This window comes from Arthrobacter liuii (assembly GCF_014639275.1).
GTDB lineage: Bacteria > Actinomycetota > Actinomycetes > Actinomycetales > Micrococcaceae > Arthrobacter > Arthrobacter liuii.
In genome coordinates, this window is sequence record NZ_BMFW01000005.1 from 105169 (window position 1) to 162839 (window position 57671).

General features: G+C 65.9%; 53 protein-coding genes and 1 tRNA gene (2 of these 54 only partly in view). 43 read left to right on the plus strand and 11 right to left on the minus strand.

Going from position 1 to position 57671, the window contains the following annotated elements; genetic code table 11:
* Positions 1 to 656, plus strand: the 3' portion of a protein-coding gene (locus IEW19_RS08075) for an NAD(P)-dependent alcohol dehydrogenase (RefSeq protein ID WP_229748382.1). 514 nt of this gene lie to the left of the window's left edge; the window shows 656 of its 1170 coding nt (coding positions 515–1170); its start codon lies beyond the left edge, outside the window; the stop codon is at positions 654 to 656.
* Positions 653 to 1081 (plus strand): HIT family protein, encoded by a 429-nt coding sequence (locus tag IEW19_RS08080; protein WP_188571139.1) that lies wholly within the window; start codon positions 653 to 655, stop codon positions 1079 to 1081. The genes IEW19_RS08075 and IEW19_RS08080 overlap by 4 nt, the downstream gene beginning before the upstream one ends.
* A gap of 67 nt (positions 1082 to 1148) precedes the next feature.
* Here the strand turns inward: IEW19_RS08080 and hrpA are convergent, their stop codons facing one another.
* From hrpA to IEW19_RS08095, 3 genes are all read right to left on the minus strand, one after another.
* Positions 1149 to 5138, minus strand: coding sequence for an ATP-dependent RNA helicase HrpA (hrpA, locus tag IEW19_RS08085; RefSeq protein WP_188571140.1), 3990 nt, complete (start codon positions 5136 to 5138; stop codon positions 1149 to 1151).
* Positions 5139 to 5201: 63 nt separating this feature from the next.
* A complete protein-coding gene (locus IEW19_RS08090) occupies positions 5202 to 5543 on the minus strand; it encodes a protealysin inhibitor emfourin (protein ID WP_188571141.1) in 342 nt (113 codons plus the stop codon).
* Between the two features lie 60 nt (positions 5544 to 5603).
* Positions 5604 to 6656 carry a M4 family metallopeptidase gene (locus IEW19_RS08095; protein WP_188571142.1) on the minus strand — a complete coding sequence of 351 codons (1053 nt, stop codon included), beginning with the start codon at positions 6654 to 6656 and terminating at the stop codon, positions 5604 to 5606.
* A gap of 126 nt (positions 6657 to 6782) precedes the next feature.
* Here IEW19_RS08095 and IEW19_RS08100 point away from each other — a divergent pair, with 126 nt between their 5' ends.
* Positions 6783 to 7733, plus strand: a complete 951-nt coding sequence (locus IEW19_RS08100; RefSeq protein ID WP_188571143.1) for a cation diffusion facilitator family transporter — start codon at positions 6783 to 6785, stop codon at positions 7731 to 7733.
* A gap of 301 nt (positions 7734 to 8034) precedes the next feature.
* Here the strand turns inward: IEW19_RS08100 and IEW19_RS08105 are convergent.
* Positions 8035 to 8107: transfer RNA gene (locus IEW19_RS08105), tRNA-Arg, on the minus strand.
* A 49-nt stretch (positions 8108 to 8156) separates the two neighbouring features.
* The gene (locus IEW19_RS24115) at positions 8157 to 8282 is read right to left on the minus strand and encodes a hypothetical protein (RefSeq protein ID WP_308419989.1); all 126 of its coding nucleotides are present in this window, start codon (positions 8280 to 8282) and stop codon (positions 8157 to 8159) included.
* Positions 8283 to 8700: 418 nt separating this feature from the next.
* Here IEW19_RS24115 and argS point away from each other — a divergent pair, with 418 nt between their 5' ends.
* From argS to IEW19_RS08235, 26 genes are all read left to right on the plus strand, one after another.
* Entirely contained in the window at positions 8701 to 10365 is a 1665-nt protein-coding gene (gene argS, locus IEW19_RS08110; RefSeq protein ID WP_188571144.1) for an arginine--tRNA ligase, read from the plus strand.
* Between the two features lie 4 nt (positions 10366 to 10369).
* Entirely contained in the window at positions 10370 to 11845 is a 1476-nt protein-coding gene (gene lysA / locus IEW19_RS08115; RefSeq protein WP_188571145.1) for a diaminopimelate decarboxylase, read from the plus strand.
* On the plus strand, positions 11846 to 13162 hold the full coding sequence (locus tag IEW19_RS08120) for a homoserine dehydrogenase (protein WP_188571146.1): 1317 nt from the start codon (positions 11846 to 11848) through the stop codon (positions 13160 to 13162). It abuts the gene before it with no gap.
* Positions 13163 to 14269, plus strand: a complete 1107-nt coding sequence (gene thrC / locus IEW19_RS08125; RefSeq protein WP_188571147.1) for a threonine synthase — start codon at positions 13163 to 13165, stop codon at positions 14267 to 14269.
* Positions 14270 to 14271: 2 nt separating this feature from the next.
* Positions 14272 to 15246 carry a homoserine kinase gene (gene thrB, locus IEW19_RS08130; RefSeq protein ID WP_188571148.1) on the plus strand — a complete coding sequence of 325 codons (975 nt, stop codon included), beginning with the start codon at positions 14272 to 14274 and terminating at the stop codon, positions 15244 to 15246.
* A gap of 293 nt (positions 15247 to 15539) precedes the next feature.
* Positions 15540 to 17654, plus strand: a complete 2115-nt coding sequence (rho, locus tag IEW19_RS08135) for a transcription termination factor Rho (RefSeq protein ID WP_188571149.1) — start codon at positions 15540 to 15542, stop codon at positions 17652 to 17654.
* A 254-nt stretch (positions 17655 to 17908) separates the two neighbouring features.
* On the plus strand, positions 17909 to 18982 hold the full coding sequence (gene prfA / locus IEW19_RS08140; protein ID WP_188571150.1) for a peptide chain release factor 1: 1074 nt from the start codon (positions 17909 to 17911) through the stop codon (positions 18980 to 18982).
* Between the two features lie 15 nt (positions 18983 to 18997).
* Positions 18998 to 19897 carry a peptide chain release factor N(5)-glutamine methyltransferase gene (gene prmC / locus IEW19_RS08145; RefSeq protein WP_188571151.1) on the plus strand — a complete coding sequence of 300 codons (900 nt, stop codon included), beginning with the start codon at positions 18998 to 19000 and terminating at the stop codon, positions 19895 to 19897.
* The gene (locus IEW19_RS08150) at positions 19894 to 20691 is read left to right on the plus strand and encodes an L-threonylcarbamoyladenylate synthase (RefSeq protein WP_188571152.1); all 798 of its coding nucleotides are present in this window, start codon (positions 19894 to 19896) and stop codon (positions 20689 to 20691) included. The genes prmC and IEW19_RS08150 overlap by 4 nt, the downstream gene beginning before the upstream one ends.
* A gap of 1 nt (position 20692) precedes the next feature.
* The gene (locus tag IEW19_RS08155) at positions 20693 to 21604 is read left to right on the plus strand and encodes a glycosyltransferase (RefSeq protein WP_188571153.1); all 912 of its coding nucleotides are present in this window, start codon (positions 20693 to 20695) and stop codon (positions 21602 to 21604) included.
* Between the two features lie 5 nt (positions 21605 to 21609).
* On the plus strand, positions 21610 to 22563 hold the full coding sequence (locus IEW19_RS08160; RefSeq protein ID WP_188571154.1) for a glycosyltransferase: 954 nt from the start codon (positions 21610 to 21612) through the stop codon (positions 22561 to 22563).
* A gap of 107 nt (positions 22564 to 22670) precedes the next feature.
* On the plus strand, positions 22671 to 24539 hold the full coding sequence (locus tag IEW19_RS08165; protein ID WP_188571155.1) for a polysaccharide biosynthesis protein: 1869 nt from the start codon (positions 22671 to 22673) through the stop codon (positions 24537 to 24539).
* Positions 24536 to 25561 (plus strand): MraY family glycosyltransferase, encoded by a 1026-nt coding sequence (locus IEW19_RS08170; RefSeq protein ID WP_188571156.1) that lies wholly within the window; start codon positions 24536 to 24538, stop codon positions 25559 to 25561. The genes IEW19_RS08165 and IEW19_RS08170 overlap by 4 nt, the downstream gene beginning before the upstream one ends.
* Before the next feature lie 98 nt (positions 25562 to 25659).
* Positions 25660 to 26142: a Cg1360 family ATP-synthase-associated protein gene (locus IEW19_RS08175; protein ID WP_188571157.1), complete on the plus strand. Its 483-nt coding sequence runs from the start codon at positions 25660 to 25662 to the stop codon at positions 26140 to 26142.
* Positions 26135 to 26473 carry a hypothetical protein gene (locus IEW19_RS08180; protein WP_188571158.1) on the plus strand — a complete coding sequence of 113 codons (339 nt, stop codon included), beginning with the start codon at positions 26135 to 26137 and terminating at the stop codon, positions 26471 to 26473. Before IEW19_RS08175 ends, IEW19_RS08180 begins: the two co-directional genes overlap by 8 nt.
* An 81-nt stretch (positions 26474 to 26554) precedes the next feature.
* Entirely contained in the window at positions 26555 to 27355 is an 801-nt protein-coding gene (gene atpB, locus IEW19_RS08185) for a F0F1 ATP synthase subunit A (RefSeq protein WP_188571159.1), read from the plus strand.
* Between the two features lie 110 nt (positions 27356 to 27465).
* On the plus strand, positions 27466 to 27684 hold the full coding sequence (gene atpE / locus IEW19_RS08190) for an ATP synthase F0 subunit C (protein WP_003804776.1): 219 nt from the start codon (positions 27466 to 27468) through the stop codon (positions 27682 to 27684).
* Between the two features lie 54 nt (positions 27685 to 27738).
* Positions 27739 to 28290: a F0F1 ATP synthase subunit B gene (locus IEW19_RS08195; protein WP_188571160.1), complete on the plus strand. Its 552-nt coding sequence runs from the start codon at positions 27739 to 27741 to the stop codon at positions 28288 to 28290.
* Positions 28290 to 29117 carry a F0F1 ATP synthase subunit delta gene (locus tag IEW19_RS08200; RefSeq protein ID WP_188571161.1) on the plus strand — a complete coding sequence of 276 codons (828 nt, stop codon included), beginning with the start codon at positions 28290 to 28292 and terminating at the stop codon, positions 29115 to 29117. The genes IEW19_RS08195 and IEW19_RS08200 overlap by 1 nt, the downstream gene beginning before the upstream one ends.
* 78 nt (positions 29118 to 29195) lie before the next feature.
* Positions 29196 to 30833, plus strand: a complete 1638-nt coding sequence (gene atpA / locus IEW19_RS08205; RefSeq protein ID WP_188571162.1) for a F0F1 ATP synthase subunit alpha — start codon at positions 29196 to 29198, stop codon at positions 30831 to 30833.
* Between the two features lie 71 nt (positions 30834 to 30904).
* Positions 30905 to 31795 (plus strand): F0F1 ATP synthase subunit gamma, encoded by an 891-nt coding sequence (locus tag IEW19_RS08210; protein ID WP_188571163.1) that lies wholly within the window; start codon positions 30905 to 30907, stop codon positions 31793 to 31795.
* A gap of 82 nt (positions 31796 to 31877) precedes the next feature.
* Positions 31878 to 33332, plus strand: a complete 1455-nt coding sequence (atpD, locus tag IEW19_RS08215; protein ID WP_188571164.1) for a F0F1 ATP synthase subunit beta — start codon at positions 31878 to 31880, stop codon at positions 33330 to 33332.
* Between the two features lies 1 nt (position 33333).
* On the plus strand, positions 33334 to 33618 hold the full coding sequence (locus IEW19_RS08220; RefSeq protein ID WP_018760117.1) for a F0F1 ATP synthase subunit epsilon: 285 nt from the start codon (positions 33334 to 33336) through the stop codon (positions 33616 to 33618).
* Between the two features lie 10 nt (positions 33619 to 33628).
* Positions 33629 to 34060, plus strand: coding sequence for a DUF2550 domain-containing protein (locus IEW19_RS08225; protein WP_188571165.1), 432 nt, complete (start codon positions 33629 to 33631; stop codon positions 34058 to 34060).
* Between the two features lie 5 nt (positions 34061 to 34065).
* On the plus strand, positions 34066 to 35394 hold the full coding sequence (locus tag IEW19_RS08230) for an alpha/beta hydrolase (RefSeq protein ID WP_188571166.1): 1329 nt from the start codon (positions 34066 to 34068) through the stop codon (positions 35392 to 35394).
* Positions 35376 to 38003: a bifunctional lysylphosphatidylglycerol flippase/synthetase MprF gene (locus IEW19_RS08235; RefSeq protein ID WP_188571167.1), complete on the plus strand. Its 2628-nt coding sequence runs from the start codon at positions 35376 to 35378 to the stop codon at positions 38001 to 38003. Before IEW19_RS08230 ends, IEW19_RS08235 begins: the two co-directional genes overlap by 19 nt.
* 324 nt (positions 38004 to 38327) lie before the next feature.
* On the opposite strand, the gene IEW19_RS08240 is transcribed toward IEW19_RS08235, so the two are convergent.
* On the minus strand, positions 38328 to 38531 hold the full coding sequence (locus IEW19_RS08240) for a cold-shock protein (RefSeq protein WP_011692441.1): 204 nt from the start codon (positions 38529 to 38531) through the stop codon (positions 38328 to 38330).
* 306 nt (positions 38532 to 38837) lie between these two features.
* Entirely contained in the window at positions 38838 to 39533 is a 696-nt protein-coding gene (nucS, locus tag IEW19_RS08245) for an endonuclease NucS (RefSeq protein ID WP_188571168.1), read from the minus strand.
* Positions 39534 to 39653: 120 nt separating this feature from the next.
* Between nucS and IEW19_RS08250 the strand changes: the two genes are divergently transcribed.
* The gene (locus tag IEW19_RS08250; RefSeq protein WP_188571169.1) at positions 39654 to 40007 is read left to right on the plus strand and encodes an Rv1322 family protein; all 354 of its coding nucleotides are present in this window, start codon (positions 39654 to 39656) and stop codon (positions 40005 to 40007) included.
* Positions 40008 to 40053: 46 nt separating this feature from the next.
* On the plus strand, positions 40054 to 40851 hold the full coding sequence (locus IEW19_RS08255) for an alpha/beta hydrolase (protein ID WP_188571170.1): 798 nt from the start codon (positions 40054 to 40056) through the stop codon (positions 40849 to 40851).
* Between the two features lie 25 nt (positions 40852 to 40876).
* On the opposite strand, the gene IEW19_RS08260 is transcribed toward IEW19_RS08255, so the two are convergent.
* Entirely contained in the window at positions 40877 to 42190 is a 1314-nt protein-coding gene (locus tag IEW19_RS08260; RefSeq protein WP_188571171.1) for an AI-2E family transporter, read from the minus strand.
* A gap of 233 nt (positions 42191 to 42423) precedes the next feature.
* On the opposite strand from IEW19_RS08260, the gene IEW19_RS08265 reads away from it, so the two are divergent.
* Genes IEW19_RS08265 through IEW19_RS08280 form a run of 4 tightly spaced genes read left to right on the plus strand, consistent with a single transcriptional unit; the run spans position 42424 to position 46537 of the window.
* Complete coding sequence (locus IEW19_RS08265) at positions 42424 to 44103, plus strand: DUF8094 domain-containing protein (RefSeq protein WP_188571283.1); 1680 nt, start codon at positions 42424 to 42426, stop codon at positions 44101 to 44103.
* A 51-nt stretch (positions 44104 to 44154) separates the two neighbouring features.
* Positions 44155 to 45147 carry a tetratricopeptide repeat protein gene (locus IEW19_RS08270; protein WP_188571172.1) on the plus strand — a complete coding sequence of 331 codons (993 nt, stop codon included), beginning with the start codon at positions 44155 to 44157 and terminating at the stop codon, positions 45145 to 45147.
* Complete coding sequence (locus IEW19_RS08275; RefSeq protein ID WP_188571173.1) at positions 45147 to 46244, plus strand: NADH:flavin oxidoreductase/NADH oxidase; 1098 nt, start codon at positions 45147 to 45149, stop codon at positions 46242 to 46244. The genes IEW19_RS08270 and IEW19_RS08275 overlap by 1 nt, the downstream gene beginning before the upstream one ends.
* Positions 46245 to 46258: 14 nt before the next feature.
* Positions 46259 to 46537: a DUF3253 domain-containing protein gene (locus IEW19_RS08280; protein ID WP_188571174.1), complete on the plus strand. Its 279-nt coding sequence runs from the start codon at positions 46259 to 46261 to the stop codon at positions 46535 to 46537.
* A 16-nt stretch (positions 46538 to 46553) separates the two neighbouring features.
* On the opposite strand, the gene IEW19_RS08285 is transcribed toward IEW19_RS08280, so the two are convergent.
* Entirely contained in the window at positions 46554 to 48431 is a 1878-nt protein-coding gene (locus IEW19_RS08285) for a Na+/H+ antiporter (RefSeq protein ID WP_188571175.1), read from the minus strand.
* 51 nt (positions 48432 to 48482) lie between these two features.
* On the opposite strand from IEW19_RS08285, the gene IEW19_RS08290 reads away from it, so the two are divergent.
* The 5 genes from IEW19_RS08290 (at position 48483) to IEW19_RS08310 (ending at position 53867) form a co-directional block, all read left to right on the plus strand.
* Positions 48483 to 49277 carry an ABC transporter ATP-binding protein gene (locus tag IEW19_RS08290; RefSeq protein ID WP_188571176.1) on the plus strand — a complete coding sequence of 265 codons (795 nt, stop codon included), beginning with the start codon at positions 48483 to 48485 and terminating at the stop codon, positions 49275 to 49277.
* The gene (locus tag IEW19_RS08295; RefSeq protein WP_188571177.1) at positions 49259 to 50830 is read left to right on the plus strand and encodes a transporter; all 1572 of its coding nucleotides are present in this window, start codon (positions 49259 to 49261) and stop codon (positions 50828 to 50830) included. The genes IEW19_RS08290 and IEW19_RS08295 overlap by 19 nt, the downstream gene beginning before the upstream one ends.
* Before the next feature lie 22 nt (positions 50831 to 50852).
* Positions 50853 to 51632: a glucosamine-6-phosphate deaminase gene (gene nagB / locus IEW19_RS08300; RefSeq protein WP_188571178.1), complete on the plus strand. Its 780-nt coding sequence runs from the start codon at positions 50853 to 50855 to the stop codon at positions 51630 to 51632.
* 109 nt (positions 51633 to 51741) lie between these two features.
* A complete protein-coding gene (locus IEW19_RS08305; protein ID WP_188571179.1) occupies positions 51742 to 52083 on the plus strand; it encodes a DUF3039 domain-containing protein in 342 nt (113 codons plus the stop codon).
* The gene (locus IEW19_RS08310) at positions 52083 to 53867 is read left to right on the plus strand and encodes a DEAD/DEAH box helicase (protein ID WP_188571180.1); all 1785 of its coding nucleotides are present in this window, start codon (positions 52083 to 52085) and stop codon (positions 53865 to 53867) included. Before IEW19_RS08305 ends, IEW19_RS08310 begins: the two co-directional genes overlap by 1 nt.
* A 4-nt stretch (positions 53868 to 53871) precedes the next feature.
* On the opposite strand, the gene IEW19_RS08315 is transcribed toward IEW19_RS08310, so the two are convergent.
* Together IEW19_RS08315 and IEW19_RS08320 are read right to left on the minus strand one after the other, a co-directional pair.
* Positions 53872 to 54501 (minus strand): isochorismatase family protein, encoded by a 630-nt coding sequence (locus tag IEW19_RS08315; RefSeq protein ID WP_188571181.1) that lies wholly within the window; start codon positions 54499 to 54501, stop codon positions 53872 to 53874.
* A complete protein-coding gene (locus tag IEW19_RS08320; RefSeq protein WP_188571182.1) occupies positions 54501 to 55829 on the minus strand; it encodes a nicotinate phosphoribosyltransferase in 1329 nt (442 codons plus the stop codon). Before IEW19_RS08320 ends, IEW19_RS08315 begins: the two co-directional genes overlap by 1 nt.
* A 38-nt stretch (positions 55830 to 55867) precedes the next feature.
* Here IEW19_RS08320 and clpS point away from each other — a divergent pair, with 38 nt between their 5' ends.
* The 3 genes from clpS to murI form a co-directional block, all read left to right on the plus strand.
* Positions 55868 to 56260 carry an ATP-dependent Clp protease adapter ClpS gene (clpS, locus tag IEW19_RS08325; RefSeq protein WP_188571183.1) on the plus strand — a complete coding sequence of 131 codons (393 nt, stop codon included), beginning with the start codon at positions 55868 to 55870 and terminating at the stop codon, positions 56258 to 56260.
* Positions 56253 to 56819, plus strand: a complete 567-nt coding sequence (locus IEW19_RS08330) for a DUF2017 domain-containing protein (RefSeq protein WP_188571184.1) — start codon at positions 56253 to 56255, stop codon at positions 56817 to 56819. The genes clpS and IEW19_RS08330 overlap by 8 nt, the downstream gene beginning before the upstream one ends.
* 105 nt (positions 56820 to 56924) lie before the next feature.
* Positions 56925 to 57671 carry the 5' portion of a glutamate racemase gene (gene murI / locus IEW19_RS08335; protein WP_373283575.1) on the plus strand. It continues 285 nt past the right edge of the window, so only the first 747 of its 1032 coding nucleotides appear in the window; it begins with the start codon at positions 56925 to 56927; the stop codon falls past the right edge of the window.

Sequence of the window (57671 nt, forward strand, 5' to 3'; positions counted from 1 at the left end):
GCTACGTCCTCCGGGTACCGGAGTCACTGGACCCGGCCGCCGTCGCGCCCCTGCTGTGCGCCGGGGTCACCACTTTCTCTCCGCTGCGGCACTTTGGTGTCGAGGACGGCGACGTTGTAGGCGTGGTGGGACTGGGGGGCCTGGGCCACATGGCCGTCAAGCTGGCCAAGGCCATGGGTGCGGAGGTGGTGGTGTTCACCACGTCGGAGTCGAAGGTCCCGGCCGCGCTGGAGCTGGGTGCCGACCGGGTTGTCCTGTCGCGGGACGCGGCGGCCATGGCCGCCGCAGACCGCACGGTCGACCTCATCATCGATACGGTTGCGGCCCCGCACGACCTGAACCCCTTCTTCCGCACCCTGCGCGTGGACGGGGCACTGTTCCAGCTGGGGCTGCCGGCCGAGGCCATGCCGCCTGTCAGTCCCGGCGCCCTGATCCGGCGCAGGATCGCCTATGCCGGATCGCTGATTGGGGGCATCGGCGAAACCCAGGAAATGCTGGACTTCTGCGCCGAACACGGTGTGGTGGCCGACATCGAGTTGGTGACCGCCGCCCAGCTGAATGAGGCCTACGACCGCATGGTCGCCGGCGACGTAAAATACCGGTTCGTGCTGGACACCAGCACCCTGCAGGCACCCGCCGAGGAGGCAGACGCATGAGCACGCTTTTCACGAAAATCCTGAAGGGTGAGATCCCTGGCCGGTTCGTGTGGCGCGAGGACGACGTTGCGGCGTTCCTCACCACCGGTCCGCTCGCCGACGGCCACACGCTGGTGGTTCCCACCGAAGAGGTGGACCGCTGGACGGATGCCGCGCCGGAGACCCTTGCCAGGGTCATGGAGGTGGCACGGCGCATCGGTGCCGTCCAGGTGGACATTTTCGGGGCCCGGCGCGCAGGCCTGATCGTGGCTGGCTACGAGATCAACCACCTGCACGTCCACGTGTGGCCGTCCCGAAGCATGGCCGACTTCGACTTCGGCTCGGCCGACCAGAACCCGGACCCGAACGTCCTGGACGCCAACGCCGGGAAACTGCGCGAAGGCCTCCGCGCCGCCGGCTACGGGGAGTTCGTCCCCACGGCATAGCAGCTTGGTTCCGCCTGGATGCCCGCCCCGCGCGGCCCGGCATCCAGGCCGGACGTCATGCCGGATTTCAGGCCGGGGCAAGTGCCTTGTTGAGTACGGCCCGGATGCGCTTCTCGGACACCGAGTAGGCGGTACCAAGTTCGACGGCGAACAGGCTCACCCGAAGCTCCTCGAGCATCCAGCGCACCTGGGTTAACTCCCGTCCGGCGCGCCGTCCCGGCAGCAGCGCCGAGACGGCGTCGTCATAGTCGTCCTCCAACCGCTGGACCGCCGCCATGTTCAAGGCATCCCGCTGCACATTTCCGGGCAGGCGTTCCAGCCGCTTTTCGATCGCCGCCAGGTACCGCGGGAGCTGGCTGAGCTGGGCGTAGCCCGTGCGTGCTACGAAACCCGGATACACCAGTTGTTCCAGCTGGCTCTTGATGTCGTTCAGCGCGCTGATCAGGGCCAGGCTGGTGGTGCCCTTGAGCTGCTTCTCGATCCGCCGGGTACTGGCCAGGATGCGCTCCACAACGGCTGTGACCGTGAAGACCGTGTCGATCAGTTCGGCGCGCACCAGCTCGTAAAGCCCGTCAAACCCCTTGCGGTCCCACGGCAGTTCCGGGGGCGTGAGCTTGTCGATGGCAGCCAGCGCGCAGTCGGCGATGAGGGCGGTTACCGAACCGTGCGGGTTCTGGCTGAAGGTGAGCTTTTCGGTGTTGCTCAGGTGCTCCAGGACGTAGCGGTCCGGCGCCGGAACGCGCAGGGCCAGCAGCCGGATCACGCCGCCGCGCATCGCATCGAGCTGTTCGTCGGCCGTCTGGAACACGCGCAGGGACACGGACTTGCCCTGGTCCACCAGCGCCGGATAACCGGTGACCGTGTGGCCCTTGACCATGCTGCTCACCTGGCGCTCGATGGTGCCGAAGGTCCATTCCGTCAGCCCGTCCTGCTCCACGAACCCGGCCGCGGCGGGGGTTCCCGGCACTCCGGCCGCCTGCCCCCGTGCCGGCGACCCGCCGTCGGACACTTTGCCGTTCCCGCGCTGCCCCTTACCGTCCGCTCCGCGGACAGCGGACGCGGGCGTGGCGCCAAGCGATTCGGCAATGGCGCGCCGGGTGGCAGGGGCCAGCTGTTCCTGGAGATCAGCAAGGTCCTTGCCATCGCCCAGGACCTTGCCCTTGCTGTCCACCACCTTGAAACTCACGCGCAGGTGTGGCGGGACGGCGTCCCAGTTCCACGAGCCGGGCGGGATGACCGCACCGCGGATCCGCCGCAGCGCGAGCTCCAGCGAAGGTTCCAGCTCATCGGTCGCAGGATCAAAATCCGACTCGAGGATGGCCACCGCCTGCCGGGCAACGTCGGGCGCGGGGACGAAGTTCTTGCGGACCTGCTTGGGCAGCGACTTGATCAGGGCGGTCACCAGCTCCACACGCTGGCCGGGGATCAGCCACCGGAACGGCCCGTCGTCGAGCTGGTTGAGGAACAGGACCGGAACTTCGGCCGTGACGCCGTCGGACGGGTCTGGCGCAGACCCCGGCGCCACCGGATGGAACTCGTAGGCCAGGGGGAGTTCGAAGCCCTTGTGCAGCCAGGTCTTCGGGTACGCGGATTCGTCCAGGTCATCGGCGTCATCGCTGAGGAGCAGCGACTTGTCGTAGTCCAGGAGGTCCGGGTTCTCCGCCCGGGCTTCCTTCCACCACTTGTCGAAATGCCGCTCGGAGACCACATCGGGTCCGATCCTGGCATCGTAGAACTCGAAGAGCGTCTCATCGTCCACCAGCAGGTCGCGGCGGCGCATACGGGCCTCGAGTTCCTCCACCTCATGCAGGAGCGCCCGGTTACGGTGGAAGAACTTGTGGTGGGTACGCCAGTCGCCTTCCACCAGGGCATGCCTGATGAACAGTTCACGGGCCACCACGGGGTCCACCCGGCCGTAGTTGATCCGCCGCTGCGCGATAATCGGGACGCCGTAAAGGGTCACCTTTTCGTAGGCCATCACGGCGCCTTGCTTGGTGGACCAGTGCGGTTCGCTGTAGCTGCGCTTCACCAAATCCGGCGCCACCTGCTCCGCCCACAGGGGGTCGAAGCGGGCGGCCACCCTGGCCCACAGCCGGCTGGTTTCCACCAACTCCGCTGCCATGACGAACGTGGGGGACTTCTTGAACAGCGCGGACCCGGGGAAAATCGCGAAACGGCTGCCGCGGGCACCGGCGTACTCGCGCTTGCGCTCGTCCAGGATGCCGATGTGGCTCAGGAGCCCGGAGAGCAGGCTGATGTGGATTCCGTCATGGTTGCCCACGGGGTCCGCAAGGCGTTTGTTGTCGAGGGCGATCCCCAGCGGCCGGGCGAGCTGGCGCAGCTGGGCGAAGAGGTCCTGCCATTCCCGCACCCGGAGGTAGTTGATGAATTCGGCGCGGCACAGCCGGCGGAAGGCCGACGAGGACAGCTCCTGCTGCTTCTCCTGCAGGTAGTTCCAGAGGTTGAGGTAGCCGGTGAAGTCCGAGTTCTCGTCCCGGAAGCGGTTGTGCTTTTCCGCGGCCAGCTGCTGCTTGTCGGTGGGCCGTTCGCGCGGATCCTGGATGGTGAGGGCGGCTGCCAGGACCATGACTTCCCGGACGCAGCCGCGCTTTCCCGCTTCCACGATCATCCGGCCCAGGCGGGGATCCACGGGCAGCTGGGCAAGTTGTTGCCCGACGGCGGTGAGGCCGCCGCCCCTCGACTCATCCCGCGCGCCGGCTGCTTCGGGCTTGCCGCCCTTGCCCTGGGGACGTGGAGGGGCCAGGGCGCCAAGCTCGCGAAGGAGGGTGACGCCGTCGTTGATGGCCCGTGTTTCCGGCGGTTCGACGAACGGGAAGTCCTCAACGCCCTTGTGGCCCTTTGCCACGCCCATGGCGGTCATCTGGAGGATGACGGCGGCCAGGTTGGTCCGCAGGATTTCCGGATCGGTGAACCGGGGCCGGGACTCGAAGTCCTCCTCGGAATACAGGCGGATGGCGATGCCGTCGGACACGCGGCCGCAGCGGCCCGACCGCTGGTTGGCTGATGCCTGCGAGACGCGCTCGATGGGCAGCCGTTGGACCTTGGTCCGGTGCGAATACCGGGAAATGCGGGCCGTTCCGGTATCGATGACGTATTTGATGCCCGGAACCGTCAGCGATGTTTCCGCCACGTTGGTGGCCAGCACGATCCGTCGCTTGCTGCCCGGATGGAACACCTTGTGCTGCTCCTGCAGGCTCAGGCGGGCGAACAGGGGCAGTATCTCGGTGTTGGCGAGCCTGCGGCTGGACTGGATGCGGGACTGCAGGGCCTCCGCGGCATCGCGGATCTCGCGCTCGCCGGAGAAGAACACGAGGATGTCACCGGGCGCCTCCGCCGCCAGTTCGTCCACGGCATCGCAGACGGCGTCCAGGGGATCGCGGTCTTCTTCGAGTTCATCGTCCGAGGCGTCCTCCTCATCCTCCTTCGGCTGGGAGAGCGGGCGGTAGCGGATTTCCACGGGGTATGTCCGGCCGGACACCTCAACGATGGGGGCAGGGTCTTCGGGGGTGCCGAAGTGGTTGGCGAACCGTTCCGGATCGATGGTGGCCGAGGTGATGATGACCTTCAGGTCCGGCCGCTGGGGCAGGATGCGTTTGAGGTAGCCCAGGATGAAGTCGATGTTGAGGCTGCGCTCGTGGGCCTCGTCGATGATGATGGTGCTGTATTTGCGCAGCAGCTTGTCGCGCTGGATCTCGGCGAGCAGGATGCCGTCGGTCATCAGCTTGACCTTGGTCGCCTTGCTCACCTCGCCTGTGAAGCGGACCTGGAAGCCCACTTCCTGGCCGATCTCCACGCCCAGTTCCTCCGCAATGCGCTCGGCCACCGTCCGGGCCGCCAGCCGCCGGGGCTGCGTGTGTCCGATCAGGCCCTTCTCGCCCAGGCCCAGTTCCAGGCACATTTTGGGAATCTGGGTTGTCTTTCCGGAGCCGGTCTCGCCGGCGATGATGGTCACCTGGTTGGCGGCGATGGCGGCCATCAGGTCCTCGCGGCGCTCGGAAACCGGCAGCTCGGCGGGATAGGAGATATGAAAAGTCATGGCTGCAGACAGTCTACTGCCGTTGGGAACGGCCCCTCCTGCGCGGCTTGCGGCAGCCCACGCTCAGGCAGGACCGTTAGCATCCGCCCCGGGACTGGCGCCGCCACCGGAAGATTCCTCGGCGGCCGCCCGTGCGGAGTCAACCAGAATGCGCCACGGGCCGGTGAGGGCCTGTTCGGGCAGGGCAGCCCTGCGCTGCCCTGCCGTGATGGAGTAGATGAAACGGTCCGGCTGTGGCGCCTCGAAGGCCACAGCTGCTGCCCGCAGGGTGTTGGGCACCGCATCCCAAGGGCAGGCTTCGACAATGGGCTGCCAATGGCTAAGGTCCCTGTCCGTTTGGGCGTCCACGGTCCACACCCTTGTCATAGCCGCGATTCCGCCGGTGCGCTCCACCTTGATCTTCATCGCCTGGCCCCTGGGCTTCCATATGGCCCCGCACCGGTAAGCGGGCATCCGGGGCAGTGGCTAAACCTTGACCTTTACAGTTTCCCACGCCGCCCGTACAGCGTCATGCTCCCGGGTCTCCGGGCCGAACAGGTCGGCGGCAACACGTATCGTTGCCCGGGCAAAGACGGTGAACGTGGCGGCGGACGGCAACGAACCGTTGGTGAGTGTCTCGTACCAAATCCGGCCGGGCGCTTCCCAGGCGCGGCCGCCCAGGGCTGCCGCCACCAGGTAAAAGGCGCGGTTGGGGATGCCGGAGTTGATGTGGACGCCGCCATTGTCCGTGCTGGTCCGCACATAGGAGTCCATGGAATCCGGCTGCGGGTCCTTGCCCAGCACGTCGTCGTCGTACGCCGTCCCGGGAGCCTTCATTGACCGCAGGGCCAGCCCCTGGACTTTGGGTGTGAAGAGTCCTTCCCCGATCAGCCAGCTTGCTTGGCCTGCGGACTGGTTCTTCACGAACTGCTCAACGAGCGCGCCGAAGACGTCGGACATCGATTCGTTCAGGGCACCGGCCTGGTTCCGGTAGGCAAGCCCGGCGGAGTATTGGGTGACGCCGTGCGCCAGTTCGTGTCCGATGACGCTCACGGACTTCGTGAACCGTTCAAAGACGTCACCGTCGCCATCACCGAAAACCATCTGGGTGCCGTTCCAGAAAGCATTGTCGTAGAGCCTGCCGAAATGCACGGTGGCGTCAAGCTTCAGTCCGCGGCCGTCAACAGAATCCCGTCCGAAGGCGTCGGCGTAAAGCCGGTGCGTGTGTCCCAGGCCGTCGTAGGCTTCATTGGCCGCGGCATCGCCGGTGGCCGGTCCGCCTTCTTCCCGCACCATCCTGCCCGGCAGGGTTTCTTCGTCGCCGGCATCGAAGACGGTTCGGTTGACCGGCCCGGGCTTCACTTGGCGGAGGCCGGGCGGAAGGGCCGGCACAGCCCGCGCACGCGCAGCCTGGAATGATTCGACGTGGCCGAGGGCATTCCTGGCGGCGTTTGCGGCGGAAGAGAATTCCGGCGCATCTTGTAGCGCCAGCCGCCGCAACAAGTACGGCGGAACGATTGAACAGAATGGAACGTGCATGGCGTACCCCCTCAGCTAGGGGTTTTCAGACTACGAGGAGCCACCGACAATCACCGGAATGCCGCCGCGACGAATTCAGTAGCGCTCCCAAGCGCTGTAGCCGGCCCACGTGGGTACGGTAAATGCATGGCCGAAACCGAAAAGCAAACCAAGTCCAGCTCCACCCTGCTGACGGTGATCATCGCCTTCGTGGCCAATGTGCTCGTGGCGGCAGCGAAATCGGTGGCTGCCGTCCTTTCCGGCTCGGCCTCGATGACTGCGGAGGCAGCGCATTCCTGGGCGGATACCGGAAACCAGGTGTTCCTGTTCTTCGCGGAGCGTCGGTCTGCCCGGCCCCGGGACGCGAGCCACCCCATGGGATACGGCCGGGAAGCCTACGTCTGGTCGATGTTTGCCGCTTTCGGCCTCTTTACCGCCGGGGCGGTGGTGTCCATCATGCACGGCGTCCAGCAGATCTTTGCGCCGGAGCCGGCGACCGACTTCGTGGTGGCCTACGTGGTCCTGGCCGTGGCCTTTGCCTTCGAAGGAATCTCGTTCGTCCAGGCGTTCCGGCAAACCCGGAAGGCGGCCCACGAGCTGGACCGGCACACGCTCGAGCAGGTCCTCATCAGCTCCGATCCCAGCCTGCGGGCCGTGTTCGCGGAGGATGCGGCCGCGCTGATCGGCCTGGTGGTGGCGTTCGTGGGTGTGTTCCTGCACCAGGTCACCGGATCGCCGCTGCCCGATGCGACCGGTTCGATAGTGGTCGGCGTGCTGCTCGCCGTCGTCGCCGTTGTCCTGATCGACCGCAACAGGCGCTTCCTGGTTGGCCAGGGCGTAACGCCTGATATCGAACACTCCATGGCGCGGCGGGTCCTGGAGCACCGCGACATCGCCCGGCTGACCTACCTGCACCTGGAATTCGTTGGCCCGCGCAAGCTGTACCTGGTGGCGGCGGTGGATCTGCAGGGGGACCACCCGGAGCACGAGGTGGCGGTGGCTTTGCGCCGGATCGAGCGCGAGTTGGAGGACCACGAAACGGTGGAGGAAGCCGTGCTGACCCTTGCAACCCTGGACGAGGCGGCCCTTCGGTTTTGACGCCTTTGCATGCTTTTGTCTTCTTGCCGGCCCCGCACCGCCAACGCTCTATCAGCTGTTGCGGCTTTTGCGGCATCGCTCCATCACTTCCTGGTGACGTTCGACGGCGGTGCTGCCGCGTGAAACGTGGGGCCCGCTGCGTTCGGAGTAACAACTGATGGAGCGTTCCGGGATTCGGTGCGGGAAGTGATGGAGCGTGCCGGGATTTATTGCGGGTAGTGATGGAGGGCCGGGAACGGTCTGATCCACACGGAAATCCAAAACCCCCGCCGATTCCTTGAAGCGGCGGGGGTTTTTCTTGTGCCCTCGATAGGATTCGAACCTACGACCTTCTGCTCCGGAGGCAGACGCTCTATCCCCTGAGCTACGAGGGCAATCAGGGTATCCGGCCGTTCCCGGCGGGACGTCCTAGAGCTTAGCACCTCAGTAACCAGAGAACGAATCGATGTGGACCCGCCGCGCACCGGCTCTTTTGGCAGCGCGCCGGAGGGTGGCAACGCTGGCCGGGGAGCCGGAGATGTAGGCGTCCCGGCTGGCAATGTCGGGCACGATCCGCGCCAGCGTCGGCCCATCCAGCCGGCGCTCGGCACCGGCGCTACTGGCGGAAGCGGAGCCCAGCCCGGAAGGCGGCTCGGAGCCGTCCGCCAGCCGAACCAGTACACGGATGCCGGAATCCCGGAGCTCTTCGCCGAGGGTGCGCAGCCCGCCACGGTTCCGGCCAGTGATAAGCCGGCGATTCCGGCGTAGAGGGTCCGGCGGAGGGCGCCGCCCGGTGCCGGGGGACCTGCGGGTACGGGCGGGCTTTTGCGGGTGGAGGGTCTCATGAAGGCTCTCGTTTCACTCGGAGATCATGCCGTGCGGCAGTGGCTTCGCCCTGGACAACGCCGGATCTGCCCGAAAGGTTCACCCGGGGGCTCCGGCCGGCCTCAAATTCTTTGCTGTCACTGGCCCCCGGTAGGCTAGAGGGGTGACTCCCGAAGAACTTTCCCTCGCCATATCCGCCTGCCTCAGGGACGCCGTCGCCGCCGGCGATATTGCCCTTGCGGCATCAGCCATTCCGGCTGAGGTGCGCGTGGAGCGACCCAAGAACCGGGACCACGGCGACTGGGCCACCAACATCGCCCTCCAGCTCGCCAAGCAGGCGGGCACCAACCCGCGCGAATTCGCCGCCGTCCTCAGCAGTCGGCTGAAGTCCATAGACGGTGTCTCCGCCGTCGACATCGCCGGCCCGGGATTCCTGAACATCACCGTGGACGCCGCAGCCGCCGGTGCCCTGGCAAAGGCCATCGTCGAGGCCGGCAAGGAATACGGCACCAACACCGCGCTCGCCGGGCACACCGTCAACATGGAGTTCGTGTCCGCGAATCCCACCGGGCCACTGCACATTGGCCACACCCGCTGGGCTGCACTGGGGGACTCCATTGCGCGCGTGCTGCGCGCTTCCGGCGCGGATGTCACGGCCGAGTACTACATCAACGACGCCGGCTCGCAGATGAACACCTTCGCCACCTCCGTGTACTCCCGCCTGCACGGGCTTCCCGTGCCCGACGGCGGGTACCCGGGACAGTACATTTCCGACCTTGGGCATGAGGTCCTTACCGCGCATCCGGACATCCGCGAGCTCACCGAAGTCGCCGCCCTGCCGGTCATCCGTGCCGCCGCCTACGAAGTCCAGATGAAGGACATCCAGGACACCCTGGCGGACTTCGGCGTTGAGTTCGACGTCTTTTTCTCCGAGCAGGAACTGCACGACGCCGGCGCCATCGAAAGTGCCGTTGCGCGCCTTCGCGAACAGGGCCACGTGTTCGACGACGGCGGTGCGGTCTGGCTGCGCACCACGGACTTTGGCGACGACAAGGACCGGGTGATGGTCCGCGCCAATGGCGAGCCCACCTACTTCGCTGCCGATGCTGCCTACTACCTCTCCAAGAAGGATCGCGGCTTCACCGAAAAGATCTACCTCCTGGGCGCCGACCACCACGGCTACATCAACCGGCTCAAGGCCATCGCTGCCGCGGCCGGTGACGATCCCGAAGTGAACATCGAGGTGCTCATCGGCCAGCTGGTGTCCGTCAACGGTGCCAAGCTGTCCAAGCGGGCCGGCAACATCATCGAGCTCAAGGACCTGATCGACTGGCTGGGCAAGGACGCTGTCCGCTACTCGCTGGCCCGGTTCCCCGCCGATTCACCACTGACGCTGGACCCCGAGCTGCTGAAGAAGCACAGCAACGAGAACCCGGTCTTCTACGTGCAGTACGCCCACGCGCGTTCCCGCGGCGCAGCGCGCAATGCGGTTGATGCCGGCGTTGAGCGCCGCGTGGATGGGCAGGACAGCTTCGACGCGTCCCTGCTGGACCACGCCACAGAAAACGAGCTGTTGTCCTACCTGGGCAGCTACCCGTCGATTGTGGCCAAGGCTGCGGAACTGCGCGAACCGCACCGCGTGGCCCGGCACCTTGAGGCCATCGCGGGCGCCTACCACCGCTGGTACGACGCCTGCCGTATTGCCCCCATGGGGGAAGAACCCGTCACCGACCTCAACCGCACCCGGCTCTGGCTCAACGACGCCACGAGCCAGGTGCTGGCCAACGGCCTTGACTTGCTCGGCGTGTCCGCGCCGGAACGGATGTAGCCCCGTGACTGCGCAGGACACCACCAACGCTTCACCGCTGGCCCCGGAATGGCTTTCGGTACCCAAGGACCTGAATGCCCTCCAGGAACCCCTGTGGGCCAAGACGGTTGAGCGGAACGACGACGGCGGGCTGGCCGTCGGGGGAGTTTCCGTTGCCGCCCTGAAGGAACAGTTCGGCACCCCCCTGTTCGTCTTGGACGAGGCGGACTTCCGCGCCAGGGCACGGGCTTTCAAGGACTCCTTCGACGCCGCTTTCGCCGATATCTGCGGCGGCGTGGATGTGTACTACGCCGGGAAGTCGTTCCTCTGCACCGCAGTGGTGAAGTGGGTGGAAGAGGAAGGGCTGCGCCTGGACACTGCCTCCGGCGGCGAACTTGCCGTTGCGGCGCGCGCCGGAATTGCGGGGGAGCGGGTGGCGCTGCACGGCAACAACAAGTCCGACGCCGAAGTCACCCGGGCCCTGGACATGAAACTGGGGCGGATTGTGGTGGACAGCCTCGACGAACTGGTCCGGGTCGGTGCCCTCGCTGAAGCCCGCGGTGAACAGGCCAAGGTCATGCTGCGGCTCACGCCCGGCGTGCACGCCCACACCCATGAGTTCATCGCCACCGCCCACGAAGACCAGAAGTTCGGCCTCTCCATGGCCGGCGACACCACTGGCCAGGCCGGTCTGTCGGCCGCGGAGGAAGCCGTCGCGGCTGCCGCCGCGCACCCCGGCATCGAGTTGCTGGGCCTGCACTGCCACATCGGCTCGCAGATCTTCGAACCGGACGGTTTTGCCCTGGCTGCCGAGAAGCTGCTGCGCTTCCTGGCCGCGATGCAGGAAAAATACTCCATCACCATGCCGGAACTGGACCTCGGCGGCGGGTACGGGATCGCCTACACTCCGGTGGACACCCCCCGCCCCGCAGCGGAGATCGCGGCGGCGATGGCCGACGTCGTGCGTTCCACCTCCGCCGAGCTGGGCATCGACTCGCCGCGCATCTCCATAGAACCGGGCCGCGCCATCGTGGGCAGCACCACCTTCACCCTCTACGAGGTGGGCACGCTCAAAACGGTCCGCGTGGACGCGCCGGCCGTTTCCGGCGGCCGTGACGCGGACAACAACGTTACGTATCCGCGCCGCTATGTTTCGGTGGACGGCGGCATGAGCGACAACGCCCGCCCGGTGCTGTACGACGCGGATTATTCGGCCGTCCTGGCCTCCCGTACATCAAGCGCGGCCGGGCAGCTGTCCCGCGTGGTGGGCAAACATTGCGAGAGCGGCGACATAGTTGTTAGAGATGTATATCTGCCCGGGGACGTGGCAGCCGGTGATCTGCTTGCTGTACCGGGAACCGGCGCCTACTGCTGGGCCCTCTCGAGCAACTACAACTATCTGGCCCGGCCGGGCGTTGTCGCGGTGCGCGACGGATCTGCCCGGCTGATTGTCCGCGGGGAAACCGAAGAAGATCTGCTGAACCGCGACATGGGAGCCTGAATGACGGAAATGCGAACGCTGAAAGTGGCCCTGCTGGGCTGTGGCAACGTTGGGGCCCAGGTTGCGCGGATCCTTATTGAGGACGCCGACGCCCTTGCCGCCCGTACCGGTGCCCGCCTGCAGCTCAGCGGCATCGCCGTGCGCAACGTCAACGCCCCCCGCGACGTGGACCTGCCGCAGGAGCTCTTCACCACCGACGCCGAAACCCTGGTCAAGGACGCAGACCTTGTCATCGAACTGATGGGCGGCATCGAACCCGCCCGCACGCTGATCCTCTCAGCCCTGAGCAACGGCGCGTGCGTGGTCACCGGCAACAAGGCGCTCCTGGCGCAGGACGGGCCCACCCTCTACGAAGAGGCCGACAAAGCAGGCGTCCAGCTCTCCTACGAGGCTGCAGTGGCCGGAGCCATCCCCATCCTGCGCCCCATCCGCGACAGCCTCTCCGGCGACCGGATCACTCGCGTGCTGGGCATCGTCAACGGCACCACCAACTTCATCCTTGACCAGATGGACACCACCGGCGCCCAGTTCGCGGACGCCCTCGCCGAAGCCCAGCGCCTTGGCTACGCCGAAGCGGACCCCACCGCCGACGTCCAAGGCCACGACGCCGCAGCGAAGGCCGCCATCCTTGCCTCGCTGTCCTTCCACACCCGCTTTGCCCTGGACGATGTCCACTGCGAGGGCATCACGTCCGTGAGCGCGTCGGACATCGCCGCCGCCAAGGAGGCCGGCTTCGTCATCAAGCTGCTGGCCATCGCCGAGAAACTGACTGACGCCAACGGCAAGGAAGGCGTGTCAGTCCGCGTACACCCCACCCTCCTTCCGCGCGAACACCCGCTGGCCGCCGTCCGCGGTGCCTTCAACGCCGTCTTCATCGAAGCGGAGAACGCGGGCGAACTGATGTTCTACGGCCAGGGCGCCGGCGGAACCCCCACGGCCTCGGCCGTACTGGGTGACCTCGTCTCGGCAGCGCGCCGCTTGGTCCTGGGCGGTCCCGGACGCACCGAAACCACCACGGGGCACGTTCCAGCGCTGCCCATCGATGCGGCCACCACGAGTTACTACATCGGCCTCGACGTTGCCGACCAGCCCGGTGTTCTGGCCAAGATCGCCCAGCTGTTCGCCGAGCACGGCGTCTCCATTGAAATCATGCGGCAGACCATCCACCGCGACGCGGAGTCCAACGTGGAGTCGGCCGAACTGCGGATTGTCACCCACCGCGCGTCAGAGGCTGCCCTCGCAGCCACCGTCGAGGCCGTCAAGGGCCTGGACGTCATCAATTCAGTTACATCCGTTCTGCGGGTAGAAGGAGTCTAAGTGGCTCACCAATGGCGCGGCGTCATCCGCGAATACGCTGACCGTCTGCCCGTGACGGAGTCCACCAAGGTCATCACCCTCGGTGAGGGCGGCACTCCGCTGGTGCACGCGCAGAAGCTTTCCGAACTCACCGGTTCCGAGGTCTACCTGAAGGTGGAGGGGATGAACCCCACCGGCTCCTTCAAGGACCGTGGCATGACGATGGCCATGACGGCTGCGGTGGCCTCCGGTGCCAAGGCCGTTGTGTGCGCTTCCACCGGCAACACGTCCGCTTCCGCCGCGGCGTATGCAACGGCCGCCGGCCTGCAGTGCGCCGTCCTGGTGCCCGAAGGCAAGATTTCCATGGGCAAGCTCAGCCAGGCCATCGCCCACGGTGCCACCCTGCTCCAGGTGGACGGCAACTTCGACAACTGCCTGGACATCGCCCGCAAGCTGGGGGAGTCCTACCCCGTCTTCCTGGTCAACTCCGTCAACCCCGCACGCATCCAGGGCCAGAAGACCGGCGCCTTCGAAGTGGTCGACGCCCTGGGCGATGCACCGGACATCCACGTCCTGCCCGTGGGCAACGCCGGCAACATCACCGCCTACTGGAAGGGCTACAAGGAATACTCCGCGCCCTTCGAATCCGACACTGCCGGCACCCTGCCCGCGGTGTCCACCAAGACTCCTGCGATGTGGGGCTTCCAGGCTGCCGGGGCCGCACCTTTCGTTGCGGGCCACCCCATCAGCGAGCCTGACACCATCGCCACGGCCATCCGCATTGGCAACCCCGCATCCTGGGACGGCGCTGTGGGCGCACGCGACGAATCCGGCGGCCTCATCGAGGCCGTCACGGATGAGGAAATCCTGAACGCGCACCGCTGGCTCTCATCAAAGGAAGGCGTCTTCGTGGAACCCGGTTCCGCAGCAGGCGTGGCCGGGCTGCTCAAGAAGCACGCCGCCGGCGAGGTCCCCAGCGGGAAGACCATCGTCATCACCGTCACCGGGCACGGACTCAAGGACCCCCAATGGGCCCTGCGTACCGAGGACGGCAGCGATGTCCAGCCGATCAAGGTTCCGAACGACGTGGTCACCGTTGCCGCTGAGCTGGGACTGGAAGAAAAATAGCCTTGGACACCACCTCGCAGGCCGCCGTCGGACTGCACCTGATCGAGCCGGGCCAGCGCGTCACCGTCCGAGTCCCCGCCACCACGGCCAACCTCGGTCCCGGCTACGACAGCCTGGGCCTCGCGCTGGCCCTGCACGACACCCTCACCGTGGAAAGCCTGGACACGGACGAACTCGTGTTCGAGCTCCGCGGCGAGGGATCCGACACCCTGCCGCGGGACGCCAGCCACCTGGTGGTCCGCGCAATGGACCTGGCCTTCGAAAGGCTGGGCTACCGACACGGCGGCCTGAAGGTGGTTGCCGAAAACGTAAACCCGCACGGCCGCGGGCTGGGCTCCTCCGCGTCCGCCGTGGTCGCAGCGGTCTCGGCCGCCAACGCCATGGTGCCCGCTGAAAGCCGGCGTGGAAAGGAATGGATCCTCCAGCTCACCAGCGAACTGGAAGGCCATCCGGACAACGTGGCACCCGCGATTTTCGGCGGACTGGCGCTGTCATGGCAGGACAGTGAGCAGTACAGCAGCACCAGTGCCGCCGTTGCCGCCTCTGTCATCCCCATTGTGGCGGTGCCCGACTTCGAACTGTCCACCGAAGCCGCCCGCGCCCTGCTGCCGGCATCGGTGGGCCACCACGCAGCCGCAATGAACTCCGGCCGTGCGGCACTGCTAATCCACGCGCTGACGCAGAAGCCTGAATTCCTGCTGCCGGGCACCGAGGACTACCTGCACCAGAGCTACCGGGCGGAGGCCATGCGGCCCAGTGCCGCGCTGATCGGCGCACTCCGTAAAGCGGGCTACGCGGCAGTGGTTTCCGGGGCCGGGCCAACCGTCCTGGTGCTGGCAAACGGTGAAGCCCAGGCCAGTAATGCACTGGCCTTCATTGAAGCCTTTACGGCGGAGAACACGCCGGACATCGGCTGGCGCGTCCTGAAGCTCGCAGTGGACGTTGAAGGTGCTAAGGTTGACTTGCACCGGCGGTAATTCCGCTTATCTGATCTGCTCCTGCATTCAGTTGCGATTTGATCTACCACTGTGAATGTATTCCGGTGCCGCCTGCTTGGTCTGTCGCAGGAATCTGCAGCATACAACTGCCCCTGAACCGTCAGTCCGGCGCCGCGCCATGGGCGCAGCGCAAGGTGAATCAGTATCCGGCCCTGCTGGCCGAAATCCAACCGGCAAGGCCGAAATCCCGGCTGCAGATCTGAACTGCAGCCCAGATCAAATCATCGCGTCCAGCTCCCAGTCTGGACGCCGTCGAGGGGGAAGGATCCTTCGTGACCGAAACCACTGAGCTGTCGCCAGCTGTGGAACACACAACTTCTGCTGCCGAATCACCGGCCGCACCCGCCAAGAGCAGCGGCCTCGCCGGCCTGAAGCTCGCCCAGCTGCAGGCCCTCGCCAGCCAGCTCGGCATCTCCGGTGGCTCCCGCATGCGCAAGGGGGACCTGGTCTCGGCCATCTCCGCCCATCGTGCAGGGACCCTCACTGCAAAAGCCCCCGCGAAGGCAACGGAAAGGGCTTCGGAAAACACTGTGGCCCCGGCCGCAGCGGCACCAGCCTCCGTCCCGGAAGCCGCCGCGGAAGGCACCCGTGCCCGCGGACGCGGACGCAGCCGCCGGGCCGTCAGTGACGGCGTCGTTGCGCCGGCAGCCGAAGCTCCCGTTGTGGAAACAGCTGCCGCGCCTGCCGCCGCAACTGTCGAGGCGCCGTCGGCCGCCCCTGCGGAAGCCGCAGAAGCAACGGAAGGCGCCCCCGAGCGCCGCCAGCCCCGCACCCGCGACCGCCGCCGCAGCGAAGCCGCTGCCGCCTCCGTCCAGGAAGCACCGGTGGAAACCCCGGCAGAGCAGCCGGCCGCGGAACAGCGTTCAGGCGAGCAGCGCGCCGAAGCCCCTGCAGCTGAAACGGGCGACGGCGGCCAGCGCACCGAGCGCCGTGAAGGCGGCCGCACGCGTGGCCGCGACTCCCGCGAATCCGATGGCCGCGACAACGCCGGCAGTCGCGAGGCAGGCCAGCGGGAAGGCGGCCGGGACACCCGCGACGGCGAGGACACGGACGGCGGAAGCCGCCGCAACCGCCGGAACCGCCGCGACCGGAATGACCGGAACGACCGTTCCGGCGGCCAGGACCGGGACAACTCCCGCAACGATCGCTTCCGCGACCGCAACGACCGCCGCCGCGGCCGCAACCAGGGCCCGGACGTGGACGACGTCGAGGTCACCGAGGACGACGTGCTGCTGCCGGTCGCCGGCATCCTGGACGTCCTGGAAAACTACGCGTTCATTCGCACCTCCGGCTACCTGCCCGGCCCCAACGACGTCTACGTGTCCCTGGCCCAGGTCAAGAAGTACAACCTGCGCAAGGGTGACGCCGTTGTCGGCGCAATCCGTGCACCCCGCGAGGGCGAGGACCGCAACCAGCAGTCAAACCGCCAGAAGTTCAACGCCCTGGTCCGCGTCACGTCCGTGAACGGCAAGACCGCCGAAGAACTCAAGGACCGCGTCGAGTTCGCCAAGCTGGTTCCGCTGTACCCGTCCGAGCGCCTGCGCCTGGAGACCGACCCCAAGAAGATCGGTCCCCGCGTCATCGACCTCGTGGCTCCGATCGGCAAGGGCCAGCGTGGCCTGATTGTCTCCCCGCCAAAGGCCGGCAAGACGCTCATCCTGCAGTCCATCGCCAACGCGATCACCACCAACAACCCTGAGGTCCACCTCATGATGGTGCTGGTTGACGAACGCCCCGAAGAAGTCACGGACATGCAGCGCACCGTCAAGGGCGAGGTCATTGCCTCCACCTTCGACCGTCCCGCCGACGACCACACCACCGTGGCCGAACTCTCCATCGAACGCGCCAAGCGCCTGGTGGAAATGGGCATGGACGTGGTGGTCCTGCTGGACTCCATGACCCGCCTGGGCCGTGCCTACAACCTGGCAGCACCGGCCTCCGGCCGCATCCTGTCCGGTGGTGTGGACTCCGCAGCCCTCTACCCGCCCAAGCGCTTCTTCGGTGCCGCCCGCAACATCGAAAACGGCGGCTCGCTCACCATTCTGGCCACCGCCCTCGTCGAGACCGGCTCCAAGATGGACGAGGTCATCTTCGAAGAGTTCAAGGGCACCGGAAACATGGAGCTCCGCCTGTCCCGCCAGCTGGCCGACAAGCGCATCTTCCCCGCCGTGGACGTCAACGCCTCCGGCACCCGGCGCGAGGAGAACCTCCTCTCGCCCGAGGAAGTCAAGATCATGTGGAAGCTGCGCCGCGTCCTCTCCGGACTCGAAACCCAGCAGAGCCTTGAACTGCTCACCAACAAGATCCGGGAAACCCAGAGCAACGTCGAGTTCCTCATGCAGGTCCAGAAGACGACGCTTGGTGCGAAGTCGGATAACGACAAGTAGCTGAGTTCGGGGCGGGCGCTGGAGCGTTCGTGCGGTGGGTGCCGCGCGGATGTTCCGCTCCCGCCCCTTTGTCGTTCGGATTTTGCCGCCCCCGCCCCTCCGCTGGGAGGCTTTCGATCTTCGATCGTCAGCCTCCCAGCTCCGGCAGGCCCGATGCCACTCCCGGGGCGGCAAAATCCGAACGCCACGCTGTTGTCTCACCAGTCGCTCGGCGAAACTAGACTGTTTCCCAGCGCGTCGAAAGGTTTTGAAACATGTTTGAGTCCGTACAGGGCCTGCTTGATGAGCATGACTCCATCCAGGCGCAGCTGGGGGATCCTGCTGTCTATGCTGACCAGCGGCTTGCCCGGAAGCTGGGGCGGCGGTCGGCTCAGCTTAATGGCATTGTCGAGGCCTACCACAGGTGGGAAGGCATCCGGGACGATCTGGCCGCCGCCAAGGAAATGGCTGCCGAGGATCCCGAGTTCGCCGCCGAAGTGCCTGAACTGGAGGCTGCGCTGGAAGTAGCCGCGGCCAAGCTCCGGCGCCTGCTTATTCCCCGCGATCCTGACGACGCCCGCAACGTGATCCTCGAAGTCAAGGGCGGTGAAGGCGGCGACGAGGCTGCACTGTTCGCCGGTGACCTGCTGCGCATGTACACCCGGTACGCGGAGTCCCGCGGGTGGAAGACTGAAATCATTTCCGCCACCGAGTCTGACCTCGGCGGCTACAAGGATGTCCAGGTGGCCGTCAAAGGAAACTCGAACGACCCCGCCGAGGGCGTTTATGCCCGGCTCAAGTTCGAAGGCGGCGTGCACCGCGTCCAGCGCGTGCCGGTGACCGAATCCCAGGGCCGCATCCACACCTCCGCCGCCGGCGTGCTGGTCCTCCCCGAGGTTGATGAGCCCGAAGAGCTCGAAATCAACCAGAACGACCTCAAGATCGACGTCTACCGGTCTTCAGGCCCGGGCGGGCAGTCCGTGAACACCACGGACTCCGCCGTCCGCATCACGCACCTTCCCACCGGCATCGTGGTGGCCATGCAGAACGAGAAATCCCAGCTGCAGAACCGCGAAGCCGGCATGCGCGTCCTGCGCGCACGCATCCTGGCGCACCAGCAGGAGCAGATCGACGCCGAGAACTCGGCCCAGCGCAAGTCGCAGATCCGCACCATGGACCGTTCCGAGCGCATCCGCACCTATAACTACCCGGAGAACCGGATCGCTGACCACCGCACCGGGTACAAGGCCTACAACCTGGACCAGGTCATGAACGGGGACCTGGAGCCGGTCATCCAGTCCGCGATCGAGATGGATGAGCAGGCGCGGCTGGACGCCATCGGCGACTGACCGGAAACTGCCACCATGACCGAGCCCACCCACATGGCGCCTGCCCAGTCTTTGGCCGCAGCGGTCCGTGAGGCCGCGGCACTCCTGGCTGAGGCCGGCGTTCCCAGCCCCCGGGCCGATGCCGAGCTCCTGGCGGACCATCTCCTGAACGTCGGGCTGGGGCGCCTCCGCTCCCTGATGCTGGGCGATACTCCCGCGCCCCGTGGGTATGCCGAACTTGTCGCCGAACGCGCACGCCGCATCCCGCTGCAGCACATCACCGGGGTTGCGCATTTCCGCTACCTCGAACTGGCCGTGGGGCCGGGAGTGTTCATTCCGCGTCCGGAAACCGAATCCGTGGTCCAGCTGGCCATCGACCACGTCCGCGGCGTGGCCACCCCCCGGATTGTCGACCTCGGCACGGGATCGGGCGCTATCGCCGGTTCCCTGGCCTCCGAGGTTCCCGGAGCCGAGGTGCACGCCGTCGAGTTCAGCCCGTTCGCGCACGCCTGGGCGGCGAAAAACCTGGCACCCCTGGGGGTCAACCTTGTCCTGGGGGACCTGCGTGACGCCTTTCCGGAACTCAACGGGAGCGTCGACGTCGTGGTTTCAAACCCGCCGTACATCCCGGCCGAAGCCATCCCCAACGAACCCGAAGTAGCCCTGCACGATCCCCCCGAGGCCCTGTACGGTGGGGGAGCGGACGGCATGGAACTTCCGACGGCGGCAGCGGCCTCCGCTGCCCGCCTCCTGCGCTCTGGGGGCTACTTTGTCATGGAACACGCGGAAGTCCAGTCAGGCTGGATCGCCGCCATGCTCGGTCGGACCGGCACATGGACAGGCATCAGGACACACCTGGACCTTAACGGCAAGGAGCGCGCCACCAGCGCCGTGCTCGCAGACCCCACCACACGGAATGAAAGAATGGGCCAGTGACCACAACTTATGACTGCACCATCGATGACGAGCGGGCCAGGGGCCTCGAGGACGCCCAGCGTGCCATCGGGGAGAAGAAATGCGTCGTGCTCCCCACGGATACGGTTTACGGGATCGGCGCGGATGCGTTTTCGCCGCAGGCTGTCACCATGCTGCTGGTATCCAAGGGACGCAGCCGCACCATGCCGCCGCCCGTCCTGATTCCACGCATCAACGCACTGGACGGCCTGGCCACCGAGGTGTCAGCCGACGCCCGCAAGCTCGCGGAAGCCTTCTGGCCCGGCGGACTCACCTTGATCCTGCACGCGCAGCCGTCGCTGGACTGGGACCTCGGCGAAACCAAGGGAACCGTTGCGCTGCGGATGCCTGCAGACGAAGTCGCACTGGAGCTGCTGACCCTGACCGGCCCGCTGGCGGTTTCCTCCGCCAACCGTACCGGCCAGGCTCCGGCCCAAACCGCGGCAGCGGCCCGCGAACAGTTGGCGGATTCCGTCGAGGTGTACCTGGAAGGCGGCCCGCGCCCGCTGGAAGGCGAAGCCGGGGTGCCGTCAACCATCGTGGACGCCACCGGGCCCATCCTGCGCGTGGTCCGTAACGGAGCCGTGAGCCTGGACCGGTTGCGCGAACACGTCCCGGGCGTCCTGGGCCTGGGCGAGATTCCCATGGCAGCCGAAGAACCGGAGCCACTGGCGTCACCGGAAGCACAGGGATCGCCGGAGGCAGCCGGGGTTGAGGCTGCGCCCGGTTCAGGCAGCAGCGCCGTAACCGATGCCGACAACGTTCCGGGGAACTGACGTGCATCCCAAAGTGGCCGTTGCGGCCGTAACATTCGACCGCCACGAGGAACTGGCCCTGCTCCTGAAAGGCCTGGCCGCCCAAACCGCTCCCATCCATTCCATCGCCCTGGTGGACTCCGGTGCCGTCCCCGCCACCGGCGTCGTCAACGCCGTGGGAGCGGACAACATCAACTACTTGCGTTCCGAAGCAAACCTCGGCGGCGCCGGCGGTTTTGCCTACGCGATCCTCGCGGCCATGGCCAGCGGAGCCGAATGGATCTGGATGATGGACGACGACGGCCATCCTGAGGACGCCAGCTGCCTGGCCGAGCTGCTCCGCACCGCAGAGGAGCACCAGCTCGACATCATCAGTCCGCTGGTGGCGGCTACGGCGGACCCCAACCGGCTCTCCTTCAACTTCCGCATCAACGGACTCCTGACCAACGACAGGTCGCGCCTTGCGCCCATGGGCTACCTCCCTGACATGGTCCATTTCTTCAACGGTGCACTGATCCGGACCGAGGTCTTCTACAAAATCGGTATTCCGGACGTGAAGTTCTTTATCCGCGGGGATGAAGTGGACTTCCTATCCCGGGTGAAAAAAGCGGGGCTCAAGTACGGCACGCTCGCCACCGTCGCGGTGCAGCACCCCGCCACGTGGACCGAGATGAAACCGGTGTTCGGCGGGTTCATCACCCCCGTCATCCCAGAAGGCGAGTTCAAGCGCTACTGCTACTTCCGCAACCGCGGTTACCTGACCCGCAAGTACCGGAACCTGCGGTGGTTCAGCGCGGACATCGTTGGTTTCCCCTACTACTTCCTGAAGACCGGCGACTTCAAGGGCCTGGCCCACTGGTTCGGCGCCTATTCCACCGGCTTCCGCGGCAAGGGCTTCGGCTCGCCGGCGGAACTGATGTCCGGCGGGAACTAGCCGGCGTGGAGAACCTTTACGCCGTCGTCGTCACTTACAACCGCGCAGATTTCCTGCGCAACCTGCTGGGTTCCTTCGCCCGGCTGGACACCCCGCCGGCGGGGATCGTCGTGGTGGACAATGCCAGCACGGACCACACCGCCGACGTCGTCGCGGAGGCGATTTCCGGCAACGGGACGCCCGTCCAGTACGAGCGGCTGGACCGGAACGTCGGCGGGGCCGGCGGGTTCTCCCGCGGAGTGGAACTGGCACTGGAGGCCGGCGCCGGGTGGCTGTGGCTGATGGACGACGACGTCGAAGTGCTTCCGAGCGCCGTGGAGGCACTGGACAGGTTCACGACGGACTACTCCTGCATCATCGGCCGACGGTATGACGCCAACGGCAAGCCGTTCTTTTGGCAGCATCACTTCGTGGAGGCCCTGGGCGTCTTCCTGCCGGTCTCGCGGGACGTGTTCAAACATTCAGACGTGTTCCGAACCAATGTGGGGAACTTCGAGGGCATGCTGGTCAAGGCCTCGGTGGTCCGGGACATCGGCCTGCCGGATCCGCGCTTCTTCATCACCTGGGATGACCTGGTCTACGGATGGCTCGCTGCGCAGCGGACCCCTGTGGTCTACGTCAACGCGTTCGTCATCAGGAAGGTCCGCGCGCAGCGGCAAGTGGACTTGGGATTGCGCCACCTCAATGACTCGTCCGACCTCAGCCGCCACTACGTGATGCGCAACCGCGGACACGTCGCGCACTACCTGCAGGCCTACGGCAAATACAACCGTGCCGGTTTTGCAGCCGGGACCGCCTTGACCTTCCTCAAGGAACTTGTCCGGCTGGTCCTGGTCGAGCGGACCCTCAAGGGCTCCGGAGCACTGTGGCACGGATGGCGTGAATCACGCACCATCCTCGCGGACACGGAGTGGAAACCCATGCCCCCGCTGCCCGCGCATCCGGGAAGCGGACGCTGAAGAGATTAGTATCGTTCTAGGCCCCGACGCCGTCCGACGGTTTTTGCGGCGGGGATTTTGAAAAAGGCGCTGGCCGCCGTGGTAGTGGAAGTCGGTTGCATTTTCTGTTGAGTACGAAATCTGAAACGCGCGCACCCGCCGCAGTACGGGACGACAAGCCCGCCCTCTGGATCTGGATCCAGCTCTTCCTGGACTCCATGTCCTGGGTGGTGGCCATCGTCCTGGCGCTGCTGCTGCGCTATGAGATGGGCATCCGGGTCGAACAGTTCGCCGGCGCGTTCGCCATCGCCGCGATAGCCGTCGTCGTGCAAATACTGGCCGGCTACTCCCTGGCCCTGTACCGGGGCCGCTACCCGTTTGGCAGCTTCCAGGAGGCCAGGGCACTCGTCTTTGTCACCGTCATCGTGGCAGCTTCCATAACGGCCAGCCTGCTGGTGCTTTACGAGGCCATCAACATCGGCCGCAGCGTGGGCCTGATCGCCTTCCCGTTTGCCTGCCTTTTCATGGGCGCTGCCCGCTACGCCAAACGCCTATACGCGGAAAGCAGGACCCGGCCCGCGGACGGGGCACAGAACACGCTGGTCTATGGCGCCGGGTTCCTGGGCAACTCGCTGGTCACGCGAATGCTGCAGGACTCCGACTCGCCGTACTACCCGGTCGGGCTGGTCGATGACGACCCCGCCAAGAAGCACCTGCGCCTCTCGGGCGTCCAGGTGCAGGGCCGCGGCGATGACCTACCGGCGATCATCCGCCGCACCCGGGCAAAGGTCCTGGTCCTGGCCTTCGCCAACGTCGAGGCCGGCGTGGTCCGGCGCATCTCCGATGCCGTGGCAGGGCTCAACATCCGCGTCCTGGTGCTGCCGCCCTTGCGGGACATGCTCGGCAGCGGCACTCCCGCAGGCTTCTCCGACTTCCGGGACGTGGCAGTCGAAGACCTGATCGGACGCCGGCCCGTTGATATCAAGGTCGATGAAATTGCCGGTTACATCACCGGTAAGCGGGTGCTGGTCACCGGGGCGGGCGGATCGATCGGTTCCGAGCTTTGCCGCCAGATCGTGCAGTTCAGCCCTGCTGAACTGATAATGCTGGACCACGACGAGACCGGCCTGCAGCAAACCCAGATATCGATCACCGGCCGTGGCCTGTTGGCTGGACGCGACACCGTGCTGGCCAACATCCGCGACGGTGAAGCCCTGCAGGACATCTTTGCCGACCGGCGGCCCGAGGTCGTGTTCCACGCGGCAGCCCTCAAGCATGCGCCATTGCTCCAGCAGTATCCCGTGGAGGCCTGGAAAACCAATGTCTGCGGCACCCTGAACGTGCTGCGCGCCGCACGCCGGGCGGGCGTTTCGCACTTCGTCAACATCTCCACCGACAAGGCTGCCAACCCCACCACCGCCCTTGGCCACTCCAAGCGGGTTGCCGAAAAGCTGACCGCCTGGATGGCCGGCCAAACCCAGCGCACGTTCGTCTCTGTCCGGTTCGGCAATGTCATGGGCAGCCGCGGGTCCATGCTGCCGCTCTTTACCGAACAGATCCGCGTCGGCGGACCCGTTACGGTCACCGACCCCGACGTCACCCGTTTCTTCATGACAATCCCGGAGGCGTGCCAGCTGGTCATCCAGGCCGGCGCGATCGGCGCCGGCGGCGACGTCCTGATCCTGGACATGGGAGAACCTGTCCGGATCCTTGACGTGGCCCAGCGGATGATCGCCATGTCCGGCAAGGACGTGGAAATCATCTACACCGGGCTGCGTCCGGGAGAGAAGCTGCACGAGGAGCTGGTGGGAACCGGGGAACTGGACCAGCGTCCCCTGCATCCGAAAATCTCACACACCAGGGCAGCCGAGCAGGATCCGGACAAGCTCGACCTCAATGTCTGGCTGGCCCGCTGCGAGGCGGAACAGGGCATCAGCATCGGCGACATTCCCGATGACGAGGCCGATGATGTGGGCGAGATCCGGGTAGCGTCATGATGCCGCTGGTCGCGGTAGCCGGGATAACCCTGCTGGCCAGTCTGTTGCTTCCCTTTGCCGTGAAGCCGTGGCTGGTGCGGATGGGCGTCGTGGACGTCCCCTCCGCCCGCTCATCGCACGTCACGGCAACCATCCGCGGCATGGGCGTTGCCGCTGCGCTCGCCACGGTGATCGGCTACGCGGCAGCGGTGCTGCTGGGCGTAGTTACGGTGGACCGCTCGGTGTCAGCGGTGGTGCTCTGCATCATTGCCGCGTGCGCCGCCGTCGGCTGGATTGAAGACCTGCGCGGACTGTCCATCGGCGGACGCGCCGGCGCCCAGCTTGGTATTGGCGCAGCAGGCTCGGCACTGCTGATAGTGCTGACGGGGCAATCATTCTGGTGGCTGCCGCTCGCTGCCGTCGCAATCGCAGCGTACGTCAACATTGCCAACTTCATGGATGGGGTCAATGGCATCTCGGGCCTGCATGGGGTCACAGCCGGCACCGCCTACGCCGTGGCCGGAATGTTGGCGGAGCAGCCGTGGCTGACTGCCGGAGGCGCCGTGCTGGCGATGTCCTTCCTCGGCTTCCTGCCCTGGAACCTCGGCCGGGGCTCGGTCTTCCTGGGCGACGTGGGCAGTTACCTGCTGGGCGCGTCTATCGCCGCCCTGGCGGTTGCCGGCTTCCTCGGCGGGGTCTACGTGGAATACGTCCTTTCGCCGATCCTGGTGTACGCCGCGGACACCGGCTACACGCTGCTGCGCCGGATCAAGGCGGGTGAGCGCTGGTACGCTTCCCACCGCGAACACGTCTACCAGCGGCTTACGGACGTTGGCTTCTCGCACCTCCAGTCGGCCGGTGCCGTAACGCTGTGCACGATTGCCGTGATCATTCTTGGCTTTGTTGCCGCCACCGCTTCCTTGCCGGTGGCGGCCCTCTGCGTTGTGGTTGCCGTGCTGGTACTCGCTTTGTACCTGGCCAGCCCGGACCTGATCCGCAGGCGCCGGCGCAGGTCCAAGGTCACACGCCTGCCGGTGACCTAGCAATGTTCTATCTCGTGTAGAATTTAGGGGCAGCCCAAGCTGCTCCTCCACCCTTACATCCTGGCGATCCGCTATGTGATGCCGACGATTGGGATCGAATGAGCTCCAACGCCGACTCCGGACCCGCGTCCGGCAGTTCACGCGTTGGCACCTCCGGCCCCAGCCGTTCGCTGTGGCTGAACCTGCTCAAGCGCAGCTCGATCGCGGCTGCCGCCGGGCTTGTCCTGTGCGCGGTCCCCGCCGCCCTACTCAACGGAGTAAGCGGGGCGGTATCCAGTTTCCTTGGTGGCCTGCTGGTGATGCTGTTCTTTGGGATCAGCCTGCTGATTGGGCACTTCGTGGGGCGCAACAACCCGTCCGGCGCGATTGGTGTCTTCGTAGCCACCTACTTCATCAAGGTGGTTGGCTTCGCCGTCGTCCTGTTCGTCGTCGGCGCTCCGGCCTGGCTCCACGGCCGCTGGTTCGTCATCGGCGCTGTGGTGGCCGTCGTCCTCTGGCAGGCCGCTGAGATCCATAGCTTCAGCAAAGCCCGCCTCCAGATCTACAACGATCCAGAAGAGAAGGGACCAACCGATGCGTAACCCGAAGAAATCCGACGCTGCCGCAAATGCCAAGCGCCGGTCGAGCGGCTCCGCGCCCGTTGATTCCGAGGCTTCGACGGACGGCGGTTACAACGCTGGAATGGCTGTGTTCAGCTACATCATTGGCGGAATCATCGTCTGGAGTTTGATAGGGTGGGGACTGGATTATCTGTGGGGAACGCGCTGGATCGTGCTCGCAGGCGCTCTGCTCGGAGCCGCCGGAGGTTTCTACATTTCCCACATGCACGGCCTCACCAGTTCCCGCACAAAGGCTGATGGGCGCCATGCTCCCAGCGCACCGTCCCAGGACGGAGAAGATAATGCCAAATAATTTCACAGGGGGAACAGCAGGCTGTCAGGCTGCCGGACCCCGCCCAACGCCCAATGATGGACACTGCAGAGAGGAAACGCGTTGATCGCGCTTGCGCTCCCGGCCCAAGATTCAGGAGAGTTCACTCCTCCTGGTATTAACGAAATGCATTTGCCGGCAATCCTGCCGTGGGGTGCCGCAGAGGGATTCTCCAAGCAGATGCTGCTGGTCCTCCTCTCTGTCGTCTTTATCGCCGTCTTCTTCGTGCTGGCCGCACGGAAGCAGCAGCTGGTACCCGGCAGGCTCCAGTTCGCCGGCGAGGCCGCCTACGGCTTCGTCCGCAACGGCATCGCCAAGGACATCATCGGCGGCAGGGACTTCATGAAGTACGTCCCGCTGCTGTTCAGCCTGTTCTTCTTCATCCTGGTCAACAACATCTACGGCGCCATCCCGCTGTTCCAGCTCCCCACGTTTTCGCACGTGGGTGGAGCCTACGTTCTGGCCGGGCTGGTCTACATCACCTGGATCTCCATCGGCATCAAGAAGAACGGCCTTCGCTACTTCAAGCTGGCTACCGTACCCTCCGGTGTTCCGTGGTACATCCTTCCGATCGTCATCCCGATCGAGATCATTTCCAACTTTGCGGTCCGCCCCGTCACACACAGCCTCCGTCTGTTCGCGACCATGCTCGCCGGCCACCTGATCGTGATGATCGCCGGTTCAGGCATTGAGTACCTCATCATGCAGGAGAACGTGCTGCTGAAGGGAACGTCCGTCCTGGTCCTGGCCGGTGCCATCGCCATGTACATGCTCGAAGCCCTGATCATGGTCCTGCAGGCCTACGTCTTTACGCTGCTGACTGCGATCTACATCGAAGGCGCCCTGCACGCCGACAGCCACTAGGCACGCCGCCCCGGACGCTGCGCTCCGACGGCAAACTACAGTCTTCCCCTCGCGGGGATGAAGCAACCCAAACAACCTGCCACACAGATGGCATCTTGAAAGGAAAAAAAATGGAAGGCTCCATCAACGGCTCCCTCAACCTCATCGGCTATGGCCTCTCGGCTATCGGCGGTGGTATCGGTGTGGGTCTCGTGTTCGCTGCCTACATCAACGGCGTTGCCCGCCAGCCGGAAGCCCAGCGCGTCCTGCAGCCGATCGCATTCCTTGGCCTGGCGCTGACCGAAGCACTCGCCATCCTGGGTCTCGTCTTCGCTTTCGTTCTCAAGTAAACCTTCAGAACTTCAGCGAACATTCAGAACCGAGTAGATAAGGACGGGTGAAATATGCATCAGCTGATCATCTCAGCCGCCGCTGAAGGCGACGTCAACCCCCTTGTTCCCAATGGCTGGGAAATGCTGGTTGTTTTCGTGGGCTTTGCCATCCTCTTCTTCATCGTGGTCAAGTATGTTGTCCCGATGTTCGAGAAGACCTTCGCCGAGCGTGCCGAGGCCATTGAAGGCGGCATCGCCAAGGCTGAAAAGGCCCAGGCTGAGGCGTCTGCTGCACTCGAAGAGTACAAGCAGCAGCTGACCGACGCCCGCACCGAAGCCAACCGCATCCGTGAGGAAGCCCGCGCCGAAGGTGCCCAGATCCTCGCGGATCTCAAGGAGAAGGCGGCAGCAGAGTCTGCCCGCATCACCGCGCAGGCCCACGTACAGATCGAATCCGAGCGCCAGGCGGCCGTTGTGTCCCTGCGCTCCGAGGTCGGCACCCTGGCCACCACCCTTGCCGGACGCATCGTGGGCGAATCGCTCGACGACGACGCACGCGCAGCGCGGGTAGTGGACCGCTTCCTGGCAGATCTGGAGTCCCAGAACGCAGGTGCAGCTAAGTAATGGCAGGCGTATCGAGCGAATCGCTGGCAACAGCGCTGGCAGAGTTGGAAGCAAAGCTTCCGACGGCGTCGCTTCAGCTGGCAAAGGAACTCTTCGGAATTCTGGGAATGGTGGACAGCTCGGCTGGCTTGCGCCGCGCCCTGACTGACCCGTCCCGCAACGGTGACGAAAAGTCAGCGCTGGTCAAGCAGCTGGTTGGCGGAAAAGTCTCCGCTGATGCTGCGGACATCGCAGGCGGACTGGCCAGCTCACGCTGGGCAAACGCCCGTGATATCGGCGATGCACTCGAGACTCTTGCCGCAACGGTGGTCATTTCCGTTGCTGAAAACAAGTCGGCCGTTTCTGCCTCCGGAATCACTGGCCTGGAAGAACTGGAGAACGACCTGTTCTCCTTCAACCAGGCTGTTGCCTCCAGCCACGAGGTACAACGTGCTCTGTCCGAACCACAGGCCAGCAGTGCAGCCAAGGTTGCACTTGCGGAGAAGCTTGTGCCCGGCGCCAGTGAGGAAGCAAAAGTCCTCATTGCCCAGGCTGTGACCCAGCCCCGCGGCATCAAGCCCACCCGGCTGGTGCAGCGGTTCGCCGAGCTGGCAGCTAAGCGGCAACAGCGCTGGATTGCAACGGTCAGCGTGACCCGTCCTTTGACCCAGACGCAGCTGGCACGCCTCCAGGCGGGCCTGAATGCCCTGTACGGACGGGAACTGAAGGTCAACGTAAATGTTGACCCGGCACTCATTGGCGGCATCCGCGTCCAGATTGGTGATGAAGTGCTTGACGCTTCGGTCCTCACCAAACTGGGCGAGCTGCAGCGCCAGCTGGCCGGCTAGCCGGACAAGCACAACCAAACTGATAGAAACCCCGGTCACCGTTTGCGGTGATCACAAACAGGAGAGCAGGGACTGCAGATGGCCGAATTGACCATCAACGCCGACGACGTCCGTAATGCGCTGAACGAGTTCGCGGCGTCCTACGAACCCGGGAACGCAGAGCGCGTAGAGGTCGGCCGCGTAACCACCGCTAGTGACGGCATCGCCCGTGTTGAGGGCCTTCCCTCGGTCATGGCGAACGAGCTGCTGCGTTTCGAGGACGGCACCCTGGGCCTGGCCCAGAACCTTGACGTCCGCGAGATCGGCGTCATCGTCCTCGGCGACTTCACCGGCATCGAAGAAGGCCAGGAAGTCCACCGGACCGGACAGGTTCTGTCCGTTCCCGTTGGCGACGCCTTCCTTGGCCGCGTCGTTGACCCGCTGGGCGTGCCCATCGACGACCTCGGCGAGATCAAGGCCGAGACCACCCGCGCACTGGAGCTGCAGGCGCCGGGCGTGACCCAGCGCAAGTCGGTCCACGAGCCGATGCAGACCGGCCTCAAGGCCATCGACGCGATGATCCCGATCGGCCGCGGCCAGCGCCAGCTGATCATTGGTGACCGCCAGACCGGCAAGTCGGCCATCGCGATCGACACCATCATCAACCAGAAGGCCAACTGGGCTTCCGGCGATGTCAACAAGCAGGTCCGCTGCATCTACGTCGCCATTGGCCAGAAGGCGTCCACGATTGCCGCCATCCGCCAGACCCTCGAGGACAACGGCGCGCTGGAGTACACCACCATCGTGGCGTCACCCGCCTCCGACCCCGCAGGCTTCAAGTACCTGGCACCGTACGCAGGCTCGGCCATCGGCCAGCACTGGATGTACGGCGGCAAGCATGTCCTGATCGTGTTCGATGACCTGTCCAAGCAGGCCGAAGCCTACCGCGCCGTGTCGCTGCTGCTGCGCCGCCCGCCGGGACGCGAAGCCTACCCGGGCGACGTCTTCTACCTGCACTCCCGCCTGCTGGAGCGTTGCGCAAAGCTCTCCGACGAGCTCGGAGCCGGCTCCATGACGGGCCTGCCGCTGATCGAGACCAAGGCGAACGACGTTTCCGCCTACATCCCGACCAACGTCATCTCCATCACGGACGGCCAGATCTTCCTGCAGTCCGACCTCTTCAACGCCAACCAGCGCCCCGCTGTTGACGTGGGTGTCTCGGTGTCCCGCGTCGGCGGTGCCGCCCAGGTGAAGTCCATGAAGAAGGTCTCCGGTACCTTGAAGCTGGACCTCGCCCAGTACCGCGACATGCAGGCGTTCGCGATGTTTGCCTCCGACCTGGACGCAGCATCCCGCCAGCAGTTGACCCGTGGTGCCCGCCTGATGGAACTGCTCAAGCAGGGCCAGTACTCGCCGTTCCCGGTCGAGGACCAGGTCGTCTCGATCTGGGCCGGCACCAACGGCTACCTGGATGACGTTCCGGTGGAGGACATCAGCCGCTTTGAGGCTGAGTTCCTGGAGCACCTGCGCCACAAGTCCTCCATCCTGACCACGCTGGCCCAGACCAACGTGCTGGACGACGACACCGTTGCAGCCTTGAAGTCCTCGATCGTGGACTTCAAGAAGGGCTTCTTCGGCGAGGGTGACAACCGTTTGGTAGGCGCCGGCCACGAGGAGTACGACGCTATCTCCGAGGGCGAAGTCGACCAGGAAAAGATCGTCAAGCAGAAGCGCTAGTTCCGCAGCGCCGGGTGTGCCGGACCAACGGTCCGGCACACCCGGCTACGGAATGTTAGGAAAGGATAAGTATGGGAGCCCAGATCCGGGTCTACCGCCAGAAGATCAGCTCGACCACGTCGATGCGCAAGATCTTCAAGGCGATGGAACTGATCGCTACCTCGCGCATCGGGAAGGCCCGTGCGCGCGTAGCAGCTTCACTGCCTTACGCGAACGCGATCACGCGCGCCGTTTCTGCTGTCGCCAGCCAAAGCGAAATCGACCACCCGCTGACCACTGAGCCGGAGCAGATCCGCCGTGCCGCCGTCCTGGTAATCACCTCGGACCGTGGCCTGGCAGGTTCCTACTCCGCCGGTGTTCTCAAGCAGGCGGAAGGTCTCAACGAGCTGCTCCACGCCGAAGGCAAGGAAGTCAAGACCTACCTCGTGGGCCGGAAGGCCCAGGCCTACTTCGATTTCCGGAACCGCGAGTACGCGCGGGTCTGGACCGGAGGAACCGACGCCCCCGAGTTCAGCACAGCCCGTGAAATTGGCGAAGCTCTGCTGGCCGATTTTGCAACGGAGTTCGAAGAGGGTGGCGTGGACGAAATCCACGTTGTCTACACCCGCTTCAAGTCCATGGTCACCCAGGAGCCGACGGTCATCCGCCTGCTCCCGCTTGAGGTAGTGGAAGAGCAGGCCGCCTCCGAAACGGACCTCCTGCCGCTTTACGAGTTCGAGCCGGAAGCCGAGCGTGTCCTTGACGCCCTGCTGCCGCGCTACATCGAATCGCGTATCTTCGCAGCCATGCTGCAGGCAGCAGCGTCCGAGCTCGCAGCCCGCCAGCGGGCGATGAAGTCCGCAGGTGACAATGCAACGGACCTGATCAAGAAGTACACGCGCCTTCGCAACACGGCCCGCCAGGCCGAAATCACGCAGGAGCTCTCCGAGATTGTCGCAGGTGCCGACGCCCTCGCGTCGTAGCTGCCATCGCCTCGGTTCCGCGGAACCAGCACCACCACAGATAGACTTAACCCCACGCCATCTACTGAATGAAGTGAGAGAGATGACTGCCACTGCTACCGAACACGTAGCCGCAACGTCCGGTGCAACCGGCCGTATTGCGCGCGTAATCGGCCCGGTTGTCGACGTCGAATTCCCGGCTGACGCAATCCCGTCGATCTACAACGCCCTCACCACCGAGATCACTCTCAACGGTGAGACCAAGACCATCACGTTCGAGACCTCCCAGCACCTTGGCGACAACCTCGTGCGCGCCATCTCCCTGCAGGCAACCGACGGCCTTGTCCGCGGCACCTCTGTTGTGGACACCGGGGCGGCAATTTCCGTTCCCGTCGGAGACGGCGTCAAGGGCCACATCTTCAACGTGCTGGGCCAGCCCCTGGACGTTGCCGAGTCGGAGCTGCAGATCAGCGAACGCTGGCCGATCCACCGCAAGGCCCCCAGCTTCGCCTCGCTCGAAGGCTCCACCGAGATGCTGGAGACCGGCATCAAGGTCATCGACCTTCTCACCCCGTACATCAAGGGTGGAAAGATCGGCCTCTTCGGCGGCGCCGGCGTGGGCAAGACCGTGCTGATCCAGGAAATGATCACCCGTGTTGCCCGCAACTTCGGTGGTACCTCCGTCTTTGCCGGTGTTGGCGAGCGTACCCGTGAGGGCAACGACCTCTGGGTGGAAATGGAAGAGGCAGGCGTCCTGAAGGACACTGCCCTTGTATTCGGCCAGATGGATGAGCCGCCGGGAACGCGCCTGCGCGTCGCACTGTCCGCTCTGACCATGGCGGAGTACTTCCGCGATGTGCAGAACCAGGACGTGCTGCTCTTCATCGACAACATCTTCCGCTTCACCCAGGCCGGCTCCGAGGTTTCCACGCTGCTGGGCCGCATGCCTTCGGCCGTGGGCTACCAGCCCAACCTGGCGGATGAGATGGGCCTCCTGCAGGAGCGCATCACGTCCACCAAGGGCCACTCCATCACCTCGATGCAGGCCATCTACGTCCCCGCGGATGACTACACCGACCCGGCTCCGGCAACGACCTTCGCACACCTCGACGCAACCACGGAACTTTCCCGTGAAATTGCATCCCGTGGTCTGTACCCGGCCGTTGACCCGCTGACGTCCACCTCCCGCATCCTGGATCCCCAGTACATCGGCAAGGACCACTACAATACGGCTGTCCGTGTGAAGCAGATCCTGCAGAAGAACAAGGAACTCCAGGACATCATCGCCATCCTCGGTGTCGATGAACTCTCCGAGGAAGACAAGATCGTCGTGTCGCGTGCACGCCGCATCCAGCAGTTCCTGTCGCAGAACACCTACACCGCCAAGCAGTTCACCGGCGTCGAAGGCTCCACGGTTTCCATCAAGGACACCGTTGAAGGCTTCTCTGCCATCTGCGACGGCGAGCTCGACCACATCGCGGAGCAGGCGTTCTTCAACGTCGGTGGCCTCGATGACGTTGAGCGCCAGTGGGCCAAGATCCAGGAACAGACCAAGTAATATGGCTGAGCTTGAGGTTGAGATTGTCGCAGCGGACCACTTCGTGTGGTCCGGAGCGGCCAAGATGGTCAAGGCCCGCACCAGCGATGGTGAGATCGGAATCCTGCCCGGCCACTCGCCCCTGCTGGCGATCCTGGCCGAGGGTGAACTGGCCATCCAGCCAGTGTCCGGCGACCGTATTGCGGTGGATGTGGACGGTGGATTCTTCTCCGTTGACAACAACCGTGTGGTGATCGTTGCTGACAACGCCCAGCTGGGCGGCTCGGCTACCGCTGGGATTCGCTAGCACGACCTTGATGGACGCTCCGGGTATTTCGTTCATCGCACTGGCAGTTGCGTTCGGACTGCTGATTTTTGCACTGTGCCTTTCGGGGGCACGCCGCTTCAACCTGCGGCGTGCCCTAGGCACAGTGGACGCCTCCATTTGCGTTGCTGGAAACAGCTGGCAGATGGGGGTTTGTCGTTATCAGGACAACGACCTTGAATGGTTCAGGCTCATCTCGCTGAGTGTCCGCCCCAAGTACACGTTCAGGCGCAGTTCCCTTGAGCTGCTGGGGCGACGGAAGCCCACAGAAGCTGAGGCCGTCAAGGTCCAGCCGGACGTGGTGATTGTCGAACTCCGGTACGAGGGGCAGGACTTGTACCTCGCCATGAAGTTCGACGCATATACGGGTCTTTCATCGTGGCTGGAAGCGGGTCCGGTCATCGGTGTGGGGACCTGGCGCTAGCGGACGTGGACTGGCTTTTAGACATCCGGCTTACGGACGGTCCGTTGTACTGGACTGTCCTGGTATTGGGAGTGGGCGGAGCTGCCTATCTTCTGGTGCCACCCTGGCGCGCCTCCGAAACCGCTGCCCTTCGGATCCGGGCGTGGGCAATCCGCATCCTTCTCGCCCTAGCCGCAGCGTTCGCGCTGGTGGCAACCGTCCACTGGGTAATGATTAACGTCCTTACCGTTTTTCCGGAGTTGGTCCCGGACCCAGTTTTGCTATGGTTCGTCCCCGGTGTTGCGGCCGTCATCGTGGGAATTCTCAGATTGCCGCGCACCGATTGGGCCCATTACTGGGGAGGGGTCCTCGCCGCGCTGCTGGTGGTGTTGTTATCCGCGATCCAAATCAACGCCTACTTTGGCCTGAACCGCACGGTCAGTGATCTGCTGGGCACCGCTCTGGCCCGGATTCCGGTGCTGGAACAGGACCTGATGCGGCACCCGGGAGAGTCCGACGGCGTGCCCCTTCAAGGCTGGAAGCCAAACGGCGATTTGCCGGCCGGCGGCGTCCTCCGTAAGGCATCGATTCCCGGGACGGATTCCGGGATGAACACCCGCGACGCCTACATTTACCTTCCGCCGGCGTATTTTGCCGCCAACCGGCCCGCGCTGCCGGTAATGGTCCTGGTGGCAGGGCAACCGGGTGGCCCGGCCGACTGGCTAACCGGCGGCGCAATCCGCGGCCACATGGATTCGTTCGCTGCAGGCCACGGCGGCGTAGCCCCCGTGGTGGTCATCCCGGATCCCAATGGGTCGCAATCCGCGAATACCATGTGTATGGACAGTAAAATTGCCAAGGCCGATACGTACCTTTCCCGGGACGTGCCCCGATGGATCAGCACCACCCTGGCCGTCGATACCGACCACAAGCACTGGGCCATTGGTGGCTTCTCATTCGGGGGGACGTGCGCGGTGCAGATGGGAACCAGGCACCCGGACATTTACGCGGACGTGCTCGCGTTTTCCAGCGAAGCTGAACCCGCCATCGCCAAGGAACGGCAAAAGACCGTTGACGCCGCCTTCCCGGGCCATCCGGATGAATTCCTCAAGCAGACTCCACTGGAGATCATGAAACACCAACGGTTCGAGTCCAGCGGCATGTACTTGACTGCCGGCCAAAACGATCCGGAGTTCGTGGGGAACGTCCATACGCTGGCTGCTGCAGCAGAAAATGCGGGCTTCACCGTCCAGGCGCACGAGGTGGAGCACACCGGCCACTCCTGGGATACCTCGTCCAAGCGCTTCGCGGACGCACTGCAGTTCCTGGGTAAGCAATGGGGACTGCAGTGGTAAGCGCCAGGAAACCGGACCGCACCGTCGCCCTGATGTGGGCCGCCGTCGGACGCCCTGCAGTCCATCAGGGACTGAGTGCATTGAAATCAATGCCCTTCACCCTGGGTGTGGTTGTTGCCTTCCTGGCAACCGCTGCCCTGACCGGAAGCTTCCTGGCCGGACCGCCCGAGCAGCTCCTTGGACTGGCCTCGGTCAGCGGCCCCGGCCTGCGCGAGGGACAGTGGTGGTCAATGTTCACAAGCCTCTTCTTCGCCACGAACCCGCTCGCCTACGTCACCGCGTCGCTGATGATCGTCATGCTGCTGGGCCTCGCAGAGCGCAAACTTGGCCGCCGGGCCGCCGTCGGCCTGTTCTTCGGAGGGCAGTTCGCGGCCGTCACCATATTCCTCCTGGTAACCCAGCTTGCAGTGTATGTGGCCGACGGCTGGCTGGACCGCATGGCTAATGACAGCCTTATCGGCCCCTACGCCCCGGTGCTGACCGCAGGCCTGGCCGCCAGTGCCCGGATCACCCTGCTGTGGCAGCGCCGGCTCCGCACCGTGGTGCTGTCCATCTCGATCCTGCTGGTCCTCTACGTAGGGCATGCCGAGACGGTGATCGGCCTCATCGGCGCCCTCCTTGGCCTCCTGGTGGGTTGGTGGATCCAGGGGGACCAGGGGCGCCTCCACCGGCACCGGTCCACCGGCCGGGAGACCAGGAACCTCTTGGCCCTCACGGTTGCCGTGTTTGCCGTGGGTCCCATCCTGACCGGAATCACGCGCGCCCCCACCGGTCCGCTGGCCCTGCTGCGCGACGTCGTGCTGAGTCCGATGCCCACGCTGAGCCAGCTGGTCTTCAACTGCGGTGCCACTGTTGACGCCTCCTGCCTGGAAACGGGAAGGGGAGGGTTTGCCGGACCGTTTGGCCTGGCGCTGGCTGTGGTGCCGGTCATCCTGCTGCTGATCTGCGCGGACGGCATGCGCCGGGGCCGCCGGCTGGCCCTCAATATTGCCCTCGCCATCCAATTGGCTGTCACGGCGTTGGCGGCCGTCTACCTTGCCCTGTTCGCCCTTGTTCCATCGCGCCTTCAGGGCACGCATGCAACGCCACTGTCCTCGGCGTTCGCCCATGTGCTTCCACTGGTGGTTGTCCCACTGCTGCTGGCCATCATCCTGTGGCTCAACCGGCGCCAGTTCCGCGTGCAGACCCGCCCGGGCGCCCGGCGGGTGCTCGGAGTGGTGGTCTGCGGGACGTGGCTTGTCCTGGCCACTTCCTATACCGTTGCCTGGTTCTGGTCCGGTGGGCTGTCCCGTGACGGCGGGCTTCTGGGCCTTTTCGCCGAGTTGGCCCGGCAGTATGTTCCGGTGCCCATTCCGCAGCATTTCCGCCGGGTCTTCCCGGAGCGGGACAGTGCCGAAGCGCTGCTGTTCGCCTACTCAGGTCCCGTGTTCTGGGTTGTCGCGCTGGTGGCCGTATGGTGGGTGCTCGTGGGCCGGCACCACGGCCTGAACTTCGGGCGGCAGGACAGGAACCGTGCCCGGCGGTTGCTCCACCAGGGCGGTGGCCCGCTGTCCTGGATGGCACTGTGGGAGCCCAACACGTACTGGTTCAGCCCGGACGGGGCGGGTGCCATGGCGTTCCAGCAGCACGGGACCGTGGCCCTGACTTTGGGCGGTGCGTTCGGTGACCGCGGGGCCGAGCAGCGTGTGACAGAAGGATTCCTGGACTACTGCCGCAGCCAGGCATTGATCCCCGCGCTGTATTCCTGCGACGACACCATGTGGCCGGTGCTCAGGGAACGGGGCTTTTCCCGGGTGGCTGTGGCCCAGGAGACCCGGCTGGCGTTGGACGAACTCGAGTTCAAGGGCAAGGAATGGCAGAACGTGAGGACAGCCCTGAACCGTGCCGCGAAGCTGGGGGTCCACGCGGTCTGGGGCTCCTACCATTCGCTGCCGGCAGCGCTCCGGTCGAGGCTGAACGAAGTGTCCGAGGAGTGGGCGGCCGGGAAGTCTGTTCCGGAAATGGGCTTCACGCTCGGGGGAGTGGACGAGCTTGATGACGAGGAGGTCCTCTGCTGCCTGGCAGTGGACGGCAACGGCGCGGTCCACGGCGTCACCAGCTGGCTTCCGGTGTACGACGGCGGGCGGCTGGTCAGCCGGACACTGGACGTCATGCGCCGGGGAAGCGAGGGATTCCCGGGGGTGATGGAATTCCTGATTGCCTCGGCTGTGCTGGAGCTGCGGGATTCGGTGGACGTGATCTCCCTGTCAGGTTCCCCGCTGGCCAGCCGTCCCGACCTGCAGCCCGACCGGGATGCGGACACAAGTGGCACGGGCGACGACAGCCCACCCGCGGTGGATGAAGACCGGGAAGAGCCAGGTGCCACCGATGAGGGCGCGCAGAACCTGGTCAGGATCCTGGACCTGGTGGGACACGCGCTTGAGCCGGTCTATGGCTTCCGCTCCCTGGCGGCCTTCAAATCCCGCTTCAAGCCGGAGTACCGCGCGCTGTATCTGTACTACCAGGACCCTTTGCACCTGCCTGCCATCGGCAGGGCCCTGACCAGGGCCTACCTCCCCGGGTTGTCCCTGGCCCAGGGTGCGCGGCTGGTCCGGAAATTGGTGACCTGACGCGGCAACACCACACCACCGACAGCCGAACCAACGCTCCATCACGTTCTGCAGCTTTTTCCTCGACGCTCCATCAGATCTTTTTTGAAGTCCGACGGCGGCGCGGAGGCAGGGCTTCGTCCGGAACCTTCCGCTGCCCACAAGTGATGGAGCGTTGAGGGGTTTGTTGCAGGAGGTGATGGAGCGTTCCGGACCGCGGGTGGGGAACGCCAACCAGAAAAGTCGGATTTCCCATGCAGAATCGGATAAAACAATTGGTCCCCGGCAATTCTGCCGGGGACCAATTGTTTTGCCGACGGCCGCGGTAAGCGGCCGGGCGGGATACTAGACCAGCGTTACGCCGGTAGCCTGGGGACCCTTGGCGCCCTGGCCAATTTCGAACTGAACGCGCTGGTTCTCGTCGAGGGTCTTGAAGCCGCCGGTCTGGATCTCGGAGTAGTGAACGAAGACATCGCCATCGGAGTCGTCCGGGGTGATGAAGCCGAAGCCCTTTTCAGCGTTGAACCACTTGACGGTTCCCTGTGCCATTTATTTCTCCTCATTGTGGAACTTTTTAAGACCGGCACACCTCGTGCCGGCCTTGGTCACTCCGCGAGAAGAATCCTGGGTTGCCTTGTCCGAAAAAAGGTCCGGCGCTGCAGGAGCTTCGCGCTCGCAACATGTCTTGCGAGCATGAAAAACACCTACACAAAGACTGACATAAGAATTTCATGCCCGTTCCCGCAGGTCAACGGCTCGAACAGCAAAAAGGAAAAAATTTGGGTAAAAACCAGATGACGCAGAAGGCGGCAGAGAAACCGGCCAATTAGGTGCCCGAAGCAACAAAGGAAAAACCTAGAAGAGCCGGGACTCAATGTCATCGACGCCGCGCATGGCGTCGTAATCCAAAGTAACGCAGTCGATTCCCCGGTCGTTGGCCAGCACCTTGGCCTGCGGCTTGATTTGCTGGGCCGCGAAGATGCCCCGTACCGGTGCCAGCAGGGGGTCGCGGTTGAGCAGCTCCAGGTACCTGGTCAGCTGCTCAACGCCGTCGATGTCTCCCCGGCGCTTGAGTTCAATGGCCACCGTGGCCCCGTCTGCGTCCCGGGCCAGGATATCCACGGGGCCGATTGCTGTGAAGTACTCGCGCCTGATCAGGGAGTAGCCCTGGCCCAGCGTTTCAATCTGTTCGGCGAGCAGCCTTTGCAGGTCGGCTTCGACCCCGTCCTTGATCAGTCCGGGGTCCACGCCGAGGTCGTGCGAGGACTCGCTGATCTTGTCGTGGATGTTGATGATGAGCCGGTCATCGGTCTTGGCCGACTGCACAGTCCATTGCTCCACGACGCCAAGTTCCAGGTCCACCTCGTCAGGGGATGAAACCCGGAGCGTGGCTGGAGGGCTCATCCAGTTCAGCGGCTTGTAGGAACCGCCGTCGGAATGGACCAGCACGGAGCCGTCTGCCTTGACCAGCAGGAGCCGGGTGGCGAGGGGGAGATGGGCTTTGAGCCGCCCCACGTAATCAACGGAGCAATGGGCTATGACAAGTCGCACGCCGTACAGACTATCGCGTGGGCTCCGCAGGCCGTGTCCGACGGCGGGACGCACGATGCACCGGAAGGGGCGGCAAGGTGCGGGGCCGGGGGAGTGGGCGGCCTGGGGCAGAATGGATATATGCCGCGTTCCAACCGTCCCCGCCGTCCTGTTTCCGGCAAGGGTTCCGCTTCCGGCAGGGGCGCAGGAGGAAAGAGTAACGGGGATGTCCCCGAGTTGGACCTGGAACGTGCCCGGGCAGGAATTGCCCGCCGGGAAAGCGCGCCCGACGGCCAGTGGATGGTCCGTACCATGACCGCGAAGAACGCCGAGAAGACCTACATCTGCCCCGAGTGCTCCACGGCCGTGCTGCCCGGCGTCGCACACCTGGTGGTGTGGAAGGACGACCACCTCTTTGGCGCCGCCGCCGGACTGGCCGAGCGGCGGCACTGGCACACGAACTGCTGGACGACGCGCAGCTACCGGTACCGCTGACATGCGCGGGCGTGGAAGAACCCCCGCGGTCGCTAAGCTGGCAGGCATGACTTTTGATCCGGCGTCGTACGAATTCACCCAGGCCCAGGGCCCCACGCCCATCCGTGCCTCCACTGTTTTGCCTGCCCGGCGGGAGAATATCGAGCTGCAGACGGAGGACGGCCACACGCTGGTGGGGGAGCTGGCATTGCCTGAATCCGGTCCGGTCAAGGCGACGCTGATTACGCTCCACCCGCTGCCCACGCACGGCGGCTTCATGGATTCCCACGTCTACCGGAAGGCCTCCTACCGGCTGCCGGCGCTGGCAGGCATCGCGGTGCTGCGCTTCAACACCAGGGGCACCGCCTCGCCGCGCGGCACCAGCAGCGGCGCCTTCGAGGAAGGGTTGGGGGAGCGCCACGACGTGGAGGCAGCCGTCCGCTTCGCCGTCGAACGGGGCCTGCCCAACCGTTGGCTGGTGGGCTGGTCCTTCGGCACCGAGCTCGCGCTGATGTACGGGGCGGTGGAGCCGGTGGCCGGGCAGATCGAGGGAGCGGTGCTGCTCTCGCCCCCGCTGCACCGCGCCACGGACAAGCATCTGCAGCTGTGGGCGGAATCGGGCAAGCCCCTCACAGTCCTGGTGCCCGAGCATGACGACTTCCTGCAGCCGGCCGAGGCAGCCGGCCGCTTCAGCCTGGTGCCGCAGGCCCGCGTGGTGGGAGTTGCAGGGGCCAAACACCTGTGGGTCGGGGAGAAGTATGCCGCCCGGGTCCTGAACGACATTGTGGCGCAGGTCAGCCCCGACCGCGCCGGAGTGGAACTGCCGCGGGAATGGGACGGGCCGACGGCGACTGCCGGCGCCTAGGGGCGGAGCCTTGGGGGCGGTGCGTTCAGTGCTGGTCCTGCCGGACGATATAAATCTCGCGCACCAGGAGCAGGACGGCGGCCGCCGTTGGAATGGCGATAAGGGCCCCGAGCACGCCCAGCAGGCTGCCGCCGGCAATGACGGAAATCACCGCCACCGCACCGGGGACGGCAACTGCCTTCTGCATGATGCGCGGTGAGATGAAGTACGCCTCGAACTGCAGGTAGGCGAAATAGCAGACGGCGTAAATGGCAGCGGCCTGCCACCCCTGGGTGAGGGACACGAGGATCACCACGATTCCTGCGATGACGCCGCCCACCAGGGGAATGAAGGCGAGCAGGACCACCACGAACGCCAGGAGCAGGGCGAAGGGGATGCCCACTATGGTCATCACGACGAACGCGAAGATGGCGTTAAGGATCGCCACACAGGCCTGCCCTATCACGTAGTTCCCCACTGACCGGGTGATTTCCTCGGACAGGGCGGCCACGCGCTTCCGGCGGGAGCGTGGCGCCAGCCGGTAGGCCCACTTCTTCATTGCCGGGAGTGCCGCCAGGAAGTACAGGCTCAGTACCAGGACGATAAGGGCGCCAAAAAGGCCGTTGGCCACGGTGGATCCGAATCCGACCACGCCGCCGAATATGCCGCCCATGGCAGCGGGGTCGTTGACGAACTTCTGCAGTTCCTCGGTGACCCGGTCGCGGACGCCAAACTGGTCGTCGAGGCTGCGGAAGAAATCCGAATCCATGAAATTGCGCACCCATTCCGGTGCCTGCCGCACGATCTCGGATACCTGCTCCACAATCGTGGGAATCAGGGTGGCAAAAAATCCGACGACGATGCCCATCAGGATAGTCACCGAGACCAGGATGCCGGCGGGCCTGGGGATCGTCCGGTTTTCGAGCCAGCCCACCACGGGTTCCAGGCCCAAGGCAATGAACAGCGCCGCCACGATCCACAACAGCAGTTGCGTTGTGTGGGATCCGATCCAGTAGACCAACAGCGCCAGTCCCACGCCTACGGTGCCCATGAACCCCATGTACAGCGGATGCTGGGGGGACATCCGCGGTCCGGGGTGTCCGAACTGCGGCTCCTCGTCACCATCGTTGTCCGCCTCCGGGCCCTGTCCGGTGTATTCGGGCGGCATCTCGAACCGCAGCCTGGGCTGCGCGCCGGGCAACGGCTGGCGGAGCCGGCGGACCACGTGGCCAAGGGCTGCAGCGGCAGAGCCTCCGCGGCGTGCCGCCATGCCCAGTGGAGGCACGGCGGCAGGGACAGGGCCCCCGGGATCCCCTGGATTTCCGGCTGCAGCCGAGGACGGGTCCGTGTTGTCAGTCACTGGTTTTAGGGGCCTGTTCCGTGCGTGGCACCGCCTTCGCGGGCCGGTGTGATGATCATCGCAAACACTATCAGCAGGCTTGTCACCATGAGCCAACATTGCCGCGCGGGGCCGGCAATGTCCGGAGCAGGGTGGCCAAAAAGGGGGCCGTGGTAACAAAAAGGCTACTATTGAAGGCAAACCCCCGCTGATGATAGGTGTTTCCCTTGCGTTTAAAGACTGCAGCCGCACTTGTGCTGCTCGGCCTCCTGACACTTTTGGCCGGCATCGGCCAGAGAACCATCTGGGCTCCATCCGAGACGGTGACCGCGTCGCTGCCAGCCGATGCTGCCGCCGCTCCGCTGACCGTCATCGACCAAAAGCTGCGCACCCAGCACGACGGAACCGTCAAGATCAACATCCAGGGCGACGGAAACTTCGTGCTGGCGTCCGGCAGGCCCGATGACGTCAGCGCCTGGGTCGGCCAGACTGCCCACAACACCATCACCGGGGTTTCCGAGGACGGGAAGTCCCTCCAGGTTGACCACGCCGATGGCGAAGGTACCGCCCCCAACCCGGCCGGTTCCGATCTCTGGGCGTCCAACGAGAACGCCAGCGGCGAGCTTGAGTACACCTGGACCCCGCCCGCCGACGGCGACTGGAGCCTCCTGCTCGCCTCCGACGGCACCAAGCCGGCACCGGCCACCGTGTCCATGACGTTCCCGAATGACACTTCCACCCCGTGGGCTGTTCCGTTGATGGTCCTTGGCGGCCTGCTGATCGTGGGCGGAATCGTCCTGGCGCTGCTCTCCGCCCGCAGGAAGAACGGCAAGGGCGACGGCGAAGGCGACAGCGGCTACGCCCGCCGCGCCCGTGCACGGAATGCCAAGTCGCAGAACCAGGCCCCGTCGTCGTCCTCCTCCAAGGTGACGATGATTGCAGCCGGCGTGGCAGCAGCTGTGCTGTCAGGATCCGGCACGGCGGCCCAGGCGGCCAGCCCCAGCCCGCAGCCATCGAGCAGCGCCTCGTCGCCGGCCAAGGAAGCAACCGGTTCTCCCGTCCTGCTGGACGCCCAGTTCCGCCGGATCCTGGAACAGGTCTCCAGCGCCACCGATGCCGGGGACGCCGCCAAGGACGCGTCCAAGCTCGCGGGCCGCGTGGGCGGCCCCGAGCTGGAAGTCCGCACCCAGAACTACAAGATCCGCTCCCAGGTGGGTTCCTACGAGCCGCGTATGCCCGTGCGCTCCACCAAGCTGCTGACCACGGTGGTCACCAGCGGCCGTGACTGGCCGCGTTCGGTGCTGGCCGTGACGCAGGGTGAAGGCAACGTGGTCCCGCAGATCCTGACGTTGGTCCAGCAGTCGCCGCGCGAGAACTACAAGCTGATGGAAACCACGCCCCTGCAGCCGGGCACCACCTTCCCGAACATCAGCCGCGGGGGCACTGAAACCATGGCCGCGTCGGCGAAGTCCGGGCTGCTTTACAGCGGTGAGGAAGCAATGTCCGGCCTCGCCGACAGGCTCACGTCCGCAGACTCGCCCTTCAAGGACAAGCTCGTCGAGGGCGCGTCCTCGCCGTACATCGCCGATACCCTGTCCTATCAGGCTGAGGTGGTAAAGGCCGGCGAAAACGGTAACTTCTCCTTCACCCACAAGGTGGTTCCCGAAAGCACCGTGGTGTTCCGCACCTCGGACGGCGGCGCCCTGGTCCTGGGCCGCATCAACTTCGGCTTCGAGGGCACCCCGAAGGCCGCAGGCGACAAGCTCAGCATCGGCGACGATGCCGCAGCCCTGGCCGGTGGCAAGGAAACCTCCACGGGCATGGTCCTGAGCTTCGCCGAGTCCATGGCGGTCTACGTGCCGCCGGCAGGATCGACGGACCCGATGAAGCTCGTTGCCGCCACCCGCGGCCTGGTGGGGGCCAGCTTCAAGTAGGGCCTTCGCGTGTTACCACCGGCAGCGGCCGGAGTGGCTAGAGTGGGAATCATGAGTTCGCCAGCTTCCCGCCCAGTCCCTCCTGCCGCTGCCAACCCGCTTAACCTGCGCGGCGCCGTCGACCTTTCCTCGCTGAAGCGCCCCGCAACTCCCTCGGGTGCAGCTCCGTCCGGCCCCGCAGCCGACGCCGCCCAGGGGCCCCAGACGGCCGGTCCCGGCGGTGGACCTGAGCTCAAGGTCAACGTCACCGAAGGAAACTTCCAACAGTTGGTGGAATTGTCCGCGCAGGTTCCGGTGGTGTTCGCCCTGTGGGCCCCGTACTCTCCGGAGTCGAGCAGCATGGTGGAGACCCTCGACCGGGTGGTTGCCAGTTACGGCGGCCGCCTGGTCCTTGGCGCCGCCGACATCGAGGCCTTTCCGCAGCTTGCCCAGGCCTTCCAGGTGCAGGCTGTCCCCACCGCCGTCGCTGTCCTCAAGGGGCAGCCGGTACCGCTCTTCCAAGGCGGGGCCGACGAACAGCAGGTGCGCAGCCTCTTCGACGAACTCCTCAAGGTGGCCGCAGCCAACGGGGTCACCGGAAGCCTGGACGCCGGTACAGCCGCTGAACAGGAACCTGCCCCGCTGCCGCCGCTGCACCAGGCCGCCTTCGATGCCATTGAAGCCGGCGACTATGCCGCGGCCGCCGAAGCCTACCGCCAGGCGCTGAAGGAAATGCCGTCGGACCACGAGGCCAAAGCCGGGCTGGCGCAGGTGGAGCTGATGGACCGGCTGCAGCCGTTGTCCGCCCAGGACAGCGAGGCCCTCCGCGCCCGGGCGGCAAACGAGCCGGACAACCTTGACGCGCAGCTTGCAGTGGCGGACCTTGACGTGGCCGGCGGCCACGTGGAGGATGCCCTGAACCGCCTGGTGGCGTTCATCGGCAGGAACTTCGGCCCGGAGCGCGAAACCGCACGGGTACGGCTGCTGGAACTGTTCGACGTGGTGGGCGCCGGTGACGAGCGTGTGGCAAAGGCGCGCCAGGCGCTGGCACGGGTGCTGTTCTAGTGCCGGCCCTGTTCCAGCCGCTGACACTGCGCTCCATGGAGCTGCAGCACCGGGGCTGGGTTTCGCCGATGTGCCAGTACAGCTGTGATCCCGATGACGCACCAGGGGTTCCGAACGACTGGCACCTGGTTCACCTGGGCGGGTTCGCCGCCGGCGGTGCGGCGATGATCCTCACGGAGGCCTCGGCGGTGAACGCCGAGGGCCGGATCAGCCCGCGCGACGCAGGCCTCTACAACGACGAGCAGGCGGCGGCCTGGCAGCGGATCATTTCCTTTGTCCACCGGCACGGTGCCGCCGGCGCCAAGATCGGTGTGCAGCTGGCCCACGCAGGCCGGAAGGCGTCCACGTATTGGCCGTTTTCCGGCAAGCACGGCAGTGTTCCGCCGTCCGAGGGCGGCTGGGACACGCTGGGACCGTCCACAACTTCTTTCGAGGGATATGCGGCGCCTGCCGCGATGACCGTGGAACACATCCAGGGCGTCATCGCCGATTTTGCCGCCGCCGCTGTACGCGCAGTGGACGCCGGCTTTGACACCATGGAGATCCACGGGGCGCATGGCTATCTCCTGCACCAGTTCCAAAGCCCCCTGATCAACCAGCGCGACGATGAGTGGGGCGGGGACGAAGCCGGACGGAACCGGCTGATGCTGGCCGTGGTTGACGCCGTCCGTGCCGTGATTCCCGATTCCATGCCCCTGCTGCTCCGGATCTCGGCCAGTGACTGGGCACCGGGGGGCGTGGACCAGGCCGCATCCGTCCGGCTGGCACGCGAGGCGGCCGTACACGGTGTGGACCTGGTGGATGTCTCCAGCGGCGGGGCCGTGGCCCACCAGCGGATCAAGCCGGGACTGGGCTACCAGACCGGATTCTCCGCTGCCATCCGTGAGGAGGCGGGAATCGCCACCGGCACCGTGGGCCTGGTAACCACTCCCGGCCAGGCCGAGCATGCCATTGCCACTGGCCAGGCCGATGGCGTCTTCATTGCAAGGGCGGCGCTGCGTGACCCCCATTGGTGGCTCCGCGCCGCCTTCGAACTGGGCTACGACATCGCCTGGCCGCCGCAATACGAGCGCGCTGTCCCGCGGCGCAGCTTCTGACCACGGAGTCCGCCATGGCCCGCCCGGAAAGGAAGGAACCGCAAACCCCTGTTGACCGGCAACTGGAAGCGAAGATCCTGGAACTCCTTGCTTCCCGGGCTGCGACGTCCACCATCTGCCCGTCTGATGCCGCCCGGGCGGTGGGCGGTGATGACTGGCGCCACCTCATGGAGCCTGCCCGCGAGGCCGCACGGCGGCTGGTTGATGCCGGGCAGGTCCACATCACCCAGGGTGGTTCCGTGGTTGATCCCGCCGCGGCGAGGGGCCCGATCCGGATCCGCAAGGCGCCCTGACGGCCACGGCCGCCTGTCAGCCCAGCAGGTCGTCCACGTAGCACCAGCGCCACTCTTCGCCGGGCTCAATGCTGCGCATGACAGGGTGGCCCGTTTCCTTGAAGTGGCGGCTGGCGTGCCGGCCCGCGGAGGAGTCGCAGCAGCCGATGTGTCCGCACGCAAGGCACATGCGCAGGTGCACCGGTGTGGTGCCCTCCCGCTGGCAGCCGGCACACGCGGGATTGTCGGGAAGCGGCAACGGCATCGCTGCCGTCAGGTGGTCGCAGACGCCGCCCGGCTGGGACAGCCCCTCGCCGCCACCACCCTCGGCAGCGGAGTCAAGCTCGTTGAGGGAAGCATCCAGCATGGACTCCTCGACATCCAGCCGTTCCAGGACCTCGCTGAGGACTTCATGGGCGAAGTCCCCGCCGCGCCTGAGCTCCAGCACCTTCTCCCGTTCGGCCTCCAGCATGGCCATCCGCAGCTGTGCGTACCGCTGGCTGGGGGTGGCCGCTTCTGCTGCGGGCCTGCCCAGGCGCTCCCAGGCCGCCAGCCCCCGCTCCTGGGTCCGCCGCCGCAGCATGTCCATGACCTCCGGCGGATCGCTCTCGCGCCGCAGCTGCTCCAGCCGCTCCATCCCCGCAGCGGTGGCCAGCTGCATCAATGAGGCCTGGTTCAGCGCATCCTCGCGCCGGTCCGGCCCCGGCACGCCAAGGGCCCGGACCAGGGCCGGCAGCGTGAACCCCTGCAGCACCAGGGTGCCGGCCACCACCACCATGGCGGCCAGGACCAGCACGTTGCGGTGCTCCAGGTCATCGGGCAGGGTCAGGACGGCGGCCAGGGTGACCACGCCGCGCATGCCCGCCCAGGACACGATGGCTGGAAACTGCCACGGCGGCGCAGGGTCCTTCCGCTGCACGGAAGGAATCAGCCGGGGCAGATACGTTGAGGGAAAGACCCAGATGGGGCGCAGCACCAGCACGGCCAGCAGGATCACGGCGCAGCCGAGCCACACCCGGCCAGCCCCCAGCGAATCGTCCTGGACGCTGTCAATGATGGTCCGTACCTGCAGGCCGATCAGCAGGAATACGGAATTTTCCAGCAGGAACTGGACTGTGTCCCAGTTGCTGCGGGCGCTTTGCCGCGCAGCGCCGTTGGGCATGGACGGCGCCTTGGTGCCCATCACCAGGCCGGTGACGACGACGGCGAGAACGCCGGACCCGTGGATGGCCTCGGCCGGGAGGAAGGCAACAAACGGGGCCATCAGCGATGTTGACGTATTGATGGCCACGTTGCTGATGCGCTTCCGGATTTCGGTGAGGACGAACGCTGCAGCGAGGCCCACCACCAGTCCGCCGCCGGCCGCCACCACGAAGCCGCCGGCCAGGTCCAGCGCCGAGACGGAACCGGCGATGGCAGCCACCGCGGCACGCAGGCACACCAATGCCGTGGCGTCATTGACCAGCGATTCGCCTTCAAGAATGTTGACGATCCGGCGGGGCATGCCCACTCTCCGTGCGATGGCCGTGGCTGCCACGGCATCCGGGGGTGCCACCACTGCGCCCAGGGCGATGGCTGCGGCCAGCGGGATCTCCGGGAAGAGCCACCACACCACCACCCCAACCCCCAGCGTGCCGAAAATGACGTAGCCCACGGACAGCAGTCCGATGGAGCGGCGGTTGGATTTGAAGTCGAACAGCGATGTGCGGAACGCGGCAGCGTAGAGCAGGGGCGGCAACAGGCCAACCAGCACCAGTTCGGGGTTCAGCTCGACCGGCGGAATGAACGGCAGGAACGATCCCGCCACCCCGGCCAGGACCAGCAGCAGGGGAACCGGGATATTGAGTCTGCGGCCTACGGCGCTGCCGGCGCACACCACGGCAACGATCACCAGCAGGCCCAACGCGATGTCCATGAGGTTAGTCTCGCACCCCCGCAAGCACCGGCCCCGGACTAGGCTGGCATCATGACTGCTCCGATACCTGACCAGGCGTCGAACCCAGGGCCCGTGGCCGCCCTTTCCATCCGCGGGCTGGCCAAGCGGTTTGGCGGGAAAATCGCGGTGGACGGCATCAACCTGGAGGTCCCCGCGGGTTCGTTTTTCGGCATCGTGGGACCCAACGGCGCGGGCAAGACAACCACGCTCTCCATGACCACCGGCCTCCTGCGCCCGGACTTCGGTACTGCGGTGGTGCACGGCGTGGATGTCTGGCAGCACCCGTTGGAAGCCAAACGCCTCATGGGGATCCTGCCCGACGGCGTTCGGCTTTTCGACCGGCTTACCGGTGCGCAGTTGATTACGTATGCCGGGCTGCTGCGCGGCATGGACAAGGCAGTGGTGGCTTCGCGGGTGGGGGAGCTGCTGGCAGCCATGGACCTTACCCAGGACGCGGGCATGCTGGTGGTGGACTACTCGGCCGGGATGACCAAGAAGATTGCCCTGGCCTCGGCCCTGATCCACGCACCCCGGCTCTTGGTGCTGGACGAGCCCTTCGAAGCCGTTGATCCCGTGTCGGCAGCAAACATCCGCTCCATCCTGGACCGGTACGTGGCCTCCGGCGGAACCGTCATCGTGTCCAGCCACGTGATGGACCTGGTGCAGCGCATGTGCGACCACGTTGCGGTGGTGGCCCGTGGCAGGCTGCTGGCCGCGGGGACCGTGGATGAGGTGCGCGCCGGCGCCTCCCTGGAGGACCGGTTCGTGCAGCTGGTCGGGGGCCACAGCCACACGGAAGGCCTGGAATGGTTGCGCACCTTCTAAGGCTCAAGCTCACGCTGCTCCGCAATGGACTGCGGCGCAGCCCCTGGCAGCTGGTGGGCATGGCCATCGCCGCACTCTATGCGCTCGGAGTAGTGGCAACCCTGATCATTGCCCTTGTCCTGCTGCGCAACGCAAGTCCCGTCACCGCCCATACGGCAGTGGTCCTGGGCGGGTCAGCCGCCGTGCTCGGCTGGGGAGTGATTCCGGTGGTGGCCTCGGCCACGGACATGACCCTCGATCCTGCCCGCTTCACCACCTTTGCCATTCCCAGGAGGCAGATGCTCGCCGGCCTTGCCCTTGGCGGGCTGATTGGCATCCCCGGCCTTGCCACCGTCGTCGTGGCCCTGTCCACCGTCGTGACCTGGTCCCGGGGCGTGCTTCCCGCGCTCGCAGCCCTGGTGGGCGCGTGCCTGGGGGTCATGACCTGCATCGTGCTGGCCAAGGTGGTCACCACTGCCACTGCCAGCCTGGCCGCTTCCCGGCGCTTCAAGGACATCAGCGCCATCGCGTTCATGGTTCCCCTGGTCCTGCTCGGGCCGATCGTGGCAGGGGTTGGCCGCGGCATCTCAGCATCCACGGGATTCCTGCCGGAGTTCGCCGGGACGTTGTCCTGGACGCCGCTCGGGGCGCCCTGGGCTCTCGGCGGCGACATCGCGTCCGGGCGGCCCGGGCAAGCCGTTGTGAAGCTGCTGGTTTCGGTGGCGGTCCTCGGCGCCCTGGCCTGGTGCTGGAACCTGCTGCTCGAGCGGGCACTGGTTACCCCGCCGTACGCCGGTGCCGGGAAGCGCCGGGGCGGCAGGCTGGGACTGTTCGGCGTTTTGCCGGCCACCCCGGCCGGCGCCGTGATGGCCCGGTCGCTCACCTACTGGCTCCGGGACCCGCGGTACTCGGGCTCCCTGGTGGTGATCCCGCTGCTTCCGGTGGTGCTGGCGTTCCAGGGGGCGCAGACCGGCAGCTACGGCAGCCTGGCCTTCCTTGCCCCGGTGTCCGCCTTCATCCTGGCCTGGTCCATTTCCGCGGACGTCTCGTACGACAACACCGCGTTTGCGCTGCACCTGGCCACAGGGGTCCGCGGCGCGGCGGACCGCCTTGGCCGGGCCCTGGCGTGCATGACCTTCGCCCTGCCCGTGGTGCTGGTGTTCTCGACCGGTTACGCGGCATTCACCCGTAACTGGAGCGCGCTGCCGGGCCAGTTGGGGTTCAGCCTGGGGATCCTCTTCACGGGACTGGGACTGTCCTCGGTGGTGTCGGCCCGCTATACGGTGACCGTCCCATTGCCCGGGGACAGCCCGTTCAAGAAGCCGCCAGGCAACGTGGGCCAGACCCTGGCCGTGCAGTTCATTGGAATGCTGGTCCTGATGGTCCTGGTCCTGCCCGAGGCCGCACTGCTGGTTGTCCAGGCGGCCACGGGCAACGTCATGTTCGGCTGGCTCAACCTCGCCGTGGGAACCCTTCTGGGCCTGGGCCTGTTCCTGGCCGGTGTGCGCCTGGGCGGCAGGTGGCTCGATGCCCGCGGCCCGGAACTCCTGGCGCAGGTTACCGTCAACCGCTGACAGTTCCAGGGAAAGGAACAACATGGAAATCGTTATCCTTGGCAGCAGCAGGCAGATCGGAGAACTCGCCGCAGACGCCATTGAGCAACTGATCCGGCGCAAGCCCGACGCCGTCCTCGGCCTGGCCACAGGATCCTCTCCGCTGCCCCTCTATGACGAGCTTGCGGCGCGGCATGAACGGGGCCTGGACTTCAGCAGGGCCTCCGCGTTTGCGCTGGACGAATATGTGGGCCTGCCGGCCGGGCACCCCGAGTCCTACCGCGAGGTGATCCGCCGGGAATTCACCAACCGGGTGAACATCGCGCCGGAGAACGTCCACGGCCCCGATGGAACCGCGCCTGACATTCCTGCCGCCTGCGAGGCCTACGAGCAGGCCATTGCCGATGCCGGCGGCATCGACCTGCAACTGCTGGGCGTGGGCACTGACGGCCACATTGCCTTCAACGAACCGGGCTCCTCCTTGGCATCGCGGACCCGGATCAAGAGCCTGGTCGAGCAGACGCGGCGGGACAACGCCAGGTTCTTCAAGAGGCTGGCCGAGGTGCCGCACCACGTCATCACGCAGGGATTGGGCACCATCATGGCGGCGCGGCATGTGGTCCTCCTGGCCAAGGGTGCGCAAAAGGCGCAGGCCGTCCGCGACTTCGTGGAAGGACCGGTGGCCGCCATCTGCCCCGCCTCCGTGCTGCAGTTCCATCCCCACGCCACGGTGCTGGTGGACGAGGCTGCCGCCTCGGCTCTGAGCCTCGCGGATTTTTACCGCCACACCTATGACAACAAGCCTGCCTGGCAGGGACTGTAGCAGCCTCAGCGGTGGGTGCGCGGCGGGCCGGAAAAGTACGACGGCGGCCGGTGCCGGACCCCGGCGCGGGCGTGCCGCCGTCGAACGCGCGTCCGGTGGAAAGGCTAAGATGGATGCCATGACTAGCATGACGGACCCTCTCGAAAACGACCCGATGCGCGAGCTTTCCGGGGCTGGAACGTCCACGGCCACCATTGAGCGCGAGGAACTGCGCCAGGAAGTGGAGCCGGGCGACCGGGAGCGCTTCTCGCACTATGTGCGGAAGGAAAAGATCATGGAGTCCGCGATGACCGGGGAACCCGTCATCGCACTGTGCGGCAAAGTCTGGACGCCGGGCCGGGACCCAAAGAAGTTCCCAATCTGCCCCACGTGCAAGGAGGTCTATGAAGGCCTCCGGCCGGGCAACGACGGCGGCAAGGGTCCCGGAGGGGACTCGGGCAGCAACAAGTAGTGACGGAGACGCTCTTTGGCGGCCCCACGCTGCCTCCGGCCTATCCGGAACGTGCAGCCTGGGGAACCGCCCCGAAACTCCGTGCCTGGCAGCAGGAAGCCCTTGACCTCTATCTGGCGAACACTCCGCGCGATTTCCTGGCGGTGGCAACCCCGGGTGCCGGTAAGACCACCTTCGCGCTGCGGATCGCTTCCACGCTGATCGACTCAGGTGCCGTCAACCGGGTGACCATCGTTGCGCCCACGGACCACCTGAAGCGCCAGTGGGCGGATGCCGCTGCCAAGGTTGGGATCGCGATCGACCCCAACTTCAAGAACTCCGACGGCCAGCACGGCCGCGGCTTCATCGGCGTCGCCGTCACCTACGCGCAGGTGGCCAGCAAGCCCCTGCTGCACCGCGCAAAGACCGAGGCAGCCCGGACCCTGGTGATCCTGGACGAGATCCACCACGGCGGCGAGGCCCTGTCCTGGGGTGACGGCCTGCGGGAAGCGTTCGATCCGGCGGTGCGCCGGCTGTCCCTGACCGGTACCCCGTTCCGCTCGGACACCTCGCCCATCCCGTTCGTGGAGTACGCCGAGGACCGCGACGGCATCCGGCGCTCCAAGGCCGACTACACCTACGGCTACGGCAACGCCCTCCGTGACCACGTGGTCCGGCCGGTGATGTTCATGGCCTATTCGGGCCAGATGCGCTGGCGCACCAGCGCGGGCGAGGAAATGGCAGCCTCCCTTGGCGAGGCCGCGGTGACCAAGGACATCACCTCGCACGCGTGGCGAACGGCACTGAACCCGGCGGGGGAGTGGATTCCCGCGGTCCTGGCCGGCGCGGACAAGCGGCTCAGCGAAGTGCGCCGGACCGTACCGGACGCCGGTGGCCTGGTCATCGCCACGGACCACGAGGATGCCAGGGCCTACGCCGGGCAGCTGAAGAGGATCACCGGTGAGTCGCCCACCGTCATCCTGTCCGACGACGCCAAGGCCTCCAGCAAGATCGAGGAGTTTTCTGCCGGGGACAGGCGCTGGATGGTGGCGGTCCGCATGGTGTCCGAAGGAGTGGACGTTCCGCGTCTTTCCGTGGGCGTGTACGCCACCTCCACCTCCACCCCGCTGTTCTTCGCGCAGGCCGTGGGGCGCTTCGTGCGTGCCCGCAAAAGGGGAGAAACGGCGTCGGTCTTCCTGCCCTCCGTCCCGCAGCTGATGGCGCTGGCCAACTCCATGGAAATGGAACGGGACCACGCGCTGGACCGGCCGGAAAAGGAGGACGGGGACGGGCTCTTCAACCCCGAGGAGTCCCTGATGGAGGAGGCCAACCGCGAGGAGAAAGCCTCGGACAGCCTCACCAAGGGCAAATTCGAAGCCCTGGACTCCCAGGCGTCCTTTGACCGCGTGTTGTTCGACGGCGGCGAGTTCGGCACCGGCGGTGAGGTCGGTTCCGACGACGAGCTGGACTTCCTGGGGATCCCGGGCCTGCTTGACGCGGAACAGGTGGGGACGCTGCTGCGCCAGCGCCAGCACGAGCAGCTGAACCGCAAGAACCGGAAAGCGCCGGCCGCTGCGGCCCAAAGCCAGGCCCCGGCGGTTCCAGACCACCGGATGCTGATGGATCTGCGCAACGAGCTGGCCAAGAACGTGGCCGCCTGGTCTGCCCGGACCGGCACCCCGCACGGCGTGGTGCACACCAAGCTGCGTACGGTCTGCGGCGGCCCTCCGGTGGCACAGGCCAACGAGGAGCAGCTGAAGTCCCGCCTGCGCAAGCTCCAGGATTGGTTTGTGGGCCGCAAATAGCGGTTCAGGCGATGTCTGCCCCGCCGAGTTCCATCTCGGCAACAGTGTCTTCCAGGTCCTCGGCGATGCCGGCGGTCAGCGACCGCACCACGGTGACGCCGTAGCCGGCCTGGACAGCGTCGAGCGCGGTGGCCTTGACGCAGTAGTCGGTGGCGATGCCGACCACCACCACATCCTCCACGTCGTGGCTCTGCAGCCAGTCATCGAGGCCGATGGCGTCCTCATCGGGTTCCAGCGAAGGGGTGCCGGGCAGGCCGCCCGCTTGGCGTTCCCCGGTGGGGACGGCGTCCTCCGGGGCCAGCAGCCCTTCGAAACCTGAGTAGGCGGCGGCGAACTGGCCTTTCCGGAAGTATGCGTCGATGTACTCGGTGTCCAGATCCGGGTGGAGATCCGCGCCGCGGGTGCCCGCAACGCAGTGCCGCGGCCAGCTGTCCTTGTAATCGGGAGTCTCGGAAAAGTGGCTGCCGGGATCGATGTGCCAGTCCTGGGTGGCCACCACGTGGTCGAATTCGCTGTTGTGGGCGTCCAGGTACTCGCTGATGGCAGCGGCCACGGCAGCTCCGCCGGGAACGGCGAGAGAGCCGCCCTCGCAGAAATCGTTCTGGACGTCCACGATGATCAAAGCGCGGGACATCAGTGCTCCTCGTAGGTGGTGGGGATCGCGGGCTCGCCACGCTGCAGGCGGTTGACCACCGACGGGAGCTCCGCCATGGAGTCGGCGTGGCGCTGCCGTGCGCGGAGGACGCCTTCGTGTCCGGTCCAGCCCGGCAGCAGTTCGCCGTTCTTCATGAACTGCTGCAGCAGCGGCCGGTCGTTGCCGTCGTCCTCCGGCCGGTGGCCCACCCCCACCACCTCTCCGGTGGCGGTGCCGCGTTCGTCCAGCTTCCGCAACGCATACTTGCGCCCTCCCACGCTGGCCTTGTTCTTGGCCGCCTTGGCCACAGACACGAAGTTGCCGGCGTCGTCCGTGCGGCTGACCAGCTTGTAGACCATGCTGGCAGTGGGGGCGCCTGAACCGGTGACCAGCGACGTGCCCACGCCGTACGAGTCCACGGGGGCAGACCGCAGGGCAGCGATGGCGTATTCGTCCAGGTCCGAGGTCACCACGATTTTGGTGTGTTCGTTGCCGAGGTCGTCCAGCAGCCGGCGCACCCACTGCGCCTGGGCCACGAGGTCGCCGGAGTCCAGCCGGACGGCACCAAGGCGCGGACCCGCAAGCTCCACGGCCGCGCGGACGGCCTTTTCGACGTCGTACGTATCCACCAGCAGGGACGTGCCCTCGCCCAGCGAGGCAATCTGGGCCTCGAAGGCCTCCCGCTCGGTATCGTGCAGCAGCGTGAACGAGTGGGCGGCCGTGCCCACCGTCTTCACGCCGTAGCGGATCCCCGCCTCAAGGTTGGAGGTGCTGTCAAAGCCGGCAATGATCGCGGCGCGCGCGGACGCGGTTGCGGCTTCCTCGTGGGTGCGCCGGGAGCCCATTTCGATGCAGGGCCGGCCGCCGGCGGCACTGACCATCCGGGAAGCCGCGGAGGCGATGGCGGTGTCGTGGTTGAGGACGGACAGCAGGTAGGTCTCCAGCATGCACGCTTCGGCGAACGAGGCCTCCACGATCAGGATCGGGGAGTTGGGAAAGTACGCTTCGCCCTCGGCGTAGCCCCAGATGTCGCCGGAGAATTTGTAGTTGGCCAGGTATTCCAGGGTCTCCCGGTTGACCACCCGCGTACGCTCCAGGAAATCCAGCTCGGCCTGGCCGAAGCGGAAGTTCGCGATGCCCTCCAGGAGGCGTCCCGTGCCCGCAACAATCCCGTAGCGCCGGCCATCAGGGAGGCGCCGCGCAAACGCCTCGAACACGGACCTGCGGTGCGCTGCCCCCGAGTGGAGGGACGCCTGCAGCATGGTCAGCTCGTAGTGGTCGGTGTAGAAGGACGTGCGGGGTTGGTCCCAGCCGGCTGAGGTGCTCACGAAAATCACTCTATCGGGCGTCCCCATAGAATGGACAGATGACCATTAGCGTTGCGCCCGGCCCTGATACACAGGAGGGCATCCGGACCGGCACGGCAGAGTCCACCGACTCCCTGACCGCACCGGACATCCCCTGGAACCTGGTGATCTGGAACGATCCCGTCAACCTCATGAGCTACGTCAGCTACGTATTCCAAAGCTACTTTGGCTATTCCGAGAGCAAAGCCAACAAGCTGATGATGGAAGTCCACAAGAAGGGCCGCTCGATCGTCGCCGCGGGCAGCAAGGAACAGGTGGAGCGGCACGCAGTGGCCATGCACGGTTTCGGGCTCTGGGCCACGGTGGAGAAGGCCAGCGGCGGAAACGACGGGGATTCCAGGAAGTCAGGCAAGTCCGGCGGTCCGGGCCAGGGTAAGGGGAAGCGTGGCTAAGGCATTCAAATACGGACTCAAAGGCATCACGGGCTACCTGGAGCCGGCCGAACGCGACCTGCTGCGCAGCCTCATCGACGACGTCATTTCCATGCTCCAGCCGGAGGACCGCACGGGGCAGGACCCGTTGGCAGCACTGATCGGCCTGGACATGGACGTGGCCGAACCAACGGACCGCGCCGTCAGGCGGTTGCTTCCCAATGCAGTCAAGGACGACGGCGCCGCCTCCCTTGAGTTCCGCCAGCTCACCGAGCGTTCGCTGCGGGAAACAAAGATCGGCGCCCTGCGCGCGGCTGCCCTGGACCTGGACAAGGACGAGATCGTGCTGACGCCCGAAGGGGCACGGCACTGGTCCATGGCGCTGAACGATGTGCGGCTGGTCCTGGCCGAACGGCTGGACATCCGGGACGAGGCCGACGCCGAGCACGTCCACCGCATGCAGGACTGGTCCCAGGCCGAGGATGTGGAGAGCTACCTGGCGCTTGTGTACAACTTCACCACCTGGCTCCAGGAGTCCCTGGTCCAGGCCATGCTGCAGTCCATGGAGTCCCGCCGGTGAGCCGCGGCGGCCAGGGGGAGGCCGTCCGCTGTGACACAGCAGACATGAGTCTCCGGACACAAGATGATGGCTGACGCTTCCGGGACCCCCTATCCTCGAATAATCATGACAACAGCCCCGAGCATGGAACCACCGGCGGAAACACAGCCCGCGCCCGGCGAAAGCGGTCTTCCGGCCGCTGCCCCGGAAGCCCGCCCCATCGGCGTCTTCGATTCGGGCGTCGGCGGGCTCACCGTGGCCCGCTCCATCATCGACCAGCTTCCCAACGAGTCGATCCTCTACGTGGGGGATACCGCCCACGGGCCGTACGGGCCGCTCCCCATCGCGGAGGTGCGGGCCAACGCCCTGGGCGTGATGGACGAACTCGTGGACTCCGGCGTCAAGCTGCTCACCATTGCCTGCAACTCGGCGTCGGCCGCTGTCCTGCGGGACGCCCGTGAGCGGTACACCGCCAAATACGGCATCCCGGTCATCGAGGTCATCCAGCCGGCGGTCCGGCGGGCCGTGGCCGCCACCCGCAGCGGAAGGGTGGGCGTGATCGGCACCTCCGCGACCGTGGGCTCCCGCGCCTACGACGACACCTTCGCCGCGGCGCCTGACCTGGACATCACGTCCGCGGCGTGCCCCGAGTTCGTGAGCTACGTTGAGGCCGGAATCACCACAGGCCCCGCCCTGCTCGCCGTAGCCGAGGAATACCTGGCACCGCTGAAGGCAGCCGGGGTGGACACCGTGGTCCTCGGCTGCACGCACTACCCGCTGCTGACAGGCGTCATCTCCTACGTCATGGGCGCGGATGTCACCCTGGTCTCAAGCGCCGAGGAAACCGCCAAGGACGTCTACCGTGCCCTGGCC

Excerpts from the sequence above, each read along its gene's own strand:
- IEW19_RS08080 (WP_188571139.1), top strand. The coding sequence starts at position 653 with ATGAGCACGCTTTTCACGAAAATCCTGAAGGGTGAGATCCCTGGCCGG.
- hrpA (WP_188571140.1), bottom strand. The coding sequence starts at position 5,138 with ATGACTTTTCATATCTCCTATCCCGCCGAGCTGCCGGTTTCCGAGCGC.
- IEW19_RS08090 (WP_188571141.1), bottom strand. The coding sequence starts at position 5,543 with ATGAAGATCAAGGTGGAGCGCACCGGCGGAATCGCGGCTATGACAAGG.
- IEW19_RS08095 (WP_188571142.1), bottom strand. The coding sequence starts at position 6,656 with ATGCACGTTCCATTCTGTTCAATCGTTCCGCCGTACTTGTTGCGGCGG.
- IEW19_RS08100 (WP_188571143.1), top strand. The coding sequence starts at position 6,783 with ATGGCCGAAACCGAAAAGCAAACCAAGTCCAGCTCCACCCTGCTGACG.
- IEW19_RS08120 (WP_188571146.1), top strand. The coding sequence starts at position 11,846 with ATGACGGAAATGCGAACGCTGAAAGTGGCCCTGCTGGGCTGTGGCAAC.
- prfA (WP_188571150.1), top strand. The coding sequence starts at position 17,909 with ATGTTTGAGTCCGTACAGGGCCTGCTTGATGAGCATGACTCCATCCAG.
- prmC (WP_188571151.1), top strand. The coding sequence starts at position 18,998 with ATGACCGAGCCCACCCACATGGCGCCTGCCCAGTCTTTGGCCGCAGCG.
- IEW19_RS08170 (WP_188571156.1), top strand. The coding sequence starts at position 24,536 with ATGATGCCGCTGGTCGCGGTAGCCGGGATAACCCTGCTGGCCAGTCTG.
- IEW19_RS08175 (WP_188571157.1), top strand. The coding sequence starts at position 25,660 with ATGAGCTCCAACGCCGACTCCGGACCCGCGTCCGGCAGTTCACGCGTT.
- IEW19_RS08180 (WP_188571158.1), top strand. The coding sequence starts at position 26,135 with ATGCGTAACCCGAAGAAATCCGACGCTGCCGCAAATGCCAAGCGCCGG.
- atpE (WP_003804776.1), top strand. The coding sequence starts at position 27,466 with ATGGAAGGCTCCATCAACGGCTCCCTCAACCTCATCGGCTATGGCCTC.
- IEW19_RS08195 (WP_188571160.1), top strand. The coding sequence starts at position 27,739 with ATGCATCAGCTGATCATCTCAGCCGCCGCTGAAGGCGACGTCAACCCC.
- IEW19_RS08200 (WP_188571161.1), top strand. The coding sequence starts at position 28,290 with ATGGCAGGCGTATCGAGCGAATCGCTGGCAACAGCGCTGGCAGAGTTG.
- atpA (WP_188571162.1), top strand. The coding sequence starts at position 29,196 with ATGGCCGAATTGACCATCAACGCCGACGACGTCCGTAATGCGCTGAAC.
- IEW19_RS08210 (WP_188571163.1), top strand. The coding sequence starts at position 30,905 with ATGGGAGCCCAGATCCGGGTCTACCGCCAGAAGATCAGCTCGACCACG.
- atpD (WP_188571164.1), top strand. The coding sequence starts at position 31,878 with ATGACTGCCACTGCTACCGAACACGTAGCCGCAACGTCCGGTGCAACC.
- IEW19_RS08220 (WP_018760117.1), top strand. The coding sequence starts at position 33,334 with ATGGCTGAGCTTGAGGTTGAGATTGTCGCAGCGGACCACTTCGTGTGG.
- IEW19_RS08225 (WP_188571165.1), top strand. The coding sequence starts at position 33,629 with ATGGACGCTCCGGGTATTTCGTTCATCGCACTGGCAGTTGCGTTCGGA.
- IEW19_RS08235 (WP_188571167.1), top strand. The coding sequence starts at position 35,376 with ATGGGGACTGCAGTGGTAAGCGCCAGGAAACCGGACCGCACCGTCGCC.
- IEW19_RS08240 (WP_011692441.1), bottom strand. The coding sequence starts at position 38,531 with ATGGCACAGGGAACCGTCAAGTGGTTCAACGCTGAAAAGGGCTTCGGC.
- IEW19_RS08250 (WP_188571169.1), top strand. The coding sequence starts at position 39,654 with ATGCCGCGTTCCAACCGTCCCCGCCGTCCTGTTTCCGGCAAGGGTTCC.
- IEW19_RS08255 (WP_188571170.1), top strand. The coding sequence starts at position 40,054 with ATGACTTTTGATCCGGCGTCGTACGAATTCACCCAGGCCCAGGGCCCC.
- IEW19_RS08270 (WP_188571172.1), top strand. The coding sequence starts at position 44,155 with ATGAGTTCGCCAGCTTCCCGCCCAGTCCCTCCTGCCGCTGCCAACCCG.
- IEW19_RS08280 (WP_188571174.1), top strand. The coding sequence starts at position 46,259 with ATGGCCCGCCCGGAAAGGAAGGAACCGCAAACCCCTGTTGACCGGCAA.
- IEW19_RS08285 (WP_188571175.1), bottom strand. The coding sequence starts at position 48,431 with ATGGACATCGCGTTGGGCCTGCTGGTGATCGTTGCCGTGGTGTGCGCC.
- IEW19_RS08290 (WP_188571176.1), top strand. The coding sequence starts at position 48,483 with ATGACTGCTCCGATACCTGACCAGGCGTCGAACCCAGGGCCCGTGGCC.
- IEW19_RS08295 (WP_188571177.1), top strand. The coding sequence starts at position 49,259 with ATGGTTGCGCACCTTCTAAGGCTCAAGCTCACGCTGCTCCGCAATGGA.
- nagB (WP_188571178.1), top strand. The coding sequence starts at position 50,853 with ATGGAAATCGTTATCCTTGGCAGCAGCAGGCAGATCGGAGAACTCGCC.
- IEW19_RS08305 (WP_188571179.1), top strand. The coding sequence starts at position 51,742 with ATGGATGCCATGACTAGCATGACGGACCCTCTCGAAAACGACCCGATG.
- IEW19_RS08315 (WP_188571181.1), bottom strand. The coding sequence starts at position 54,501 with ATGTCCCGCGCTTTGATCATCGTGGACGTCCAGAACGATTTCTGCGAG.
- clpS (WP_188571183.1), top strand. The coding sequence starts at position 55,868 with ATGACCATTAGCGTTGCGCCCGGCCCTGATACACAGGAGGGCATCCGG.